The sequence below is a fragment of the Hydrogenophilus thiooxidans genome, assembly GCF_019049855.1.
GTDB lineage: Bacteria > Pseudomonadota > Gammaproteobacteria > Burkholderiales > Rhodocyclaceae > Hydrogenophilus > Hydrogenophilus thiooxidans.
In genome coordinates this window covers 1-57671 of sequence record NZ_JAHLSY010000011.1, presented here as the reverse complement: position 1 = coordinate 57671, position 57671 = coordinate 1, and the positions used below count along the sequence as shown (strand labels likewise).

48 protein-coding genes and 1 tRNA gene (1 of these 49 running past the window's edge) are annotated in these 57671 nt (G+C 61.6%); 26 read left to right on the top strand and 23 right to left on the bottom strand.

What is annotated here, in order from left to right; all coding sequences use genetic code 11:
- A protein-coding gene (locus tag KUL93_RS06980) for a cytochrome D1 domain-containing protein (RefSeq protein WP_488165576.1) crosses the window boundary here: on the bottom strand, positions 1–1668 show its 5' portion. 51 nt of this gene lie to the left of the window's left edge; only the first 1668 of its 1719 coding nucleotides appear in the window; it begins with the start codon at positions 1666–1668; the stop codon falls past the left edge of the window.
- 189 nt (positions 1669–1857) lie between these two features.
- Between KUL93_RS06980 and KUL93_RS06975 the strand changes: the two genes are divergently transcribed.
- The 4 genes from KUL93_RS06975 to KUL93_RS06960 all read left to right on the top strand — a co-directional run bounded on the left by KUL93_RS06975 (position 1858) and on the right by KUL93_RS06960 (position 6615).
- Positions 1858–3066: an NnrS family protein gene (locus KUL93_RS06975; RefSeq protein WP_217126354.1), complete on the top strand. Its 1209-nt coding sequence runs from the start codon at positions 1858–1860 to the stop codon at positions 3064–3066.
- Between the two features lie 101 nt (positions 3067–3167).
- Positions 3168–3992 (top strand): uroporphyrinogen-III C-methyltransferase, encoded by an 825-nt coding sequence (cobA, locus tag KUL93_RS06970; RefSeq protein WP_217126353.1) that lies wholly within the window; start codon positions 3168–3170, stop codon positions 3990–3992.
- Complete coding sequence (locus KUL93_RS06965) at positions 3989–4765, top strand: CbbQ/NirQ/NorQ/GpvN family protein (protein WP_217126352.1); 777 nt, start codon at positions 3989–3991, stop codon at positions 4763–4765. The genes cobA and KUL93_RS06965 overlap by 4 nt, the downstream gene beginning before the upstream one ends.
- 8 nt (positions 4766–4773) lie before the next feature.
- A complete protein-coding gene (locus tag KUL93_RS06960; RefSeq protein ID WP_217126351.1) occupies positions 4774–6615 on the top strand; it encodes a nitric oxide reductase activation protein NorD in 1842 nt (613 codons plus the stop codon).
- A 315-nt stretch (positions 6616–6930) separates the two neighbouring features.
- Here the strand turns inward: KUL93_RS06960 and KUL93_RS06955 are convergent, their stop codons facing one another.
- Positions 6931–7644 carry a Crp/Fnr family transcriptional regulator gene (locus KUL93_RS06955; protein WP_217126350.1) on the bottom strand — a complete coding sequence of 238 codons (714 nt, stop codon included), beginning with the start codon at positions 7642–7644 and terminating at the stop codon, positions 6931–6933.
- Between the two features lie 136 nt (positions 7645–7780).
- On the opposite strand from KUL93_RS06955, the gene KUL93_RS06950 reads away from it, so the two are divergent.
- A complete protein-coding gene (locus KUL93_RS06950; protein WP_217126349.1) occupies positions 7781–8230 on the top strand; it encodes an acyl-CoA thioesterase in 450 nt (149 codons plus the stop codon).
- Here KUL93_RS06950 and KUL93_RS06945 read toward each other — a convergent pair.
- The 5 genes from KUL93_RS06945 to KUL93_RS06925 all read right to left on the bottom strand — a co-directional run bounded on the left by KUL93_RS06945 (position 8220) and on the right by KUL93_RS06925 (position 12797).
- A complete protein-coding gene (locus KUL93_RS06945; RefSeq protein WP_217126348.1) occupies positions 8220–9836 on the bottom strand; it encodes a methyl-accepting chemotaxis protein in 1617 nt (538 codons plus the stop codon). The two genes, KUL93_RS06950 and KUL93_RS06945, sit on opposite strands and share 11 nt — an antisense overlap.
- Positions 9837–9945: 109 nt before the next feature.
- Positions 9946–10017 (bottom strand) — tRNA-Arg (locus KUL93_RS06940).
- Entirely contained in the window at positions 10008–11264 is a 1257-nt protein-coding gene (locus tag KUL93_RS06935; RefSeq protein ID WP_217126347.1) for a putative bifunctional diguanylate cyclase/phosphodiesterase, read from the bottom strand. Before KUL93_RS06935 ends, KUL93_RS06940 begins: the two co-directional genes overlap by 10 nt.
- The gene (locus tag KUL93_RS06930; RefSeq protein WP_217126346.1) at positions 11215–12030 is read right to left on the bottom strand and encodes a hypothetical protein; all 816 of its coding nucleotides are present in this window, start codon (positions 12028–12030) and stop codon (positions 11215–11217) included. The genes KUL93_RS06935 and KUL93_RS06930 overlap by 50 nt, the downstream gene beginning before the upstream one ends.
- Entirely contained in the window at positions 12027–12797 is a 771-nt protein-coding gene (locus KUL93_RS06925) for an oxygen-binding di-iron domain-containing protein (protein ID WP_119334939.1), read from the bottom strand. The genes KUL93_RS06930 and KUL93_RS06925 overlap by 4 nt, the downstream gene beginning before the upstream one ends.
- 92 nt (positions 12798–12889) lie before the next feature.
- On the opposite strand from KUL93_RS06925, the gene KUL93_RS06920 reads away from it, so the two are divergent.
- Together KUL93_RS06920 and KUL93_RS06915 are read left to right on the top strand one after the other, a co-directional pair.
- Positions 12890–13690 (top strand): thymidylate synthase, encoded by an 801-nt coding sequence (locus KUL93_RS06920; RefSeq protein WP_217126345.1) that lies wholly within the window; start codon positions 12890–12892, stop codon positions 13688–13690.
- The gene (locus KUL93_RS06915) at positions 13687–14241 is read left to right on the top strand and encodes a dihydrofolate reductase (RefSeq protein WP_217126344.1); all 555 of its coding nucleotides are present in this window, start codon (positions 13687–13689) and stop codon (positions 14239–14241) included. The genes KUL93_RS06920 and KUL93_RS06915 overlap by 4 nt, the downstream gene beginning before the upstream one ends.
- Here KUL93_RS06915 and KUL93_RS06910 read toward each other — a convergent pair.
- The 3 genes from KUL93_RS06910 to apbC are packed head-to-tail and all read right to left on the bottom strand — an operon-like array spanning position 14217 to position 18143.
- Entirely contained in the window at positions 14217–16451 is a 2235-nt protein-coding gene (locus tag KUL93_RS06910; RefSeq protein ID WP_217126343.1) for an arginine/lysine/ornithine decarboxylase, read from the bottom strand. The genes KUL93_RS06915 and KUL93_RS06910 overlap by 25 nt on opposite strands.
- Positions 16452–16476: 25 nt before the next feature.
- Positions 16477–17043 carry a dCTP deaminase gene (dcd, locus tag KUL93_RS06905; RefSeq protein ID WP_217126342.1) on the bottom strand — a complete coding sequence of 189 codons (567 nt, stop codon included), beginning with the start codon at positions 17041–17043 and terminating at the stop codon, positions 16477–16479.
- Between the two features lie 8 nt (positions 17044–17051).
- Positions 17052–18143 (bottom strand): iron-sulfur cluster carrier protein ApbC, encoded by a 1092-nt coding sequence (gene apbC / locus KUL93_RS06900; protein ID WP_217126341.1) that lies wholly within the window; start codon positions 18141–18143, stop codon positions 17052–17054.
- 86 nt (positions 18144–18229) lie between these two features.
- Here apbC and KUL93_RS06895 point away from each other — a divergent pair, with 86 nt between their 5' ends.
- A complete protein-coding gene (locus KUL93_RS06895) occupies positions 18230–19207 on the top strand; it encodes an FAD-dependent oxidoreductase (protein WP_217126340.1) in 978 nt (325 codons plus the stop codon).
- Here KUL93_RS06895 and KUL93_RS06890 read toward each other — a convergent pair.
- Positions 19196–19879, bottom strand: a complete 684-nt coding sequence (locus tag KUL93_RS06890) for an ABC transporter ATP-binding protein (RefSeq protein ID WP_217126339.1) — start codon at positions 19877–19879, stop codon at positions 19196–19198. The genes KUL93_RS06895 and KUL93_RS06890 overlap by 12 nt on opposite strands.
- Between KUL93_RS06890 and KUL93_RS06885 the strand changes: the two genes are divergently transcribed.
- On the top strand, positions 19880–20605 hold the full coding sequence (locus KUL93_RS06885) for an arylesterase (protein ID WP_217126338.1): 726 nt from the start codon (positions 19880–19882) through the stop codon (positions 20603–20605). It begins immediately after the preceding gene.
- A 17-nt stretch (positions 20606–20622) separates the two neighbouring features.
- On the opposite strand, the gene KUL93_RS06880 is transcribed toward KUL93_RS06885, so the two are convergent.
- Positions 20623–21654 carry an AI-2E family transporter gene (locus tag KUL93_RS06880; protein WP_217126337.1) on the bottom strand — a complete coding sequence of 344 codons (1032 nt, stop codon included), beginning with the start codon at positions 21652–21654 and terminating at the stop codon, positions 20623–20625.
- Positions 21651–22706 carry a selenide, water dikinase SelD gene (gene selD, locus KUL93_RS06875; RefSeq protein WP_217126336.1) on the bottom strand — a complete coding sequence of 352 codons (1056 nt, stop codon included), beginning with the start codon at positions 22704–22706 and terminating at the stop codon, positions 21651–21653. Before selD ends, KUL93_RS06880 begins: the two co-directional genes overlap by 4 nt.
- 73 nt (positions 22707–22779) lie before the next feature.
- Here selD and mnmH point away from each other — a divergent pair, with 73 nt between their 5' ends.
- Positions 22780–23877 carry a tRNA 2-selenouridine(34) synthase MnmH gene (gene mnmH / locus KUL93_RS06870; RefSeq protein ID WP_217126335.1) on the top strand — a complete coding sequence of 366 codons (1098 nt, stop codon included), beginning with the start codon at positions 22780–22782 and terminating at the stop codon, positions 23875–23877.
- Here mnmH and KUL93_RS06865 read toward each other — a convergent pair.
- Both KUL93_RS06865 and KUL93_RS06860 read right to left on the bottom strand, forming a co-directional pair.
- Positions 23852–24445: a hypothetical protein gene (locus KUL93_RS06865; protein ID WP_217126334.1), complete on the bottom strand. Its 594-nt coding sequence runs from the start codon at positions 24443–24445 to the stop codon at positions 23852–23854. The two genes, mnmH and KUL93_RS06865, sit on opposite strands and share 26 nt — an antisense overlap.
- 30 nt (positions 24446–24475) lie before the next feature.
- Entirely contained in the window at positions 24476–25948 is a 1473-nt protein-coding gene (locus KUL93_RS06860) for an NAD-dependent succinate-semialdehyde dehydrogenase (RefSeq protein WP_346731671.1), read from the bottom strand.
- A gap of 106 nt (positions 25949–26054) precedes the next feature.
- Here KUL93_RS06860 and KUL93_RS06855 point away from each other — a divergent pair, with 106 nt between their 5' ends.
- Genes KUL93_RS06855 through minE form a run of 7 tightly spaced genes read left to right on the top strand, consistent with a single transcriptional unit; the run spans position 26055 to position 34825 of the window.
- Complete coding sequence (locus KUL93_RS06855; RefSeq protein WP_217126332.1) at positions 26055–28748, top strand: bifunctional acetate--CoA ligase family protein/GNAT family N-acetyltransferase; 2694 nt, start codon at positions 26055–26057, stop codon at positions 28746–28748.
- A gap of 11 nt (positions 28749–28759) precedes the next feature.
- Positions 28760–29620: a D-hexose-6-phosphate mutarotase gene (locus tag KUL93_RS06850; RefSeq protein WP_217126331.1), complete on the top strand. Its 861-nt coding sequence runs from the start codon at positions 28760–28762 to the stop codon at positions 29618–29620.
- A gap of 30 nt (positions 29621–29650) precedes the next feature.
- On the top strand, positions 29651–32017 hold the full coding sequence (locus tag KUL93_RS06845) for a Tex family protein (RefSeq protein WP_217126330.1): 2367 nt from the start codon (positions 29651–29653) through the stop codon (positions 32015–32017).
- Positions 32014–32904 carry an Hsp33 family molecular chaperone HslO gene (gene hslO / locus KUL93_RS06840; RefSeq protein ID WP_217126329.1) on the top strand — a complete coding sequence of 297 codons (891 nt, stop codon included), beginning with the start codon at positions 32014–32016 and terminating at the stop codon, positions 32902–32904. Before KUL93_RS06845 ends, hslO begins: the two co-directional genes overlap by 4 nt.
- A 9-nt stretch (positions 32905–32913) precedes the next feature.
- Positions 32914–33696 (top strand): septum site-determining protein MinC, encoded by a 783-nt coding sequence (gene minC, locus KUL93_RS06835; protein ID WP_217126328.1) that lies wholly within the window; start codon positions 32914–32916, stop codon positions 33694–33696.
- 24 nt (positions 33697–33720) lie between these two features.
- Complete coding sequence (gene minD, locus KUL93_RS06830; protein WP_217126327.1) at positions 33721–34533, top strand: septum site-determining protein MinD; 813 nt, start codon at positions 33721–33723, stop codon at positions 34531–34533.
- Between the two features lie 10 nt (positions 34534–34543).
- Positions 34544–34825 carry a cell division topological specificity factor MinE gene (gene minE, locus KUL93_RS06825; RefSeq protein ID WP_249419332.1) on the top strand — a complete coding sequence of 94 codons (282 nt, stop codon included), beginning with the start codon at positions 34544–34546 and terminating at the stop codon, positions 34823–34825.
- A gap of 99 nt (positions 34826–34924) precedes the next feature.
- Here minE and KUL93_RS06820 read toward each other — a convergent pair whose 3' ends face one another.
- The 7 genes from KUL93_RS06820 to KUL93_RS06790 all read right to left on the bottom strand — a co-directional run bounded on the left by KUL93_RS06820 (position 34925) and on the right by KUL93_RS06790 (position 46176).
- Positions 34925–37417 carry a glycogen/starch/alpha-glucan phosphorylase gene (locus KUL93_RS06820; protein WP_217126325.1) on the bottom strand — a complete coding sequence of 831 codons (2493 nt, stop codon included), beginning with the start codon at positions 37415–37417 and terminating at the stop codon, positions 34925–34927.
- Positions 37401–39005 carry a glycogen synthase gene (locus KUL93_RS06815; RefSeq protein ID WP_217126324.1) on the bottom strand — a complete coding sequence of 535 codons (1605 nt, stop codon included), beginning with the start codon at positions 39003–39005 and terminating at the stop codon, positions 37401–37403. The genes KUL93_RS06820 and KUL93_RS06815 overlap by 17 nt, the downstream gene beginning before the upstream one ends.
- Positions 39006–39007: 2 nt before the next feature.
- Positions 39008–41191 carry a 1,4-alpha-glucan branching protein GlgB gene (gene glgB / locus KUL93_RS06810; protein WP_217126323.1) on the bottom strand — a complete coding sequence of 728 codons (2184 nt, stop codon included), beginning with the start codon at positions 41189–41191 and terminating at the stop codon, positions 39008–39010.
- Positions 41192–41206: 15 nt separating this feature from the next.
- The gene (locus KUL93_RS06805) at positions 41207–42637 is read right to left on the bottom strand and encodes a 4-alpha-glucanotransferase (protein ID WP_119334918.1); all 1431 of its coding nucleotides are present in this window, start codon (positions 42635–42637) and stop codon (positions 41207–41209) included.
- Positions 42638–42662: 25 nt separating this feature from the next.
- Positions 42663–44363, bottom strand: coding sequence for a glycoside hydrolase family 57 protein (locus KUL93_RS06800; RefSeq protein WP_217126322.1), 1701 nt, complete (start codon positions 44361–44363; stop codon positions 42663–42665).
- Complete coding sequence (gene glgC, locus KUL93_RS06795; protein ID WP_217126321.1) at positions 44363–45658, bottom strand: glucose-1-phosphate adenylyltransferase; 1296 nt, start codon at positions 45656–45658, stop codon at positions 44363–44365. The genes KUL93_RS06800 and glgC overlap by 1 nt, the downstream gene beginning before the upstream one ends.
- Before the next feature lie 131 nt (positions 45659–45789).
- A complete protein-coding gene (locus KUL93_RS06790) occupies positions 45790–46176 on the bottom strand; it encodes a hypothetical protein (protein WP_217126320.1) in 387 nt (128 codons plus the stop codon).
- A 151-nt stretch (positions 46177–46327) separates the two neighbouring features.
- Between KUL93_RS06790 and lysS the strand changes: the two genes are divergently transcribed.
- The 9 genes from lysS to serB are packed head-to-tail and all read left to right on the top strand — an operon-like array spanning position 46328 to position 57137.
- The gene (gene lysS / locus KUL93_RS06785; RefSeq protein WP_217126319.1) at positions 46328–47833 is read left to right on the top strand and encodes a lysine--tRNA ligase; all 1506 of its coding nucleotides are present in this window, start codon (positions 46328–46330) and stop codon (positions 47831–47833) included.
- Between the two features lie 12 nt (positions 47834–47845).
- Entirely contained in the window at positions 47846–48349 is a 504-nt protein-coding gene (locus tag KUL93_RS06780; RefSeq protein WP_217126318.1) for a 6-pyruvoyl trahydropterin synthase family protein, read from the top strand.
- A 42-nt stretch (positions 48350–48391) separates the two neighbouring features.
- The gene (gene amrB, locus KUL93_RS06775; RefSeq protein WP_217126317.1) at positions 48392–49222 is read left to right on the top strand and encodes an AmmeMemoRadiSam system protein B; all 831 of its coding nucleotides are present in this window, start codon (positions 48392–48394) and stop codon (positions 49220–49222) included.
- Between the two features lie 7 nt (positions 49223–49229).
- Positions 49230–49847, top strand: a complete 618-nt coding sequence (gene amrA, locus KUL93_RS06770; protein WP_217126316.1) for an AmmeMemoRadiSam system protein A — start codon at positions 49230–49232, stop codon at positions 49845–49847.
- Positions 49844–50914 carry an AmmeMemoRadiSam system radical SAM enzyme gene (gene amrS / locus KUL93_RS06765; RefSeq protein WP_217126315.1) on the top strand — a complete coding sequence of 357 codons (1071 nt, stop codon included), beginning with the start codon at positions 49844–49846 and terminating at the stop codon, positions 50912–50914. The genes amrA and amrS overlap by 4 nt, the downstream gene beginning before the upstream one ends.
- Before the next feature lie 41 nt (positions 50915–50955).
- On the top strand, positions 50956–51630 hold the full coding sequence (locus KUL93_RS06760) for a hypothetical protein (RefSeq protein WP_217126314.1): 675 nt from the start codon (positions 50956–50958) through the stop codon (positions 51628–51630).
- Positions 51620–55102 (top strand): transcription-repair coupling factor, encoded by a 3483-nt coding sequence (mfd, locus tag KUL93_RS06755; RefSeq protein ID WP_217126313.1) that lies wholly within the window; start codon positions 51620–51622, stop codon positions 55100–55102. Before KUL93_RS06760 ends, mfd begins: the two co-directional genes overlap by 11 nt.
- Positions 55103–55152: 50 nt before the next feature.
- A complete protein-coding gene (locus KUL93_RS06750) occupies positions 55153–56238 on the top strand; it encodes a 3-deoxy-7-phosphoheptulonate synthase (RefSeq protein WP_217126312.1) in 1086 nt (361 codons plus the stop codon).
- Positions 56235–57137, top strand: a complete 903-nt coding sequence (gene serB / locus KUL93_RS06745; protein WP_217126311.1) for a phosphoserine phosphatase SerB — start codon at positions 56235–56237, stop codon at positions 57135–57137. Before KUL93_RS06750 ends, serB begins: the two co-directional genes overlap by 4 nt.
- On the opposite strand, the gene KUL93_RS06740 is transcribed toward serB, so the two are convergent.
- Positions 57134–57671 (bottom strand): PD-(D/E)XK nuclease domain-containing protein (locus KUL93_RS06740; protein ID WP_217126310.1); only part of this gene is annotated, 538 nt, incomplete at its 5' end. The genes serB and KUL93_RS06740 overlap by 4 nt on opposite strands.

The following is a 57671-nucleotide window of genomic DNA, read 5'->3' as shown; positions in this document are numbered from 1 at the left end:
GATCAATGCCGGATCTTTGATCACCGCTTTCGGTTGCAACGTCTTGTCGTCGACCACGACGATTGCCGATTTCTTGTCTTTCGCCGACCAGACCGAGAACCAAACTTCATCGCCAGCCTTGTTGAATTCCGGCTGAACCACACGTTTGGCTCCATCGTCATCCAAACCGGCCCATTCGGCGATCGGCAAAATCTTCGGTGGCGCGTCGAGGTTGGTGATATCGAACACCGCAACCGACTGCGATACCTTCGGATCGGGGTTGAGCGGCGTATCGACGTAGAGGTGCTTCGATTTCGGATGGGTCTTGATGAAGAGGTTCCCCCCGCCTTGCCCCTTGAGGGTGCGCACCACCTTCCACGCATACTGCGGGTGTTTCTCCGGATCGGTCCCGATCACCGCGATCGTTTCGTCACCCAAATGGCCCGTTGCCCATACCGGTCCGTACTTCGGATCGACGAAGTTCGCGCCACGGCCTGGGTGCGGGATATTGCCGACATCGATCAGCGCGACCCGTTTGCCCTCTTTCGCGTCGATCACCGCGATTTTGTTCGACTTGTTCGCCGCGACAAGGAAGTAGCGCTTCGAGGCATCCCAACCACCGTCATGCAAGAATCGCGCGAGCGGAATCTCGGTGATCTTCAGGTTGTCGATATCGGAATAGTCGACCAGATGGGTCTTCCCGGTCTCTTTGATATTGACGACGAACTCTGGCCGGTAGTGGCTCGCGACGATCGAAGCCACACGCGGTTCGGGATGGTACTCTTGCGTGTCGACCGTCATCCCGCGCGTCGAAACGATTTTGAGCGGTTCGAGCGTATCCGCGTCCATGATCACGTATTGCGGTGGCCAGTAGGAACCCGCAATCGCATATTTGTCTTCATACCCTTTGAATTTGGAGGTTTCGACCGAACGCGCCTCGAGACCGATGCGAATCTCTGCGACGTTGTCGGGTTTTTCCATCCACAGGTCGATCATGTTGATCTTGGCGTCACGCCCGATCACGTAAAGGTACCGACCCGAGGCGGAAAGGCGCGAGATATGCACCGCGTAGCCCGTGGGGACGATATTGATGATCTTCTTGGTATCCCCGTCGATGAGCGCCACCTTCCCAACGTCACGCAACGTCACCGAGAAGAGGTTGTCCAGATTGTAGTTATTCATCTTCTTCGTTGGCCGCTTCTCGGGCGGAACGATCACTTTCCAGGTCGCTTTCATCTCAGCGAGGCCAAACTCCGGCGGTTGCGGCGGGGTCTGCTGGATGTAACGCGCCATGAGGTTCACCTCTTCGTCGGTGAGCTCACCAGACGTTCCCCAGTTGGGCATCCCGGCGGGTGACCCGTATTTGATAAAGGTTTCGAGGTAAGGGGTTCCCTTTTCGATGGTGATGTCGGGCGTGAGCGGTTTCCCGGTCGCCCCTTTGCGCAGCACGCCGTGGCACCCCGCGCAGCGCTCGAAATAGATCTTGCGGGCTTTTTCGAACTCCGCTTTCGTCATCGGCGGAGCCTTCGGATTGACGTCATGGTGCATTTCGACGTTTTCCAACGGAGAGCCGCCCGCTTGGTAGTTCACTTCAGGCGCCGATACATCCTTATGCTGCGCAAACGCGACACCGGTTGCCCAGGGCAGCGCCAGCAGTGCCAATGTCAAGGTCTTCATCCTCATGGTCATTACTCCCCTAATTCCACGAAAGCCACCTTCCCAATGAAGGTATGGCATGGGGCACTGTAGCGCTTCTGCGTCTGCTTTGCCTTGATCCCTGTCAATTTTTCAGGTTTTGGTAAAACTAATGCAGCTCAAGGCAGGGGAGGAGCAGCTGCGTCATAATATTGAACCGACACTTTTCTGCAAAGGAGACGCATGAACGCGAAACTCATGCACGCTCGAGCGGCGCCCAGCTTCTCGGCATGGCTCGCGATGGCCTTTCGTCCGTTCTACCTCTTGGGCAGCTTGCTTGCCGTGGTCAATGTCCTGTTGTGGGGTTGGGGCATCGCGCCTCCTTTTGGCGGGGCCACATCGCGCGTCGATCCCCTGCTAACCGGCCTGCTGTGGCATGGCCACGAAATGGTGTGGGGTTTTGGCGGCGCGATCGTTGTCGGTTTCCTCCACACTGCGGTCACCAATTGGACTGGGTTGCCGCCGTTGGCCGGGTTCCGTTTGGGCACGGTGGTTGTTCTTTGGCTCGTTACCCGAGCTGCCGCCACTTTCTCTTCGTCTCTGTTGGGGATCGCAATTCCCGCGGCGCTCTTTTGGCTCGCTGCGGCTGAAACGCTCTGGTTTCGCGTCTGGAAGCGTCAGCAAGTGCGAAATTACCCCGTTCCGCTCTTGGTTCTCGTGTTCGGGGCACTGGAGTTGGGGTTCCTCGCTTCACTCGGTGATCCACCTGTATGGGTCAACCCGCTCACCTTTCTGGAAGCGGGCGTATTTGCGATCGCGGCGATCATCGCGTTCATGGGGTTGCGGGTCATCTCCTTTTTTACCAGCCGAGCATTGTCGCTGGAGCAAGTACCGACACCTGCTTATTCGCTTGGACTGACCGTGCTCGGCGCGGAAGCGCTCGCCTGCGCGCTCCTCTTCGACGCGCCACGCTTTGTGGTGCTTGTGCTCAGCGTCGCCACCGGAGTCGCCTATCTCGAACGCTCTGTCCGCTGGTACCACCCGCGCATTTGGGAAAACCCGATGGTTTGGGTGCTTCATCTTGGCTTTGCCGCAACCGGTCTGGGTATTCTCGCGTTCGGTTTGGCGGTTTGGAGCGAATCGGGCTGGCGGAGCGCAGTGCTCCATCTGATCACCGTCGGCGGCATGGGTTGGATGATCCTGGGCATGATCACCCGCACCGCGTTGGGACACACCGGCGGGAACCCCAACCGCGCACCCCGCGGTTTGCGTTTTGCTTTCTTCCTCATCGGCGCCGCAACCGCTACCCGCCTCTTTGCCGCAGCCCCTGTGGCATGGGCCGGTTGGAGCTTACGGCTTTCAGCACTCTTTTTTGCCGGTGCTTTCGTGCTCTACCTCACCCGCTTCATCCCGCGCCTGATCCGTCCCCGCCCAGATGGACAGCCTGGATAACACAAGAAAGGAAGAAACCATGTACAAATTGATGCAGGTCATAGCGAATCAACCACCACAGTGGTACAACACCGATATGAGAGAAAAACGAGGGTTCTCCGATGAGCGATCTCCCCACACTGCAAGTCTATCTGGTTGGCGCCGGGCCAGGCGACCCCGAGTTGCTGACGCTGCGCGCAGCAAAGCTCTTGCAGCACGCCGACGTGGTCGTCTATGACAACCTCGTCTCCGATGGCGTCCTGGCGCTGATCTCCCCCACAGCCGAACGTATCTTCGTCGGCAAACGTGCTGGGCACCATACCTTGCCACAAGAAGAGATCAATCAAGTCCTCGTCCGCCTGTGGCAAGAGGCACCTCGGCGCATCGTTCGGCTCAAGGGTGGCGATCCATTGATTTTCGGTCGCGGCGGTGAGGAAGCATGGGCACTTGCCGCGGCCGGCGTGCCGTTCGAGATCGTTCCTGGCATCACTGCGGCCTGTGGCATGGCCGCGAGCAACGCACTGCCGCTGACGCATCGCGGTGTGGCACAAGCCTGCCTCTTCGTCACCGGCCACTTGCAAAACGGTAAGCTCAACCTCGACTGGCCCGCATTGGCTCGCCCCAAACAGACCGTCGTTTTCTACATGGGCGTTTCCACGTTGCCTGAGCTCTGCGCGCAACTCATCGCACATGGGCGTGCGCTGGAAACACCGGCAGCGATCATCGAAGCCGCCACCACGCCGCAGGAACGGCGCATCGTCGGTTCGTTGGCAACGCTCCCCGCAATCGCGAAAGCAGCTGAAGTCCACCCCCCTGCGCTCATCGTCGTTGGCGAAGTGATTCGGGTGGCGCAAGGACTTGAAGCGATGCGCCCGTTTGCCAGTGCTGCCCCAAAAGAGACGAACCCCAGCCACACAACACAAACCGCGGACAAGGTTAGCCGATGAGCATCCACTACCACCCCCAAGGCAACGAAATCGCCCTCTTTGAAAAGGCGTTCGCGAACCAGCTCCCCGTGCTGATCAAAGGACCAACCGGTGTGGGCAAAACCCGCTTCGTCGCTTATATGGCGGAACGCTTGGGCGTCCCGCTCTATACCGTAGCGTGTCACGACGACCTCACCGCTGCCGATCTGGTGGGCCGCTTTCTCATACGTGGCGACGAAACGGTCTGGCAAGACGGTCCATTGACCCGCGCGGTACGCGAAGGGGGGATCTGCTATCTGGACGAAGTGGTCGAAGCGCGTAAGGACGTCACCGTGGTGCTCCATCCGCTCGCCGACCATCGCCGTGAACTCTTCTTGGAACGCACCGGAGAGCATCTGACCGCGCCACCAACGTTCATGTTGGTGGTCTCCTATAACCCTGGATATCAAAATTTCCTCAAAGGGCTGAAACCCTCTACCCGGCAACGCTTCGTCGCGCTGCGCTTCGATTTTCCCTTACCCGAAAACGAGCGTGCAATCCTCATTGCCGAGACGGGTTGCGAACCTTGGGTCGCACAAAAGCTGGTCCATTTGGCGCAGGCGATTCGCGGTCTCAAGCAAATCGATTTGGAAGAGGTGATCTCGACACGCATGCTCGTCTATGCCGCCCGCTTGATTGCGAGTGGCGTCGAACCACTCGTTGCGTGCAACGCCGCGATCATCGAAGCGCTTACCGATGAACGCGAAATCGCGCTCGGCTTGGAAGAGATCGTGCGCTCCGTTTTCGAAGGATAACGGTTGCGATGGAAGAGTGGATCGGCACACTCTGGGATCGCTGGATCACGCGGGTCGCCGTGCGCAACCATCCGGAAGCGGCGGTCGCGCTCAGCGATTGGGTGCGCCCGCTTGCGGTTTTTTATCGGGGCTGCGGCGGGATCCCTGCGCGCGTCCTCAAACCGGCGGTGCGGCGCCAAAGTCATCACCGGCGACGCCTCGTCGAGCGGATCGCGGGTGTCGGCGATCGCACCGCCCCACCCATGATCGGTCAAGACGCGTGCTACCTCCCGGCGACGATCGACTGGTTTCCCGACGCGACGCTCAACCGCGACGCCTATTTCTGGTTGGCCCTGGCTGCTGCCCATTATGTCCCGAAAGGCGAACCCATTTGGCTTGCCAATCAACGGGCTACGGTCGTTGCCCTAGCGCGCTTTCCGGCGTGGGAAGCGCGCTATCGGCGACTGGTCCATGCTCTGATCGCATACCGACCCGATCCGGCACGACTTCCCCCTGCCGAAGCGGAAGTGGAAAACGCCATTCGGCTCGCGCTCACCACTCCCGGGGCACTCACTTCGTTTCCAGAGCCCAATCGTAGCAAAAAGGCACCATTTCCGGTGTGGCTCTGGTTTCTGGAAGATCCTGCGGCACCGCCCGAAGCGAAAAAGCATCGCGACGCGGCCTCGGATGCGAACGCGCGCGACGCGGAATCGCAGCAGAGAACGCTACGCGCCGAACGCACCGACGCGCCAAAAGAAGAGCACGGAATGCTGCTCGTCTTCCGGGCAGAAAGTCTCCTCTCCTGGGCGGAATATGTCAAAGTGAATCGCTCGCAAGATGACGAACCGGAAGAGGACCCCAGTCGCGCCGCCGAGACACTCGACACGCTCCATTTCGCCGATGACGACGAACGGGTTGCCGCGCGGGTTCGCCTGGAAGTCGAGACCGCACCGGGCACCGAATCGGACGAGACACTACACGGCGAGCTTCTCCTTCCCGAATGGGATTACCGCAGCCAATCCTATCGGGAAAACTTTTGTCGTGTTGTCATAAAAACACCACCCAGTGACAACGCTACCGCCGAAATTCCGGAACAGCTTCGGCGCACGATTCGCCGTCTGCGCGCCCAGCTCGAACTGCTTGCCCCCATACGCGTCACTTTGACGGGGCAACCCGACGGTGACGAACTCGACCTGGAGCGGTTTGTCCGTTTTCGCGCGGATCGGATCGCAGGGTTTGCGGAAGCCGACCGCGGTCTCTATCTGGCTAAGCGCGCCCACCACCGGGATATCGCGACGCTGCTTTTGGCCGATACCTCCCTTTCTACCGATGCCCATGCGTCCGACGACCTTCGGGTAATCGACCTCATCCGCGACACCCTGTGGGTCTTTTCCGAAGCGATCGCGGCCACGGGCGACGATTACGCGATCGCCACGTTTTCTTCGCGCCGCCGCTCAGAGATCTTGTTCCATTGGCTCAAACGCTTTTCTGAACGACGAACCGACTCGGTACGTGCGCGCATCGCAGCGATCACACCCGGTTACTACACGCGAATGGGCGCGGCGATACGTGCCGCTGTTCGGCAGCTGGAACAGCAACCCCACAGTTTGCGCCTGCTGTTGATCCTTTCCGACGGAAAACCGAACGACCTCGACGGCTACGAAGGACGTTATGCGATCGAAGATTGCCGCATGGCGATCAGTGAGGCCAAACGTGCGGGCGTACGCCCATTCTGCCTCACCATCGACAAAGACGCATCGGACTACCTCCCCTATCTCTTCGGTCAATCTGGCTACCTGCTCATCCCCCGCATGGCGACGCTTGCCGAACGGCTTCCGAAAATCTACGCCCTCTTGACCGAAGGTTTATAAGCGGCCACAATCGGCGCGTTCGCCCTCCTTACTTTGACCCGCATGTCGTTGCTACAGCGCATCCCTGGAAGCTTAACGCAGAAGATCGACGGCATTTTTGCGTTTTTCTTCCTAGTCGCGTTGGTTGTGTAAAATCTCCTTGAACGATCGCTCAAGGAGACGAACGCCATGCCCCCCCAAACGCCTGCACGGAATTGCTGCGTGTGTTTTCGACGCTTATGGGACACTTTTCGATCCATCCAGTGTCGCGCGCAGTGTGCAAGACCTCTTGGGTGACCAATGGACACCGCTGGCAGAACTTTGGCGTCATCAGAGTCAGCGGCAAGGCGGCAAGAACGCCTCTTGGGGCGCAAAGGCGCGCAGTCCTTCCAAATCCAAAATCCACACTTTTCGCCCGCTGGTGCGTAACAGACCTTCGGCAGCCAGATCAGAAAAGACCCTTGAGAGCGTCTCTGGCTTCAGGTTGAGGCGAGAGGCCAACACATATTTTTGCACCGGCAATTCGAGCAAGATGGGGCCATCGTTGGTCGCCACCCCTGCTTCCGGCAGTAATTGCAGGAGGTAACCGATCACGCGCTGGGTTGCCGAACAGACCGAATAGGTTTCGATATCGTGGATGAGGGATCGCAACCGCATCGCCATCCCGGCGAGCATCCGTTGGCAGAAATCGCGATTCGCGTCGAGCAACCGTTCGATCACATCGCGCGGGATGAAAAGCACTTCTGCCGGTGTCAGCGCGGCGGTGTTTACTGGGTAAGGCTGGCGCAGAAACATCACCGCTTCGCCGAAGGTACCGCCGGGCCCTACCGTTTCGATCACCTTTTCCACGCCATTCGGCCCGTCGATATAGAGTTTGATCCGCCCTTGCACGACCACGTAGAACCCCCGCGAAGCGTCGCCGCGGAAAAAGAGGACCTGATCCCGTTCCAGGGCTACGGGTTGTGCTGCCTCAGCCACCTGGGTCAGAGTCTCATCCTCGAGCAACGAGAAAAGCGGCACGTTTCGCAGGAGCGCGATCGTTTTCGGCATGGACACCGGTTCGATTGGGGTTAGCACCACATCCATTATAGCGCGGCCAGCCTGTGCGGCAAGGAAAAGTGGTACAGCGCTTTCCTGTTATCATCATTGGCTTTCCAGGTTCCGATACGAATGGGTTACACACATCATGGCACGCATCAAGATCGCCCTACCCGAACATCTGCCGTTCGTCACCGAACTCATGATCTACATCGAACACATCAACGAAGGGCAGCACCTCGACAATGCACGGCTCTTGGGGCTGGTCGCGGAAGCGCGCTGCAGGCTTTTGGCCGAGTTGGGCTTTTCCCAGGTAGACATTGGCGGCGCAGGGATCATCCTCGCGGACGTGGCGGCGCAGTACCGCAGCGAAGCGTTTCATGGCGAACGGCTGCTCTGCGCGATGGGCATCGCCGACCCCCATCGCTACGGTTTCGACCTGGTTTGGCAATTGACGGAATCAGCGAGCGGGCGCGAAGTGGCGCGGGGCAAACACGGTGTCGTCACCTTCGACTACGCGAAACGGGAAAAGGCGCCGGTACCCGACGCCTTTTGGCAACGATGGCAAACACGGTTCGGAACGCTGCCTACGTTTTGAAGAGCGAAGCGGTGTTGATCACCTGCTGCGTCGCGCGTCCCACCTGGCCTGCGGCTGCAACGACAGTTTGCGCTTTTTCCTCGACCAGTTGACTGCCTTCGGCAATCTGCTTGGCGTGCGTTTCGATTTCGCGCAGCGCTTCGAGCTCGTCGTGCATCGCCCGCTGAATCTCCTGCGCAGCGGAGATCACCTTTTCGGCTTCCCGCTTGATCTCCTCGACCGAGTTCCCCGCTTCGTGGGCACTATCCGCCCCTTTTTCAACGAGCGCCACCCCCTCCTGCATGCTGGTTACCGAGACGCGCGTCTCTTCCTGAATGCGTTCGATCATCGTCCCGATCTCGAGCGTTGCTTTCGCGGTGCGCTCGGCAAGTTTCCGCACCTCGTCGGCGACTACCGCAAAACCGCGCCCCTGTTCGCCTGCGCGCGCCGCTTCGATCGCGGCGTTCAGTGCCAACAGATTGGTTTGATCGGCGATTTCGCGGATCGTCTGGATGATCTGGCCGATTTCACCTGCAATGCCTTCGAGCTTAGTGAGATTCGCTGCCGACGTTCGGACGGAAAGGGCGATACGCGCGATCTCGTCGGCGGCACGGTGAACGACTCGCGCACCGTTGTCGACCGCCTGCTGCGCCGCAACGGCCGCTTTGGCCGTAACGGTAGCGTGTTCGGCAATTTTTTGAGCGGAAGCGGTGTTCTGCGACACCGAAGCAGCAATCGCCTGGGTATTTTCGGCCTGTTGGTGCGCGCTGGCGGCAATCGCTTGCGCAGAGGACTCTGCCGCGTGCTGCGCTTCCTGCACCGCTTTGAGCTGTTGCTGGAGCGTAAAGACCAATTCGAAGAGGCGGTTGCGCATGATCTGAAACGCGTCGAAGAGTTCGCCGAGCTCGTCCCGCCCCATGTCGTCGAACTCGACTTTGAGTTCGCCGTTTGCCACCGCACGGGCGATGCGCTGCGCTTCGGCAAAACCGTGCGAGAGGCGGCTGACCGTCCACCCACCGACCGTCAGCGTCACGACCACACCAAGGAGCGTGAATAGAAAAGAAAGCAGCGACGGTTGCCCGTATTCATACCACTCTAGACCCAACAACAACCCAAAACCGATCACCGGAAAGAGCATGAGGAGTACGACCCGCTGCTTGAGGGTAATGCGCCGCAAAAAGCGGGTGATGGCGCCTGCGCGGACTTTACCCCCTTCGAGTGCGATCTTTTCCCCGGCGCGCATCCGCGCGTAGAGTTCATCCGCGGCTTGAACCTCTTCGCGCGTGGGCTTCATCCGCACGCTCATATAACCCCCCCCCGGTTTCGGGGTTGCGGTAGCCTTGACCCAGTAATGGTCGCCATCTTTGCGCCGGTTCTTCACCAATCCCTGCCACGGCCGCCCCGCTTTCAAAGTGGCCCAGAGGTCGCGAAACGCTTCGGGCGGCATATCGGGGTGCCGAATGATGTTGTGGGGCTGCCCCATCAACTCTTCGGGGGCAAAGCCGCAATACTCCAGAAAATCTTTGTTGAAATAGGTGATGCGACCCTTTTCGTCGGTGTGGCTGATGATCGCGCAGTCGTCGCGCACCGGGTATTCACGCTGGGTTACAGGCTGGTTGACGCGCATCGTTTCCCCCTTTGGTTGGATGCCCGAACTTTTGCAATTCTAATTGGGTTATCGGCACACGGTTGGAAAAGTTGAGGGGTTTTTTGATGTTTTTTCATAGCCACTTTCGTCCCCCCGCCAGGAATCGAACCTGGATCTAGCGCTTAGGAGGCGCTCGTTCTGTCCATTGAACTACGGGGAGCCAGTGCGCGGTGGCGATTCTACCACCGGCAGGCGAGGCAGCGGCAAACCGAGGTAGTAACCCTGCGCATGGGTGATCCCCATCTTCTGCAACATGGCAAACATTTCCTCATTTTCGACGAATTCCGCTACCGTCTGCATGCCGAGATCCGCACAGAGATTGGAGAGGTTACGCACCAGCGCCTCGTCGATGCGCGACGTTTGCATGCCCCGCACGAACGCGCCGTCGATCTTGACGAAATCGAGCTCCAGTTCCCGCAGATAGTGCAGGCTGTTGTAGCCGCTGCCAAAGTCGTCGAGCGCAAACCGGAACCCTCTTTTGCGCAATTGCCGGATGAACTGGCGCATCTTCTCGAGATCGTCGACAGCGTGCCGCTCCAAGAGCTCGAAGACGATGCGGCCGGGATCCAGCCCCCAGTGGTGGCAAAGGCGTGCCGCAAAACCGAGCACGTTGCGGTTTTGGATCTCCTGTACCGATAGGTTGAGAAAAAGGGTGGGTTTTTCCCCTGGAAAGTCACGCAACGCCGCGAGCGCTGCTGCAATGATCTGGCGGTCGAGTTCGCGTCCCAAACCATATTTTTCGATTACCGTGATGAACCGTCCTGCTGGGATCGGGTCGCCTACCGACGGGATGAGGCGGGCGAGCACCTCGAACGCAACCACCTGACCGCTTGCCATATCGACGATCGGTTGAAAAAACGGAACAATGCGTCGCTCGGCGAGCGCTTCGCGAAGCGCTTCCACCTCGCTGCGCTGCTCGGTAAGGGAGTCACGCGTCAAAGCGCCGCCCGTCCGGCGCGTTTTGAGGTCGTCATAAGCGCAGATTTCGTCTTTTCCTCGCCGTTTTGCCTCATAGGTAGCCAGATCGGCGTGCGCTAGGAGTTCATGGACCGACTTTCCGTCTTGCGGGTAGCTCACAATGCCCAGTGAACAGGTCACATGAAATGAGGTCCCTTGATAGAAATAACGATGGGCGCGCAACCGATCACAGAGTTTGCGCGCGAGCGCCTTAGCACCCTCCAGCGGCGTTTCGGGAAGCAACAAGATGAACTCATCGCCGCCAATCCGGCAAGCGAGGTCGCCTTGCCGAACTTGCGCCTGGAGCACGTTCGCAAGCTCTGTGAGCGCCAGGTCACCTGCGGGGTGACCGTAGGTGTCGTTGATCTCCTTGAAATCGTCGAGATCGATCATGATGAGGCTAAACGCATGCTGGTGCCGTTCGCTGCGACCGATCTCGTACTCGAGCATGTGGAGAACCAAAGCCAACACCAAGAATACCGGCCAGTCCTGAGCGATGATCGGGCACCTTCTCGGTGAGCAATTGATAGCATTGCGCTGTCGCGATCCCAAACCACGGCGTCCAATCCAGGTAATGGACCGCCAGGTCGACAGCGGCATCAAACGGTTGGTTCAAACGCGCAAGGAGTTCGCGCACGAGTTGTGGTTCCAGATCGGATCGCTGTGCCGCTGTGGGTCGCCCTGGGTAGAAGAGGTGCGCGGTCAACCCATGCTTTTCCGCAAACGCGACGAAAAAGAGGTCGAACGGAAAAATCGCGTGAAACTCCTTGAGCACCTCTTCGATGAAGGGCAGCCAGTTGATCACCCGTTCGTAGGAGAGGACAACCCGCTCGAGCACCATCCGGTGGCGATCGAGAAGATCCTTTTCTACCAACGTCTGCGCCAGCACTTTGCTGCTTTCGTTGAACGCCGCAAGAAGGGCGCGCAACGCATCGCGCTGCCGGACGACATCGGCCTGATAGTGTTGCTCGACGAGCGCAAGAGTCGTTCTCAGCGTTTGGCACCGTCTGGCCAATTGCCGAACGGTAAGGTCCGCATCGGCTCTCCCAGCCAATTCCGCAAGCGAATTGGCCAGTTCCCCGTGAACGCGGTGAAGCGTCTTGGCGATTGCCGAGAAGGCCTGGCTAGCCCGAACCTGCTCTTCCAGGAGCGCGCTCGCGGCGCAAAGCACGTCACGGCGCAAAACGACCAGATTACTGGGGACGAAACGGTTCACGGAAGGAATCTCCCGCCTGGCTGTAGGCAATCGACGCCGCAAGGCAGTTCGTCGATCCAGGCAAGGAAATCAGTGATCGCACGACCACGGTAGATCGCTCCGTGCTGCGGGGCGATCATCGAGAGCGGTCGATCCCCCAGGGTCGCGCGCCATACGGCAACCGCACGGTGACTCACCATGTAGCGACGGTGAAATCCGGCAATTTGGCAAACGTGGGCGGGGAAGTCATCGACAAATGGGCTGAGTGCCGCACTGCTCATCTCCGCTGCACCGAGGTCGCCTGAAAAGAGGATCTGGCTGGTGGGGTCATAGACGTGGAAATTGCCTTCGGAATGGAGGAAATGAGCCGGCAGGAGCTCCAGTTCCGTACCGTCGTTCCAGGTGAAGCGTGCCCCTTCGTCGGGAATCGCGATAAGGCGCTCGACCGCCTTGGGTGGGAGACCATAATGGGGAATGAAGCGGGTCCACAAACGCGAAATCCACACCTGAGCTTGTGTGATCTCGAGCCAGGAAGCTAACCCGCCGACGATGTCCGGGTCCTGGTGCGAAAGGATGATCGCCTTGATCTGCTCCGGCGTGCAGTAGTCGAGCATCGCTTCGAGCACGTCGGGCATCACGCCGAAACCGCCGGGGTCGAGCAATACCCCCTCCTCCCGGTGCAAAATGAGATACTGATTCGAGTGAATGCCTTCCTCTTCATTCCCTTCGGTTTCGTGCAAAAGCACGCACAGGTGGTTCGAATCGCGGTATAGTTCTAGATTGCGCATACGCCACTCCATGGCATGTGTGGTATTTTTCACATTACCATAGTTATTCACGGGCTTCTTTGACCTGGATCAAGAAACCGGCGAGTTTTTGTATGCAGACCTATCTGGCGCTTCTCGACCACATCCTCACCCACGGCGTGGAAAAACGCGACCGCACCGGCGTCGGCACGCTGTCGGTCTTCGGCTATCAGATGCGGTTTCCACTCAACGGCGGGGAGACCTTTCCGCTGCTCACCACGAAAAAGCTCCATGTGCGCTCGATCATTCATGAGCTGCTCTGGTTTTTGCGCGGCGACACCAACATTCGCTACCTTCATGAAAACAAGGTGACGATCTGGGACGAATGGGCCGACGCAAATGGTGACTTGGGGCCGATCTACGGCAAACAGTGGCGGCGCTGGGAGGCACCAGACGGGCGGGTGATCGACCAGATCGCGCAGGTGGTGGAATCGCTCAAGAACAATCCAGACTCGCGACGCCACCTGGTCGTGGCGTGGAACCCCGCCGATGTCGACAAGATGGCGCTTCCGCCCTGTCACGCACTCTTTCAGTTTTACGTCGCGCATGGGCGCCTTTCGTGCCAACTCTATCAGCGTAGCGCCGACGTCTTTTTGGGGGTTCCGTTCAATATCGCCTCGTACGCGCTTCTGACGATGATGGTGGCACAGGTTTGCGGCTACACCGCGCACGAGTTCATCTGGACGGGCGGCGATTGCCACTTGTACCGCAACCACATCGAACAAGCGCGTCTGCAGCTCACCCGAACGCCACGCCCGTTGCCCAGGATGCGACTCGACCCGACGATCACGCGGCTCGAGGATTTTCGCTACGAGCACTTCACCCTGGAGGGGTACGACCCCCATCCCCACATTCCGGCGCCGGTGGCGGTATGAGCGAAATCGTGATCATCGCCGCAGTGGGTCGAAATGGGGAACTGGGGTACCGCAATGCGCTTCCGTGGCATCTGCCGGACGACCTCAAACGCTTCAAGCAGCTCACGCTGGGGGCGCCGGTGGTGATGGGGCGCAACACGTGGCACTCTCTTGGGAGGCCGCTGCCGGGGCGCACCAACGCGGTGGTGAGTCGAACGCTTGCGCGATCGCAAACGGACGCCGCGCCCACCGAAAGAGAACCGGAATCGACGCTTCCCTCTGGGGTGCTATGCTTTCCAACGCTCGAGGCGGCATTGGCGGCACTGGCGAAGGCGCCCACCGTGTTCGTGATCGGCGGCGCGCAGCTCTACGCCGCGGCACTTCCCTTTGCGGACCGCTTGGAGCTCACCGAGGTCGACGCCGAAGTCTCTGCCGACGCGTTCTTTCCGCCTTGGCCCAAAACGGAATTCGTCGAAGTTGCACGCACGCGACACCCGGCGGACGCGAACCACCCCTATCCGTTTGCGTTCGTCACCTACCGCCGCGTTCAATCGCGCACGCAATCGACGTAGTATTCCCCATCCTCGCCTTTGACGAGGCCGTGCACGTCGGTCTCGAACCCGGGAAACGAGCGGTTGAACGCGCGGGCAAACTGCAGGTAGTGGACGATCGTTGCGTTGAAGCGCTCGCCCGGAATCAGAAGCGGGATTCCCGGTGGGTACGGGGTGACGAGCATCGCGGTGATCCGCCCTTCGAGCGCGTCGATGGGGACGCGGTCGATTTCGCGATGCGCCAGTTTGGCCCAGGCGTCCGCAGGGCGCAGCGCCGGTTCCATCTCCGAAAGGTACATCTGCGTGGTAAGGCGCGCCACGTCGTGTGCTTTGTAAAACGCGTGAATGCGCTGACAGAGGTCGCGTAACCCCCATTTTTCGTATCTCGGGTGCTTCGCGATGAACTCCGGCATCACCCGCCACAGAGGTTGGTTGCGGTCGAAATCGTCTTTGAACTGCTGTAATTCGGTCACCATCGTGTTCCACCGCCCTTTGGTGATGCCGATGGTGAACATGATGAAGAACGAGTAAAGCCCCGTTTTTTCGACGACGATGCCGTGTTCCGCAAGGTAGCGGGTCACGACCCCGGCCGGGATACCCCAGTCGTGGAAATCGCCATCGACGTCGAGCCCTGGGGTGATGATCGTCGCTTTGATCGGGTCCAACATGTTGAACCCTTCGCTGATTTCGCCAAAACCGTGCCACCGTTCGTTCGGGCGCAGCATCCAGTCTTCGGGCGTGCCGATCCCCTCTTCCGCGAGCCGCTCCGGCCCCCAGACGCGGAACCACCAATCGGGATAGTCGCGCGCCACTTCGCGCATCGCACGGCGGAATTCGGCCGCTTCCATCAAGGATTCTTCGACGAGCGCGGTACCCCCAGGCGGTTCCATCATCGCCGCGGCAACGTCGCAACTGGCGATGATCGCGTATTGCGGCGAGGTCGAGGTATGCATCAAGTACGCTTCGTTGAAGAGGTCACGGTCAAACCCACCCTGTTTCGCCTCTTGAACCAGGATTTGCGACGCCTGCGACAGCCCCGCAAGCAGTTTGTGGGTCGATTGGGTGGAGAAGATAAGCGAAGTTTCGCAGCGCGGGCGGTCTGCGCCAATTGCATGGTAGTCGCCGTAAAAGTCGTGAAAAGCGGCGTGCGGCAGCCACGCTTCGTCGAAATGCAGCGTCGGAATGTAGCCGTCGAGCTCTGCTTTGATCCGTTCGACGTTGTAGAGGATGCCGTCGTAGGTCGATTGCGTCAGCGTGAGGATGCGGGGTTGTCGGTCGTTTGCCAGTTGGGCGAACGGGTGTGCGTCGATCTTCGCCTGGATCGCTTCTGGCGCGAATTCGCGTTCCGGGATCGGGCCGATGATCCCGTAGTGGTTGCGCGTCGGGGTGAGAAAGACCGGAATCGCGCCGGTCATGATGATCGCGTGCAGCACCGATTTGTGGCAGTTGCGATCGACCACGACGATATCGTTCGGCGCAACGGTGTAGTGCCAGACCATCTTGTTCGAGGTGCTGGTTCCGTTGGTGACGAAAAACAGATGGTCACAGTGGAAAATGCGCGCGGCGTTGCGTTCGCTCGCCGCAACGGGCCCGGTGTGATCGAGCAACTGCCCCAGCTCTTCTACGGCGTTGCAGACGTCGGCGCGCAGGAGGTTTTCGCCGAAGAACTGGTGGAACATCTGACCGACGGGGCTTTTGAGGAATGCCACCCCACCCGAATGCCCCGGGCAGTGCCATGAGTAGGATCCATCGGCAGCGTAATGGGTAAGCGCCCGAAAGAAGGGGGGAGCGAGGCTGTCGAGGTAGTTGCGCGCCTCGCGCACCACGTATCGCGCGATGAATTCCGGGGTATCCTCGAACATATGGATGAAGCCGTGGAGTTCGCGCAACACGTCGTTGGGGATGTGGCGGCTGGTGCGTGTCTCCCCGTAGAGGAAGATCGGAATGTCGGCGTTACGAAAACGGATCTCGGCGACGAAATTGCGAATCTGTTCGATCACCTCAGCCGCCTGCAGCGGGTCTTGCAGCTGCTCGTCGTCGATCGAGACGATGAACGCCGACGCCCGACTCTGTTGCTGGGCAAACGAGGTGAGGTCGCCGTAACTCGTCACCCCCAGCACCTCCATTCCTTCGGCTTCGATCGCCTGCGCGAGCGCTCGAATCCCCAAGCCGGAGGCGTTTTCCGAACGGAAATCCTCGTCGATGATGACGATAGGAAAATGAAAACGCATCGCGTCGCCCTTTGTCGTTGTCGCTTCACATGCGCGGCAGGGTCACGCCGCGTTGCCCCAGATACTTACCGCCCCGGTCGCGGTAGCTCGTTTCACACACCTCGTCCGATTCGAAGAAGAGCATCTGCGCCACGCCTTCGTTTGCGTAAATCTTCGCCGGCAGCGGCGTGGTGTTGGAGAATTCGAGCGTCACATGCCCTTCCCACTCCGGTTCAAGCGGTGTGACGTTGACGATGATGCCGCAGCGCGCGTAGGTGCTCTTCCCAAGGCAGATCGTGAGGACGTTGCGCGGAATGCGAAAGTATTCGACGGTGCGCGCCAACGCAAACGAGTTGGGCGGGATGATGCAAACGTCGCCGACAAAGTCGACGAAACTGCGTTCGTCGAAATTCTTGGGGTCGACGATCGTCGAATTGATGTTGGTGAAGATCTTGAATTCGTTGGCGCAGCGAACGTCGTAGCCGTAGCTCGAGGTGCCGAAGGAGACGACGCGCGTGCCATCCACTTGCCGCACGAGCTCGGGTTCGAACGGTTCGATCATCCCGTACGTTTCAGCCATGCGGCGGATCCACCGGTCCGATTTGATGCTCATCGTTGCGTTCAGTCGTTTTTGACCACGATCGTGGGCATTTTGTGAGTAAAGTCTTTGCCGCGGTCGGCAATCGCAATCGCCACCTGGCGGGCAATCTCCCGATATTTTTCGGCAATCGGGCCATCGGGCTCGGCCACCACGGTGGGTTTGCCGCTATCGGTCTCCTCCCGGATACGGCGATCCAAGGGCAACGCCCCCAGGAAAGGCACGCCGTAATCGTCACAGAGTTTTTTGCCACCCCCTTCCCCGAAGATCGGTTCGACGTGGCCGCAGTGCGAGCAGATATGAAGGCTCATGTTCTCGATCACCCCCAAAACGGGGACTTGGACCTTTTCGAACATCTTGAGCCCTTTGCGCGCGTCCAACAGCGCGATCTCTTGCGGGGTCGTAACGATCACCGCGCCGGTGAGCGGCGCTTTTTGCGCGAGCGACAGATGGATGTCCCCCGTTCCCGGCGGCATGTCCACGATGAGGTAGTCGAGGTCGTGCCACGCGGTTTCGGTAAGGAGCTGCACCAGCGCCTGTGAAGCCATCGGGCCACGCCAGATCATCGGCGTTTCGACGTCGACCATGAAGCCGATCGACATCGCTTCGATGCCGTACGCGGTGAGCGGCTGCATCTTCTGTCCGTCTTCCGAGACCGGATTTTGATGGCCGAGCCCGAGCATTTGCGGGATCGAGGGGCCATAGATATCGGCATCCAAAATCCCCACCTTCGCCCCTTCTGCCGCCAACGCAAGCGCAAGATTCACCGCGGTGGTGCTCTTTCCCACACCCCCTTTACCCGACGCGACCGCGACGATGTTCGCGACACCGGGCAGCGGCCGTAACCCCGGCGGCACTTTGTGGATGCCGATTTGGCTGGTCACTTCGACGAAGAGCGCCGCAGGGTGCAACGCGTCACGAAGCGCGGTTTCGATCTGCTGCTGGATCGCTGCCCATTGACTCTTTGCGGGGTAGTCGAGCGCGATCTTGACCGATACGGCGTCGCCGTCGACTGCGATTTGCTGCACGGCGCCGGTGGTCACGTAATCTTTTTCGCGATTGGGGTCGATGGTCTGCGCAAGCACCGATCGAACAGCCTCTTGGGTTATCGCCATGTCGCGCGGCTCCTTGTCGAATGCGAACGATGCGTGCGATCATACCACCGTGTGGCAGGAACGATCACCCCTAGAAAAGGAGCGCAGTGAAACGAATCGTCGTAGTCGGGGCGGGCGCAGCGGGACTCACCGCAGCCTGGCGGTTGGCGCGTTGGGGGTACTCCGTGATCGTGCTGGAAAAGCGTCCGCAACTGGGCGGGGGGCTTGCCAGTTTGGCCGAACACGCGCTCCGTTTCCCCGCCGCCACACCGATGCTGAAACAGCTCTTGCGTGCGGGCGCCCTTTCTTCGCAGCCGCTTAGGTCGCTTCCGTACGCTTGGGAGGAAGAGGAAGGTGCGCAGCGCTGGTCCGTTTCGCCAACCGGTTGGCCCAAACTCGAAGGAACGTCCGTTTCCCACCCCCTCTTTTGGCTTTGGCGGTTGCGGGCGTGGGGGCGTCGCCATCCGGATACGCCGCTTGCTGCCTGGTTCCGGGTCGCCACCCCGCCTGCGCCGTTTCATGCAGCGCTTTCACGATTCGCCACGACATGGTGCGGAGAATCGCTCGCCACCCTGACCTGGCCGCGCCTTGTGCCGCTCGTTCGCGCCGTCATGCGCTTTCCGGCATCGCAAAGGCACGCGTGGCAAGTAACGGAACCGGCGAGCGAATGGTTTGCGGTGGCGCTCGCGCGGCGGATCGGTCGCTTCGGACAGGTGGTGCAGATTGCATCACCGGTGATCGCGCTCACCCCACACGGCGATTCAGGGTGGCGTGTGACCACGGTCGGGCCAGGGCACATCACCGCAGCGGCGGTGGTGCTGACAACCGAACCGCAGGACGCAGCGCCGCTTTTGCCCGCTCAATTGGAACGAACCTCGGCGCGGCTGCATCAGTGGCCGAAGGTTCTGCGCTGGGGTAGCGCACGGGCGCTTCCGCAGCCGGTTGCCCAACCGGTTCACATCGCCCGCCATTTGTGGCTTGCCGGCGACTGGTTGCCACCGATCGGTGCGCTTCCCGGGTTGGAAAGCGCGGTAGCGAGCGGCTGGACCACGGCACGCGCGGTGCGCGCCGCGCTATCCCGCTGATGGGCGATCGTTGGCGACAAGCCGACCCCGCTGGAGCGTCAATACCCGCTGACAGCGCGCGGCCAATGCCGGATCGTGGGTGACCAGAACGAGCGTGGCGCCGCTCTCTTGCTGCAGCGAAAACAAGAGTTCGATCACGGTTTCGCCCGTGGCAGCGTCGAGGTTCCCCGTGGGTTCGTCGGCAAAGAGGTAGCGCGGGCGGCACGCAAACGCGCGCGCCAACGCGACGCGCTGCTGTTCGCCACCAGAGAGAGCCTCCGGACGATGACCGAGCCGTTCGGCCAAACCGACACGCGCGAGCCACGCTTTGGCTTGCCGTTCCGCATCGCCCTCCCCTTTGAGCCAGAGGGGGAGCGCCACGTTTTCCCACGCAGTGAGGTGCGGAAGGAGTTGGAAATCTTGAAAGACGAAACCAACCGCTTGCTGCCGCCAGCGGGCGCGCGCCTCTTCGTCCCACGCGGTGATCTCAGCGCGATCGACGACGATCGTGCCGCGCGTGGGCCGGTCGAGCCCGGCGAGCAGTCCAAGGAGCGTCGTTTTGCCAGACCCGGAAGCGCCCACGACCGCAACCGCCTCGCCGTCGTTGATGGTACAGTCGACCGCATCGAGCAAGGTCAAGGTGGCTCCGCTTGGCAGGGTAACCGTTTTCGTGAGATGGATGGCTTCGATCATATGTCGCTTCGCTCTGCTTTTCGTCGTCGTCTCTTGAGTGCGATGATAACGGTTGGGTTCCTCAGCCGCTTACCGAACCGCCCGGCGCGGGCAGACGATGGTGCCGCGAACCCGGAGCGCCCTTCTGCTCCGCGCGCCCAGGCGGCAACGCTCCTCGTCTTCGGCGACAGTCTCTCGGCGGGCTATGGTCTGCGCGCCGGTAGCGGTTGGGTCGATCTCCTCGCGGAGCGGCTGCGGGCGTGCGCGCCGCAGTGGCGCGTGGTCAACGCCAGCGTTTCGGGCGAGACGACCCACGGCGGCCGGGTGCGGCTACCGAAATTGCTCACCCGCGAACGGCCCCGGTTGGTAATCCTCGAACTCGGTGCAAACGACGGGCTGCGCGGTTTGTCGCTGGCGGCGATGCGGGAGAACCTGGCCGCGATGATCGACGCGGCGCACGCCGCCGGGGCGCAGGTGGTGCTGATCGGGATGCAAATTCCGCCGAACCTGGGTCCCGACTACAGCGAAGCGTTCACCGCGACCTTTGCGGAATTGGCAGTGGAAAAACGGGTAGCCGGTTTCGTTCCGTTCCTTTTGGCGCCCATTGCGCTCAACCGTGACGCGTTTCAAGGCGATGGACTCCACCCCACCGCGGAAGCGCAGCCGCTCCTTCTCGAAACGGTCTGGCCTGCTCTGGCGCCGCTCATCCCTTGTCCGGAACCTTCGCGCCACAGCGCGCTGCGGTGACCGGCAGGCGCTTGCCCTCACAGCAGCCCTTCGCGCCGCAGGGTCGATTTGAGTTGCGCGAAGAAGACGGGGGCGCTCACTACCCCAGCCACCCCGAAAGCTGCTTCCAGCACCACCATCATCGTCAAGATCTCCCACGCATGGGAACGAATGCGGTTGCCGATGATGTGGGCGTTCAAGAAATACTCCAGTTTGTGGATGAAAACGAGCCAACCCAGAGCCAGTACCGCATCGATCACCGAGACACTTAGCGCCACCAACGTGGTGACGGTGTTCGAGATAAGATTTCCCACCACAGGCAACAGACCCGCCACGAAAGTGACAACCAGCAGGACTGGGGTAAGCGGCAACGTCCGCCCCAGAAGCGGCAAAATGCCCACCAAAAAAACGGCGGTGAGCGCGGTATTGACCAGGGAGATCTTCACCTGGGCAAAAACGACCTGGGTAAAACTGGCGACAAGCTCGCGCGTGTAGTCGAAAATAGCCTGCGCCAAAGGGGGAAGCGGTTTGAGATTGGGTTCATCGCTCGACCAGGCAACCTGGACGGCCGCCAGCCCTCCGATGATGAGTCCCAGGATCACATACCCAACCCCCCGTGCGGTGTGGAGCCCCCAACTCTGCACGGCTGCAGCGTTCGCTTTGAGCCAGACGATCGCCTCGCGACGCACGGTGTCGACCGAATCGGGCAGATAGTTCGCCCAGGCGGGCAGCAAACCCCGTAACTGCTCGAGCGTGGTCGCCAACTGCTTGAAAAGTTTCGGAATCGCTTGGGGCGCCCACAAGACGAACTCGACCAATCCGACGATCAAAAGAAGGGTCACCAAGGCCACGACCGCGGCGGAATAGAGACGCGCATGGCGGGCAAACGCGGGCGAGCGAGCAAAACGCTGGGTCATCGCTTGCGAAGCGCCAAAGGTGAGCACACCCGCAAAAAAAGCCGGTGTGAGTTTGAGGGAGAGGACGGTTCCCCAGAGCAAAACGATCGGAGCTGCCAACAGCAGCGCACGACGCTCCCAACCGGTCACCGCCCGATGCGCCGATCCGTTCATCGCAGCACTTCGACTTTCGGCGTTCCCGCAGCGACCGAACCGATCACCACCCCTCCTTCGCCTTGCGTCTCCGCGATCGCGCCCATTACCCGCTCCACCGCGGCAGGGGCGCACGCGATCAACAGGCCTCCGCTCGTTTGCGGATCGGTGACGATCGCTTGCCACTCGGCGCGCTCCCCTTCCGGCAGCGCGGTGAGGTCGATCGCGTTGCCGTAGCTTTGCCAGTTGCGCGTGGCCGCCCCCGTGGTGATCCCTTCGCGAAGGTAACGGCGCGCGGCAGGCAACACCGGCAACGCCCCACTGTGGAAACGCACCACCACGCCGCTTGCGCGCGCCATCTCCCATCCGTGTCCCGCCAGGCCGAAACCGGTGACGTCGGTAAGCGCATGCACCTCCGGGTCAGCCCCCAAGCGCTCCCCTACCCGGTTGAGGCAGGTGGTCCACCGCCGCATTTCGGCATATTCGTCTGGGGTGAGTAACCCCTTCTTGAGCGCCGCGGAGAGCACTCCGATCCCAAGGGGCTTGGTCAGGATCAACTGGTCGCCCGGTTGCGCCCCCGCGTTGGTCTTGATCGCCCGGGGATGGGCAAGTCCCAACGCAACCAAGCCGTAAAACGGTTCGACGCAGTCGATCGAATGGCCCCCGGCGAGCGCCACCCCTGCTTCGCGGCACACCGATGCGCCACCCGCGAAAATCTGCGCGATCACCGCCTCGGGCAGTTTTCCCAAGGGCATCCCGACGACCGCAAGCGCCAGGATCGGGCGTCCCCCCATCGCATAGACGTCGGATAGCGCATTGGTCGCAGCGATCGCGCCAAAATCGAAAGGGTCATCGACAACGGGGAGGAAAAAGTCGGTGGTCGCGATGAGCGCCTGCGTCTCGTTCAGACGCCACACCGCGGCGTCGTCGGTGGTGTCGAACCCTACGAGAAGTTCGGGCGGCACGAACCCAGTCGGAATCTCCCGCAAGAGCCGTTCGAGGACGCCGGGCGCGATCTTGCACCCACACCCGCCGCCGTGCGCAAGCGCCGTCAATCGCACCGCTTCCGTCATTCGCAGCTCGCTCCGTGAAAGAACCCGTTCGAATTGCGCGATAATAGCACCGAGTCCACTCCATGGTTCGCCCATGCCCCGTGACAGCACCTCAATCGTTCCGGTGACGGCGCTCGACGCGTTCGACACGGTGATCGACGCGCGCAGTCCAGCCGAATACGCTGAAGACCACGTTCCCGGTGCGATCAATTGCCCGGTGCTCGACGACCGGGAGCGGGCGATCGTCGGTACGATCTACAAACAGCGGTCACCGTTCGAAGCGCGGCGCATTGGGGGGGCGTGGGTCGCGAAAAATATCGCGCACCACATCGAAAACCAGTTTCAGGACAAACCGCGCTCGTGGCACCCGCTGGTCTACTGTTGGCGCGGTGGCCAGCGAAGTGGCGCGTTCGTCACTTGGCTGCGGTTGATCGGTTGGGACGCCGCGCAGCTTGAAGGCGGGTATAAGGCGTTTCGTCGTCAAGTCCTTGCGCAGCTCAATACGTTGCCTGCTCGGTTGCGGCTATTCGTGCTCGCGGGTCCTACGGGTTGCGGCAAGACGAAACTGCTTCACACCCTGGCGCAATTGGGCGCGCAGGTGTTGGACCTGGAAGGGTTGGCGCGCCATCGTGGTTCGCTGTTGGGGCGGGTGCCAGACGGCGCGCCGCAACCGACCCAAAAAGCGTTCGAGACAGCACTCTGGTCTGCACTGCGCCGCTTCGATCCCACCCAACCGGTGTTTGTCGAAGCGGAGAACCGCCGCATCGGCACCTGCCACCTGCCTGAAGCGCTTTGGCAACAGATGCGCGCCGCGCCGCGCGTCACGGTGGACGCTGCGCTTGACACGCGTCTGGCGTTGGTACTCACTGAATACCGATTCTGGCGCGACCATCCCGAAACCCTCAAAGCGCAGTTGCTCCGCCTCAAAGGGGTGGTCCCGAACGCCGTCCTTGCAGAATGGCTGCGGTGGGTCGACGCAGGCAATTTCGCCGCACTCTACCGCGACCTGATGGTACGCCACTACGACCCCCGTTACCGCAAAGGGCTGGCCACCTGGTCGGGCCCGATCGTGGCGCACTTTACCCTTTCTGATCTCTCGGAGGCGACGTTCGCCGATTTGGCCGCGCAGTTGGTGGCAATCGCCGCTACGTGCCCACTGGACGCGACTACCAGAGAAACGCCACGCGCCTAAGGGAGGCTTGCGGCGTCACCTCGACCCAGCGATCTTGCGGGGGATATTCAACGACCGGGAGCGCAGCGGCAACCAACCGATAACGCCCCGTCGGCAGCTGCGCGCACCAAAGCGGCCCCAACCCGCGGCCTTGCCAAACCACCGCGCCGGAGTCGTTTTCGAGGGTCAAGGTCGCATCAGCAAGATAGGGGCGCTCCTTTTGTGCCCACTCGACGCAGACCGTAAAACGGTCTCTGAGCCGTTGTAACGCCACCCGCTCCTCCACACCGATCCCACCGGCACACCAAAAGAACGGGGTTTGCTCGCAACGTAGCGTCGCGATCGCCTCCTCGACTTCGGCTTCAGTCACCGTTTGCTGCCCCTCCCCTTCCGCCGCTGCGGTGGGCACGGTCGCAAACCCCTCGGTAAGCGGCAGAGCGCCGCGCGCTAAGGGCTCATCAAGGCCCGATGCTGGGACACTTCCTGAGAAAAAGGTAAAAACGAGCGCGCCTACCCAGAGGCGGCGCCAAACAGAGCCTTTGCCCAAGCCGACCGGACCACTCCCCACATTACGGCTCCTTTCCCGCATGGTTCCTCCCTTACGCGGATTGTGCAACCCTCACACGCCGGCCAGACAGATCGCTTTGATCTCGAGATACTCTTCCACGCCGTACTTCGACCCTTCGCGACCAAACCCCGACTGTTTGACGCCGCCAAAGGGGAAAACCTCGCTTGAGATGATCCCAGTGTTGATCCCGATCATCCCGTAATCGAGCTGCTCGGCCACCCGCCAGACGCGCCCCACGTCGCGCGCGTAGAAGTAGGCCGCAAGGCCATATTCGGTCGCGTTTGCAAGCGCGACAGCTTCGTCGTCGGTACGAAACCGGTAGATGGGGGCGACGGGACCAAAGATCTCTTCGCGCGCGATCGCCATCTCCGCTGTGACGTTCGTGAGCACCGTGGGGGCGTAAAACTGGTTGCCCAATTCCGTGAGGAGATGCCCGCCACAGCGCACTTGCGCCCCGCGGGAGACCGCCTCTTCGACCAGGCGCGTCACTTTTGCGATCGCCGCAGCATCGATGAGCGGCCCCACCGCGACGCCCGCTTCCCACCCGGGACCGACGCGCAATTTGGACACCTCCGCAGCGAACCGCTCCGCAAAAGCGTCGTAGATCCCCTCTTGGACGATCAATCGGTTGGCGCAGACGCACGTTTGCCCGGCGTTGCGGTATTTCGACGCCAGCGCCCCGGCCACTGCCGCGTCCAGGTCAGCATCGTCGAACACGATGAACGGGGCGTTGCCACCCAGTTCAAACGAGAGGCGCTTTAACGTCGGGGCGCATTGGGCCATCAAGAGGCGACCGACTTCGGTCGACCCGGTAAAGGAGAGTTTGCGCACGATGGGACTTGCGGTGAGCGTCGCGCCAATCACCTCCGGTCGACTGCCGGTAACCACATTGAACACCCCGGCGGGAAAACCGGCATCTTCGGCCAGCGCGGCTAAAGCCAGAGCCGTGAGTGGGGTTTGCTCCGCCGGCTTCACCACCACCGTGCACCCCACCGCAAGCGCCGGGGCCACCTTACGGGTGATCATCGCAGCGGGGAAATTCCACGGTGTGATCGCTGCGCACACCCCAACGGGCTGTTTCCACGCCATGAGGCGGCGATCCGCTTGCGGCGTCGGGATGAGATCGCCATAAACCCGCTTCGCCTCTTCGGCAAACCACTCGACGAACGATGCCGCGTAGGCCACTTCGCCCCGTGCCTCGGCAAGGGGCTTGCCACATTCGAGCGTGATCAATTGCGCCAAGGGCTCGGCGTTGTCGACGATGCGCGCATGCCATTGGCGCAACAGTGCTGATCGCTCTTTCGCGAGGGTGTTTTTCCATGAGGAGAAGGCGTATGCCGCTGCGTCGATTGCCGCTTCGGTTTCCCTGCGTCCGCAATCGACCACTTCGGCGATCGTTTCCCCTGTTGCCGGATTCCGCACGGGATAACGGGTTGGTGCCGCATGCCATTCGCCACCCCAATAAGCGTGGGTTTGCCAACACCGGGTTAGCGTTAAGTTTTTCAGCCATTCGTGCATCGTCATCTCCCTGGTCGTTCGGACGAATTGTTTGCCGGTAAATGGGATTGTACGCGCACAGAGTCGGTGCGATGCGGTACACTTCGCCACAATGCCTTAGGAGAGTTTCGCCGTGCAAGAGAACCACTACTTGCAACCGTTGATCGAACCGCGCTCGGTCGCCGTGATCGGTGCTTCGGAACGCGCCGGGTCATTGGGTCGAACCGTGATCCGCAACCTGATCGACAGTGGGTACACCGGCCGCCTCTTTGCGGTCAACCCCAAACATAAAAAAATCTTCGATCTCCCCGCTTATCCGTCGATCGAAGAGGTGCCCCACCGCATCGATCTCGCGGTGATCTGTGTCGCCGCGGAAAAGGTGATCGGTGTGGTCGAAGGGTGTGGCCGGGCCGGTGTCAAGATGGTTGCGGTCCTCTCAGCCGGTTTTGCCGAATCGGGCGCCCGCGGTGAACGGTTGGAGCGGCAACTGATCGAAACGGCGCGTCGCTACCGGATGCGCCTTTTGGGTCCCAACTGTCTGGGCGTGATGCGTCCGCAGTTTGGGCTCAACGCCTCATTTGCTCTGACCGCTCCGCTCAAAGGGTCGATCGGGTTCATCTCCCACTCCGGTGCGCTCTGTTCCGCGGTACTCGACTGGGCAAAACCGGCGGGGGTCGGATTTTCGGCGGTGGTCTCGCTTGGCGCGAGCGTCGATATCGACTTTGCCGAAGTGCTCGACTTCCTGGCGCAAGATTACCGCACCGAAGCGATCGTGCTCTACATCGAAGGAATCAAGAACGCGCGCCGCTTCATGAGCGCGTTGCGTGCTGCGGCACGCGTCAAACCGGTGCTGGTGCTCAAAGCGGGACGCCATCCCGAAGTGATGCGCACGATTCATCTCCACGCAGGCCATCAGCCAGGCGACGACAAAGTGTTCGACGCGGCCTTGCGGCGTAGTGGCGTGATTCGTCTTTATAACATCTCGCAGCTCTACGCCGCACTCTCCGCGCTTTTTGCCCGACTTCGTCCGCGCGGCAACCGCTTGGCGATCCTCACGAACGGCGGCGGAATCGGCGCGATGGCTGCCGACCGCGCCGCGGACCTGGGCATCCCGCTCGCGGAACTCGGGGATACCACCCGCGAAGCACTCGACAAACTGCTGCCCCAGAACTGGTCCCACGCCAACCCGGTCGATATTTTGGGCGACGCCGACGCCGAACGCTACGGCGCTGCGTTTCAAACCCTTCTGGCTGCGAAAGAGGTCGACGGGATCCTGGTGATTCTCACGCCCCAGGCGATGACCGACCCCACCGCGGTCGCAGACCGGATCATCGCACTCGAAGCGAAAGCCGACAAACCGGTCGTCACCTGCTGGATGGGAGAGGCGCACGTCCAGGAAGCGCGGCAAAAATTCCAAGCGGCGGGGATCCCCACCTTCCGTGCGCCGGAACCTGCGGTCGAGCTCTTCTCGCACGTCTCGTCGTACTACCGAAACCAAAAACTGCTCGCGCAAACCCCACCGCCGCTCACCCATTTCGAAGCGCCGCGCATCGAGAGCGCCGAACTGATCATCGAAGCCGCGCTCACCGAACGGCGGCTACGCCTCAACGAGATGGAGGCCAAAGCGGTCCTTTCTGCGTTTCGCATCCCGATTGCCCAAGCGATGCTGGCGCGCACCGTCACCGAAGCGATCGTGCTCGCCGAAGAGATTGGACTGCCGGTGGCGATGAAAATTCAGGCGAAAAACGTCATCGACAAAGCCGACAGCGGCGGAGTGCGACTCAACCTCACCACCATGGCGGCGGTACGCACCGCGTTTCAGGAGATCGTCGCCGAAGTGCAAAAAAATGCGCCTGAAGCGGAAATCGAAGGGGTAGTGATCGAACCGATGGTGATTCGTCGTTACGGCCGCGAGGTGATGATCCGCGTCAAACGCGACCCCGTCTTCGGGCCGGTGATCTACTTCGGCGAAGGGGGCAAACGGGCCGTTCCCGAAGCGGACATGTCGGTTGCGCTGCCGCCGTTCAACAAATACCTGGCGCACGACCTGGTTCGGTCGAGCCGCATCTATCCGATGCTGCAGGAGTGGCGCAACATGCCCGCGGTAGCGCTCGAACGGCTGGAATACGTCCTGCTGCGGGTTTCAGAAATGGTCTGCGAATTGCCGTGGATCGAATATCTGAGCATCAACCCGCTGATCGTCGACGAACACGACGCGATCGCGCTCGACGCGAAAATTTCGCTGACCCCGACGAATCCGTCCCAGGATCGTTACGCGCACATGGCGATCCACCCCTACCCGTCTCACCTCGTCCAACATTGGACGCTTCCTGACGGCACCGACGTGCTGATCCGCCCCATCCGGCCAGAAGACGCCGAACTCGAAGCGGAGTTCGTCCGCAACCTCTCGCCACAGACGAAGTATTACCGCTTCATGACCACGCTCAACGAACTGCCACCCGCAATGCTCGCGCGCCTCACCCAAATCGACTACGACCGCGAGATGGCGTTCATTGCGGTTACGTCGCAAAACGGCAAAGAGATCGAACTGGGGGTGGCACGGTACGCGGTAAACCCCGACGGCGAAACGTGCGAATTCGCGATCGTCGTTGCCGATGCGTGGCAACATCGAGGTCTGGCACGCAAACTCATGCAGGTGCTGATCGAAACGGCGCGCAACCGTGGCCTCAAAGAGATGCGCGGCGTCTTTCTCGCGAACAACGAACGGATGCTGCGGTTCGTCGCGAGTCTCGGTTTCACCCTCTCCGACGACCCCGAAGATCGAACGATCAAGCACGGTGTCCTTCCCTTGCAACCGCTGCATTGAGGCAATCGAAGATGACTCCGACCGCAATCACCACCGACCGCTGGTGCGGGCTCGACGTCGTGCGGCTTCAGATTGGCGGTGCTCAGGTCACGGTGAGCCACTGGGGCGCGCACGTGCTTTCCTGGATCCCCGCCGACGGCATCGAACGGCTCTACCTGAGCCCCAAAAACCCAGGGGATGGCGTTACCCCCATTCGCGGCGGCATCCCAGTGATCTTTCCGCAGTGGGCCGACCAAGGCCCCCGCACACGCCACGGGTTTGCGCGGCGCGTCCTGTGGCAGATGACAGAACAGAAACAAGACCCAGCGTTCGTCTTCGCAACGTGGCGGCTCACGCCGGACGCGCTCCCTGCGTCCTATCGTGACGAAATCCCCTCAGGCTGGTGGGCGGAAGTCACCGTGATGCTCTCCCTCGACCGTCTGGACGTCGAGCTCGCGGTGGGTAACGACGGAGCCGCACCGCTTGCTTTCACCGGTGGATTGCATACCTATCTGGCCACTCCGGAACTCGAACTTTCCCAACTCTCCGGTTTGTACGGGCTCACCTACCAGGACGCCAATGCCCAATGGCAAGCGGTCAAAGAGACCGCGCCCGAACTGGTCGTCGATCGCGCGGTGAACCGCGTCTATCCAGCGCCTACGCGCGCGCTGCTCTGGAAAAGTGGCAAAGTGGCCACGGGCATCGACCAAGCGGGCTTTGCCAATCTCGTCGTCTGGAACCCCGGGGAACACCACAACCTGGCCGATCTGCCCGCAGATGGGTTTCGGCGTTTCCTTTGCGTCGAAGCGGCGCAACTCACCGCACCGATCACCCTTGACCCCGGAGCCGAATGGGCGGGACGACAGTCGCTCGTCGCCCTTCCCTCGCTATAATCGCCCCTTGCCTGGATCGAACCGAATACCATGACGACGACACACTTGCCTTCGATCGAAGCCCGTATCGCCGAGCGGATTGGCGTTTCGCCGCACCAAGTGATCGCTGCGGTGCGGCTGATGGACGAAGGGGCAACGGTTCCCTTCATCGCCCGCTACCGTAAAGAGGCAACAGGAGGATTGAGCGACGCGCAACTGCGCGAAATCGAAACCCAGCTTCTGACGCTGCGGGCGCTCGAAGCGCGCCGCGAAACGATCCTCAACACGCTGCGCGAAGCGGGCCATCTCACGCCCGAACTCGAAGCGGCCGTCATGTCGGCTGAGACACGCCAGGCGCTCGAAGACCTCTACCTGCCGTACCGACCCAAACGACGCACCAAGGCAAGTATCGCGCGCGAAGCCGGATTGGAACCCCTTGCCGACCGGCTCATGGGCCGAGTCGAAACCCCGCCGGAAGTGCTCGCCGCACCGTTCGTCGCTCCGGAAAAAGGGTTTGCCGACGCCGCTGCGGCGCTTGAAGGCGCGCGCGCGATCTTGAGCGAACGCCTCAGCGAAAACGCCGCTTTGTTGCAGCCGTTGCGCGAACGGTTCTGGAACGAAGCGCTGATCCGGTCGCAGGTGCTCGATTCCAACGCCTCCAACGCCGCGAAGTTTCGCGACTGGTTTGCGTTCGAAGAGCCGATCCGCTCCATACCTTCGCACCGCGCGTTGGCGCTCCTCCGCGGGCGCAACGAGGGGGTACTGCACCTTGCGGTCGATATTCCCACCGCGGAAGACCAACCGCATCCGTTCCTCGGGTGGATCGCCCATCAGATCGGGTGGGATCGGCTCGACGACCCCGCAGCATCCTGGCGGACCCAAACCCTTGCGCGCATCTGGCGTGCCAAACTCCACCCGCAACTCGAACGCGACGCGCTCAACCAGATGCGTGAAAACGCGGAACGGGAAGCGATCCGCATCTTTGCGGCGAACCTCAAGGAGCTGCTCCTTGCGCCGCCTGCCGGCAACCAGGTCGTGATGGGAATCGACCCGGGCATTCGCACCGGGATCAAAATCGCGGTGATCGACGCCACCGGCGCCGTCGTCGCCACGGAAACCTGCTACCCGTTCGAGCCGAAACGCCACGTCGAGCCAACACTCGCGCGCCTCGCCGAATTGGTAACGACGCACCGAGTGCAGCTCATCGCAGTCGGCAACGGCACCGCGAGTCGCGAAACCGAAAAGCTGGTCGACGCGCTCCTAGCCCGTTTGCCCCTTGATGGGCGCCCCACGAAACTGATCGTTTCGGAAGCGGGCGCTTCGATCTATTCGGCCAGTGAAATCGCCAGTGAAGAACTCCCAGAACTCGATGTCAGCCTCAGAGGCGCGGTCTCGATCGCCCGCCGGGTACAGGATCCCCTGGCAGAGTTGGTGAAGATCGACCCGAAATCGATCGGTGTCGGGCAATACCAACACGACGTCGATCAAGTGGAACTCGCGCGGATGCTCGACGCGGTCGTTCAGGACTGCGTCAATGCCGTAGGGGTAGATCTCAACACCGCCTCGCCCGCGCTCCTCGCCTACGTCTCCGGGCTCAACCGGACGCTGGCGCGGGAGATCGTCGCGTGGCGCACCCAGCACGGTCCGTTCCGCAGCCGTGCGCAACTGCTCGAAGTGCCCCGGCTGGGCCCGAAAACCTTCGAACAGTGTGCCGGTTTTTTACGCATTCGCGACGGGGACGAACCACTCGACGCATCTGCCGTCCACCCCGAGGCTTATCCGCTGGTCGAACGGATCTTGGCGCGCATCCAGAAAACGGTGAAAGAGGTGATGGGGCGCAGCGACTGGCGTGACGCGATCGACCCCAACGAATTCACCGACGCGCAGTTTGGCCTCTTTACCGTGCAGGATGTCCTCGAAGAGCTGGCGAAACCAGGGCGCGATCCGCGCGGCGAGTTTCGCACCGTTCGCTACGCTGAAGGGGTCGAATCGCTCGACGACCTCCAAGAAGGGCAGTGGCTCGAAGGGGTAGTCACCAACGTCACCCATTTCGGCGCGTTCGTCGATATCGGTGTGCATCAAGACGGGTTGGTGCACGTCTCCGAACTCGCCGACCGCTTCGTCAAAGATCCCTTGACCGTTGTCAAACCGGGGCAAATCGTTCGCGTTCGGGTGCTGGCCGTAGACAAAGCACGGCAGCGCATTGCGCTCTCGATGCGCACCAACGGTGAACGTGCGGGGCTGTCTTCGCGCCACGTTGAAGGCGCCACCTCTGCATCTGCAACGAAGCACGACACCCCCCGCAGCCGTTCCCGCAACGCCGCCCCCGCCAAACGCAACCCCGCTCAGCCCCAAGAACCGGTGACGGCACTCGCGCTGGCCCTTGCCCGTGCGCAACAGGAGAAATCTGCGCGATGACCCCAGAATCGACCGATTGTGTGACCCCTTTCCTCCTCGAAAATACGGACATCCGTGGCGCTCATGTGCGACTGACCCACGTGTGGCAACGCGTCTTGGCGCATCGTCGTTACCCTCCGGCGATTCGGCGCGCCCTTGGGCAACTCACCGCTTTTGCGGCGCTCCTTTCGGCACGCTTCAAAACCCCCACGCGGATCACATTGCAGGCGCAGGGGAAAGGGCTCGTTCCGCTCGTGGTTGTCGATCTTTCACCCGAACGTGAGCTGCGTGCCGTGGCGCAGCGGCGCGACGATGCGATCCCGGTCGCCGACGACGCGCAACTGCGCCAACTGTTGGGCGAAGCGGCACAGCTCGCCCTCATCGTGGAGCTGCCTGCCACCCATACCCCGTACGTCAGCATCGTCCCGTGGGAGGGAGAGACCCTCATCGACGCGCTGCAAGCTTTTCTCAGCCGATCGGATCAGCAGCCCACGCGGCTTTGGCTGAGCGCCGACGACCAGACCGCGGCCGGCCTGATGCTCCAGAAACTACCCACTGCCGACGAAAAAGACCCCGACGGTTGGCGACGTGCCGTTCTGCTTGCAGAGACCCTACGCGAAGCGGAACTCGTGCAACTCAACGCCGCTTCACTCTTGACGCGCCTCTTTGCCGAAGAGACCATTCGCGCATTCCCCTCGGTGCCGATCTTACCGTACGACCGGGTCGAGCCCGAACGGATCCAACGGCTCTTGCGTCTGCTTGGGCGTGACGAAGTGGAAGCGATGTTGGCCGAACACGGCGCCGTCGAGATCCACGACGAACTCTCGGGGCACACCTATCGCCTGGATCGCGACGAAGCGCTCGCCGCATTTGTCAATGACCTTCCCTCATCTCCCCGCATTCATTGAGGTAGTGCGATGCCGGAACCGATCGTCCGCTTCACTCCGACGAACCTTGCCGGTTTCGTCGTGACACTTGCCGCAACCAGCCCCGCCCGTTTGGCAGACGAACTCCACAAGGTGTTTGCGGGCGCAAACCGCTACTTTGCTGGTGAAGTGGCGGTGCTCGACTTTCGCGAAGTGACCGAATGGCCCACCCACGTCGACTGGGCGGGAATCGCCGCGTTGATGCGCCGCATCGGTCTGCAACCGGTCGGGGTGCGCGGTGTTCCAGAACCGTTCCATACCGCGCTGGCGCGCCTCAATCTCGCGCTGCTCGATGCCATTTCTCCTGAGTATGGTGCTCAGCCAACGCCTCACGCTACGGTAGCGGTCGCACCCGAGCGCACTGCCCTACCGGCAGCAACACCCGAGGCCACACAAGCGGCGCCCAACGATTCACCAAGAAGCGCGTCCCGCATCATTGACCGTCCCGTCCGCTCCGGGCAACAGATCCACCACCCCGACGGCGACGTGATCCTCATGAACGGGGTCAACCCCGGCGGCGAAGTGATCGCTGGCGGCCACATCATCTGCTGGGGTCCCCTTTCGGGCCGGGCGATCGCAGGCGCGTACGGCCTAGAAACGGCGCGCATCTTCGCGCACCGCTTTCAACCGGAACTTGTTGCGATTGCGGGCATCTTCAAGACGTTCGAACAGGGGGTCCCACCGGTGCTTGCGGGTAAGCCCGTACAGGTCCGTCTCGAACCGACACCAGAAACTGCGGAGATGCGGTTACAATTCGATATCCTTGAACTTTGAAATTGCTCAAACGGATCGAACACCATGCGCATCGTCGTCGTAACCTCAGGCAAAGGAGGCGTAGGAAAAACCACCACCAGCGCCGCGTTCGCTACCGGCTTGGCGCTGCGGGGATACAAAACGGCCGTGATCGATTTCGACGTCGGGTTGCGCAACCTCGACCTCATCATGGGGTGCGAGCGCCGCGTCGTCTATGACTTCGTCAACGTCATCCAAGGCGACGCGAAGCTGCACCAAGCGCTCATCAAAGACAAACGGGTCGAATCGCTCTACATCCTGCCCGCGTCGCAAACCAAGGACAAAGAGGCGCTCACCGAAACAGGCGTCGAAGCGGTGATGGACGAATTGCAGCAGATGGGCTTTGATTACGTCGTCTGCGACTCACCCGCCGGGATCGAACATGGCGCACTGATGGCGATGATGTTTGCCGACGAAGCGATCGTCGTAACCAACCCGGAGGTCTCTTCGGTGCGCGACTCCGACCGCATCCTGGGATTGTTGCAGTCGAAGACACGGCGCGCGATCGAAGGCCGGGAACCGATCAAAGAGCACCTTTTGATCACCCGGTACAACCCGAAACGGGTCGAAGAGGGCGAAATGCTCTCTTACAAAGACATTTTGGAGCTTCTGCGCGTCCCCTTGATCGGTGTGATTCCCGAATCGGAAGGGGTGCTGCACGCTTCCAACCAGGGCGAACCGGTCATCCTCATCAAAGAGGACAAGGCGGCTCAGGCCTACGACGACGTCGTCGGCCGTTTCCTCGGTGAAAACCGGCCGCTGCGCTTCACTACCTACGAAAAACCGGGGCTATTGAAGCGCCTACTGGGAGGGGGCTAAAGTGGCTGGCTTGTCTCTGTTCGACCGCTTGTTGGGGCGCAAACCGCGCGCGACCGCAAGCATCGCCAAAGAGCGGCTCACCATGGTCTTGATGCGGGAGCTGCCCGAAGGCCAAGCGAACTCTCCTGAAGAAAGCGCGCGCCTACAGCAACTTCAAGAAGAGATATTGGCTGTCGTCGCAAAATACTACCCGGTTGATGCCGACGCGATCAAGGTCCATCTCGAGCGCAAGGAAAACGTCGAGATACTTGAAGTCAATATCACACTCAATGAACACACGGGTAGCGGCTGACCGGGGAGATCCTTCTCCCCCGAAGTTTATCCGCGGAGGCAGAGACAAGTTTCAACCACCGTGACCAAGTGCGTGCGCAGCGATTACCACCACAGCCGATCACGTCGCGCTTCGCGCTGGCTCACCGATCGCCGCCAAGTGCCAGATCCGCTGGTTGTACTCGATCAGCGTTCGGTCGGAAGAGAAACGGCCGCTCATGGCGACGTTGCGCACGGCGCTTTCGAACCAACGCGCCGGGGCGCGATAGTGCGCCGCTGCCGCCTCCTGTGCAGCACGGTACGACGCAAAATCGGCCAGCACCAGCCACGGGTCGTTGGGTGAGAGAAGGCGGTCGAGGATTGGCTGGAAGATTCCTGGTTCGAAGGGATTGAAAAACTCCCGTTGCAGATAACCGATCACGCGCGCAAGCGCCTCGTCTTGCTGGACGATTGCTACCGGATCGTAATCGGTGCGGCGCGCCTGCACTTCGTCGGCAAGCAGTCCGAAGCGGAAAAAGTGTGCCTTCCCGACCGCTTCCAGAATCTCGATGTTAGCACCGTCGTAGGTACCGATCGTGATTGCGCCATTCATCATCAATTTCATATTGCCGGTACCGGAGGCCTCGGCACCCGCGGTGGAGATCTGCTCCGAAAGGTCGGCTGCGGGCGCGATCTTTTCCATCGCACTCACCCGGTAATCCGGCAAAAAGACCACCTGCAACAACCCTTCCGTTTGCGGATCTTTATTGATCACCTCGGCGACGTTGTTCAAGAATTTGACGATCAGTTTGGCAAACGCATACCCCGGCGCGGCTTTGCCGCCAAAAATGACCACGCGCGGCGTCCAGGCGTCTGTCTCGCCATGTTTGATCCGATCGTAAAGGTGGATCACGTGCAGGGCGTTCAAAAGCTGCCGTTTGTATTCGTGGATACGCTTGACCTGCACGTCGAAGAGCGCCGCAGGATCGACCTCGATTCCCCCTTCATGCGCGATTTGCTGCGCCAATTTCGCTTTGTTTCCCCGCTTTACCGCGGCGAACCGTTCGCGAAACGCTGCGTCTTGCGATAAGGGAAGAAGCGCTGTGAGGCGATCGAGATCGGTAACCCAACCGCTACCCACCGCCTCGTCGAGCAACGTTCTGAGACCAGGGTTACAGAGGGCAAGCCAGCGCCGTGGCGTCACTCCGTTGGTGATCGCTGTGAACTTTCCAGGAGAGAGTTCGGCGAAATCAGTAAAGAGGGTCGTGACGAGCAGCTCGGTATGGAGACGGGAAACACCATTGACCGCAAAACTGCCGTGCACCGCGAGGTGCGCCATCCGCACCCGATCGCCGCTGACAATTGCCAGTCGTTCCTGGCGGCTCGGTTCATCGGGCCAGCGCAACTGGATCGAGAACCGGAAACGGCGATCGATCTCGACGATGATCTCCCAATGGCGGGGCAGAATACGCCGCACCATCTCCCCCGGCCACGTCTCGAGCGCTTCGGGAAGCAGTGTGTGGTTGGTATAGGCCGTCACCCGCGTCGTGAGGCTCCACGCCTCGTCCCAACCGAAATGGTGCTCATCGATCAGAATCCGCATCAGTTCAGCCACTGCCAGCGCGGGATGGGTATCGTTGAGCTGGAAACAGTGAAGTTCGGCGAAACGGTGCCACTCGGGGCCACAGTGGTCGAGCCACTGCGTCACGGCATCCTGCAGCGACGCCGCAACGAGGAAATATTGCTGCCGCAACCGAAGCTCTTTGCCCAAGACGCTCGCATCGTTGGGGTAAAGTACGAGTGTGAGGTTTTCTGCAGCGATTCGCGCATCGACCGCCTCGAAATAGTCCCCTTCGTTGAATTTGTCCAGATTGAACTCGTTGGGTGCCTGCGCCGACCACAGCCGCAATGTATTGACCACCCCGTTGCGGTATCCGGGAACCGGAATATCGTACGGTACCGCCAGAACTACCTCTGCATGATCCCAATGGACGTAGAACCGCCCCGTCTCTGGGTCGATGTAGTGGTGCGTCCGTCCGCCGAATCGGATTTTTCGGGTATATTCCCGCCGCTCCAACTCCCATGGGAACGCGGGTTGGCGCAGCCACCGCTCCGGCTCTTCCACTTGGTAGCCGTTACGGATCGCTTGGCGAAACATCCCATATTCGTAACGCAGCCCGTACCCCATCACCGGCAACGCGAGCGTCGCGGCGCTTTCGAGAAAACAGGCGGCAAGTCGGCCCAGACCGCCATTGCCCAACCCCGCATCACGCTCCGCCTCCTCGATCGCCTCGATTTCCTTTCCCAGTACCAGCAGCGCTTCGCGCAACGGCTCGGCAAGATCGAGATTGAACGCGATCGCCGCCAGCGAACGGCCGATCAGAAACTCCATCGACAGATAATAGAGGCGCCGGGTGGGTTGCCGTTTGAGGCGTTGCCACGTCGCGTGCCAGTCGGGCATTACCCGGTCGCGCACTGCCCACGCCACCGCCTCGAAGAGGTATTCGACCGGAGCGGCGAGCGTCCGCCCTTGCGTCTTGAACAGATAGTGTGCGATGTCCCGTGCGAGCCGCTCCGCATCGTTTCCCGTCTGCTCCGTGAGTTCTGCCAAGATCGCTTCAAGTTTCACCCCCACGTTCGCCTCCTTCACTCCGATATAGCGATTCGTATGCCGAAACCCGCGACGCCCAGGAGTAGTCACCTTCCATCGCGTTTTTCACGAGCGTGCGCCAACGACGCGGACGATCGCGCCAACAGTGAAACGCCCGCAGCAACGCCGCTCCGAGCGCCTGCGGCCCATCACCGGTAAAAAGAAACCCATTTGCGCTCGCACCGAGCGACTCGTCGATCACCGTGTCGCGCAGCCCCCCGACTGCACGCACCACCGGCACCGCGCCATAACGCATCGCGTAGAGTTGCGCCAGACCGCACGGTTCGAATCGGGAGGGCATCACGAAAAGATCGCAACCACCATAGATCAGATGCGCGAGCGATTCGTCGTAACCGATCGTCACCAAGAGCCGTTGCGGGTAGCGCGCCGCAAGCGTTTGCGCCTGCCGTTCGAGCAACGGGTCGCCGCTACCCAAGAGGACGACGCGCATCGGCGTGCGCTCGAACGTCTCCGGTAGCGCAGCAAGCAGCCAATCGACCCCTTTCTGTTCGCTCAAGCGCCCGACGAAACCGACAAGCAGCGCTCGGTTGCCCTCCAGCGTATCGCCCAAACCGTAACGCGCCAACAGCGCTGCGCGGTTGGATCGCTTCGCCGCAGTAAAACCGCGACCCGGGACGATCGGGGACGCAAGGTGGGAATCGCACAGCGGATTCCACGCCACCGGATCGATACCGTTTACGATACCGAGGAACGCCTTCTCGGCCGCCCGCTGCGCCAACGCGCCCTGCAAGCCGTAATCCCCTTTGCCCGCAAGGAGTTCTTGAGCATAGCCGGGGCTGACGGTCGTCACTACGTCGCTAAGCGTCACCCCCGCCTTGAGGAAATTGAGCTCCCCCCACGCTTCGAGAAAGCGAAAGTCCCACCAGCGATCGGGAAGATCGAGCGCGCGAAAGAGCGAGTAGGGAAACCAACCCTGGAACGCCGCGTTGTGGATGGTAAAAACGGTTCGCGGCGTCGCGATACCTTCCTTTTCCGCACCAAGCCGAAGAAACGCCGACGTAAGACCTGCGTGCCAGTCGTGGCCATGGACTACCGCGGCGCGCCAACCGGCGATTGCGCCCGGGCCCAACCCGAGCGCCAACATCGCTGCGGCGCGGGAGAAGACGGCAAAGCGCTCGCCGTTGTCCCACCACGCCCGTCCGTCGCGATCGAGATAAGGGGAGCCGTCCCGATCGTAAAGCGGTGGGATCGCGACAAACCAGACCCGGCAGGTCTGCCCCGAAGGTGACGAACGCTCCCCGTCGCAGGACGATGGTGGAGCCTTTCCCCACCGGCGGCCGCGTTGCGGCAGGGGCGACGGAAAAGTATTGGCGCCGCACCAGAGGGGCGCTGCCTCCCAGATCGTCGCTTCCCATGTCCGGCCCGCACCTGCTACCGCGAACGTCCCCAACCGTGTCGCCCCATCCGGAAGTGCGCCTCGAAACGCAGGAAGCACGACGCGCACCTCGTGACCACGCACAGCGAGCGCTGCGCTCAAACCTTGAACCGCATCGGCAAGTCCCCCCGTCTTGACGAACGGATGACATTCGGAAGCGACCTGAACGATTCTCAACGCTACCCCTCCTCTTCTCTTCCAACCGGTTGCAGCAGAAGCGCGCCAAACGGCGGAAGCGTCAGCGCGACGCTGTACGGAAAGCCGTGCCACGGAACCGCTTCGGCCCGTACAGCGCCGCAATTGCCGACGTCACTTCCTCCGTAGAAGCGGCTGTCGCTGTTCAACCGCTCGCGCCAGAGTCCACCGAACGGCACCCCCACCCGATAGTTCGTTCGCGTCAGCGGCGTGAAATGGAGCACCGCCAACACAACCTCCCCCTTTCTTCCCTTACGCAAGAAAGCGATCACCGACTGCTCCGCGTCGTGACAATCGACCCACTCAAAGCCCTCTGCGTCACAATCGAAGTCATGCAGCGCGCCCAGCGCACGGTAGGTCGTGTTGAGATCGGCAACCCACCGTTGCACGCCACGGTGCCCCGCCTCGGCAAGCAACCCCCAATCGAGTTCGCGCCGTTCGCTCCACTCACGCCACTGCGCAAACTCCCCCCCCATGAAGAGGAGTTTTTTGCCAGGGTGCCACCACTGCCACGCCAGCAAAAGTCGCACCTGCGCCCGTTTCGCGTCGGCGTCCCCGGGCATTTTCGCCACGAGCGATCCCTTGCCGTGCACCACTTCGTCGTGCGAGAGCGCAAGGACGAAATTCTCATTGTAGGCATACCACTGAGAGAAGGTGAGTTTCTCCTGATGGTAACGGCGAAAGAGGGGATCGTGCGCGAAATAAGCGAACGTGTCGTGCATCCACCCCATGTTCCACTTGAACGAAAAGCCAAGCCCCCCCATCCATACTGGACGCGACACCATCGGCCAGGCAGTGGACTCTTCGGCGAACACCAACGCGCCAGGAACCTCGGCGTGGATCAGCGTATTCAAACGACGCAAGAATTCGATCGCGTCGAGATTTTCACGCCCACCGTAATGGTTGGGCAACCACTCCCCAGGGCGACGCGAATAGTCCAGGTAAAGCATCGAGGCTACCGCATCGACCCGCAACGCGTCGAAGTGGTATTCGACGAGCCAAAAGAGCGCGTTGGCGATCAGGAAATTGCGCACCTCATGGCGACCATAATTGAAAATCAGACTCCCCCAGTCGGGATGTTCGCCCAAGCGGGGATCCTCATGTTCGAAGAGCGCCGTACCGTCGAAGCGGGCAAGCGCCCATTCGTCTTTCGGGAAATGGGCGGGCGTCCAGTCGAGGATCACGCCGATCCCCGCTTGATGCGCCGCATCGACGAACGCTTTGAGATCGTCCGGGGTGCCGTAGCGACTGGTCGGTGCGTAAAAGCCGGTCACCTGATACCCCCACGACTCGTCGAGCGGATGCTCGGCAAGGGGCAGGAGTTCGATATGGGTAAAACCCAACGACTGCACGTATGGGATCAGCCGCTCGGCCAGTTCGCGGTAAGTGTAGAAACGACCGTCGGCGTGTCGCATCCAGGAACCGGCGTGGACCTCGTAGATCGCGATCGGCTCGTGGTAGGGATCCCAGGCGTTTCGCGCGGCCAACCACGCTTCATCGCCCCAGGTATAACGGCTGCGCCACACCTTCGAACCATTTTGCGGCCGCAGTTCGAACCACTGTCCCGATGGGTCGCTCTTGGTGACGATCGCTCCCGAACGGGTGCGGATCTCGAATCGATAGCGATCCCCAACAGTAAGACCTGGAATGAAAAGCGACCAGATTCCGCTGCTGCCCAATACGCGCATCGGATGGCGCAACCCGTGCCATTGGTTGAAGTCCCCAACCACCGAAACCCGTTCGGCGTTGGGCGCCCAAACGGCAAAATGGACACCCGCCACACCGTCGATCTCGACGCAGTGCGCCCCCAACTTCTCCCACCACCGCCAATGCTCGCCGATCCCGATGAGGTAACAGTCCAACGCGCCAAGCAACGTGGGAAAAGTCCAGGGCGAAACGACGCTGTGCCACATTTCGTCGCCCTCTTGCCAGCGCACCGTATGGTGGGGCAACAGCGTTTTCCGCTCGTCTGCCGTGAAACGAGCGCGCCACACCCCTGGCGCGACCATTGCCAACCGCTTACCCCCCACCTCGACCGCGGTTGCCGTTGGCAGCCACTCGTAAAGCGCCCAGTGATCCCCTTCTTCGATGCGCCACCCCAACCCGCGGAAAGGGTCGTGGACCGTTCCAGCGTTCAATGCCTGCCAAACGGGCTCCAGTTCGCTCAACACCCCCCTCCCTGCTCAGCCGCGCGCAAAGCGTTCGACGCGGTCGCGGATGCGCTGTGCCAGTTCGACACGCAACGCCCCTTCCGGAACCCGCCAACGCCAATTGCGCTCATTCACCGTGCCCGGAACGTTGAAGCGCGCCTCAGCCCCCAAACCGAGCCAATCGGCAATCGGGATCACCGCCCAGCGTGCGCGGCTTGCCAGCGCCGCGTCGATCATCGGCCACGGCATCGGATCGTCGCTATGAGGCAACTGCGCCAGGATCCACTCGCGATAGCCCCCATCCTCGATCCCGTTCCACCACTCGAGCGTCGTCGCGTTGTCGTGCGTCCCGGTCATCACCCACTGCCATTCGGGAATCGCGTGTGGCGCATGGGGATTACCCGGCAGACCGTCGAAGCCGAACTGCAACACCGAAATGCCGGGGAGATGGAATGCCGCTTGGAGCGCGCGCACCTCGTCGGTGATGATCCCGAGGTCCTCGGCGATGAACGGCAGCGGTTCGCCGCCGCAATCGGTGCGAACGCGCGCAAAGAGCGCGTCACCCGGAACCGGCACCCAGCAGCCCGTCTCGGCTGTCGGCGCGTCTTCCGGGATCGACCAGACCGCTTGGTAACCGCGAAAATGGTCCAACCGTACCCCGTCGCACCACGACAATTGAGCGGCGAGCCGGGCGCGCCACCAGCCAAATTCGGTCTCGCGCAGCATGCCCCAGTCGTACTGGGGATTCCCCCAGCGCTGACCGCTGGCGCTGAAATAGTCTGGCGGAACCCCGGCAACAAAAGCGGGGGAGCCATCGGATTGCAGCAAAAAGTAAGCGCGGTTGCCCCAAACGTCGGCGCTATTGGCCGCGACGAAAAAAGGGAGATCACCGACTACCCAGATGCCCGCCTCATGAACCAGCGCCAGGACCTGCTGCCATGCGCGCTCGGCAGCAAGGAGCCGCGCCATTTTCGCCGTCAACCAACCGCGCGCTTCGGGGGGGAGCTGTTCGTCCTCCCGAAACAGCGCCAGATCAGGCGGCCATGCCCAGAATGGGCGATCCGGGAATTGGTGCGCATAATAACAAAAGAGCGCGTATTTCACCCGCTCACGCGCGATTACCGGCGCAAAAGGGGCAAGCCCCGGCGAGGCCAGACCGCTCTCTCCGCTCAGCCAAACCTCGCCCTGCAGCGCCGATTCCACCGTCTCCTGCGGCGGCAAGGTGCGCTGCAACCACTCGGCGGCAAAAAGCCGCTCATTCACCGCGAAACTGGTCACGCACTCGTAAGGAGAGACGTGACGCGGCGGATGGATCGGCAGGATCTGCCACAACCGCAGCCCCGCCTGCGCCATCCACGCAACGAACGCGCGCACCCGCGCTTCGGTGAGTCCGTCGTCCCCCGCAAGCGCTGTGGGGTGCAGCAGCACCCCCGCTGCGCGCCGCTCCAGCCATTCCCGGACCATCCTCCCCCCCTTTTTTGGCGAATCGTCATTGTGCGCGCTGCATCGTCCCTCCCAGCTCCGCAGCCCCCCCTCCGGTCGCAAATGGCTGCGCGAGCGCTTCCGGCGGCGCCGAACCGAGCAAACGGTACGCCTCGGCAAGATGCGCGCGGAAAAGGAAATCGAACTCGGTGACCGCCTCCAAGGGATTGTGGTCAGCAAACCACCAGAACCAATCCGACGCCTCACAATAAGCAAGCTGCTGGGCAACCACCGCACGTCGCGCTTCGTCCCACGTCGACCACCGCGCGTCGATCGCCTCTTTGAGCGCAACCAGCGCAGCCCACGCACGATTTTTCGCGTCGCTGCCGATCCACGTGGCCAGGTTGCCCTGAACCCAGCTGCCTGCGCGGACCCGTTCCAGGCGATTCGGTTCGTGCCGTGCCGCGACCGCCTCGCTGACGGTACGCATCACAAGTTTCGGGTGGTGGCTTAGCCGCTCATAAAGGAGCGTGAGGAAATCCCAGCCGTTGTTCGGGTAGTACTCCCAGGCATTTTCCCCATCGAGCGCGATGAGGACCGTATGCTCGCCCGCTTCCGGGCCATAGCTGGCAGCAATTCGCTCGAGCGCGGCCACCAGGTGTTCTACCGCGTCTTCGGCGCGCCAATGCTGGTAGGTGAATCCGATCATGTCGGACAGACCGTCGTCGCGGAAAAAAAGGCGGAGCGGCCGATCGCGCCAGGCGATCGGCGCAAAGAGCCCGTGCTTGCTCGCCAGATAGTCGGTGTCCCAGCCGCTTGCCTGCGCCGATGCGAACCACACCTTTTCGCCACTTGCGCACCACTTCACACCGTATTCGGCAAAAAGCGCGAGCGAACGCTCGCAAATCGCCCCTTCGGCAGGCCAAAGACCGTTCGGTCTGAAGCCGAACAGCTCCTCGAACAGCGCGAAACCGGCATTCAGATGCCAGCGCAGGCGTTCCGCGCCGCCCGGATACTTCTTCTCTGGGAGCGGATCTTGGGGACGGCTTTCATGCGCCGCGGCAAAATCGAGGAGCAGCGGCGCGATCGGATGGCCGTAAGGGGTCAAAGAAAGTTCGATCTGTCCGCGTTCGGCAAGTCGCCGATAGCGCTCGGGGAGCGTTGCGATCGTCTCGGCGATGACGCGCACCAACGCGCGCCGATCTTCCTCAGAAAAAGCAACTGCTTGCGCGGCGAGTCTGTGCAGCGTCGGCTCCTTTTGCCGCAGCGACACCCCGCACCAAGCCAGGTGGTACCAAGTGAGGAGATCGTAGAGGAACTGATCGTTGAGATAACGCAACCGCTCGCAACAGCAACCGAACCCCACCTCCTCGACCCAAGCCAGGAGGTGGTGAAAGTGGGGATGGGGATGGACCATCGTCGGTGGATTGGCGCGGCGGCACGCTTGAACCACTTGACGTCTGCCTTCGAGATCCTCCGGAAGCGGTACAGCACCGCTCAGCCAGTCGAGCAGGCGGTCACCGACCGGTTCGCCATGGTCGAGCAAACGGGCAAGGCGCACAGCGTAATCGGACAACTGGGTCAAGAGGGTTGGCGTCCAATTGACCGTCGCTTTCGCCGCCGGATGTGCTTCGAGATGCGCCGCCATCTCGCCGTAGTCCTTGATGGCATGGAGGTAGACCCACGGCAAACGGTAGCGCCCGTCCGGCTCTTTGTAATAGGGCTGATGCAGATGCCAGAGCAGTGCCACCCCCAACCGATTGCCCATCAGAAATCCTCCTGCGGATCGTAGTGGCGAAACGATTGGCCAAGCATTTCCGGCGTGACGACGACCAGACCCGATTGGGGGCAGCAGTAGAATCGTTCACGATCGGCTTCCCGATCGAAACCGATCTCCATCCCTGGCGGGATGCGGCAATGTTTGTCGATGATCGCGCGGCGAATCTTCGCATGCCGCCCCACTTCGACATTGGGTAGCAGCACCGATTCCTCCACCGTCGAATAACTGTGCAAGAAAGTATTGGTAAAGAGAACCGAACGGCGCGCGACCGCGCCGGAGAGGATGCAACCGGCGGAGACGAGGGAGTCCACCGCCATGCCGCGCCGCCCCTCGTCGTCGAATGCGAATTTCGCTGGCGGCCGCTGCGCCTGGTAGGTCCAAATCGGCCAGTTGCGATCGTAGAGGTTGAGCGGCGGCTCGATCGCGCAGAGATCCATGTTGGCTCGCCAGTACGATTCGATCGTCCCCACGTCGCGCCAGTAGTCGGGCTTTCCCGCTTCATTGACGAAACGGTAGGCAAAAAGGCGATCGCCCCGCTGCAACGCATACGGGATGAGATCGCGCCCGAAATCGTGGGTGGAATCGGCACGGTCGCGATCTTCGAGAAGAAGCGCATAGAGATATTCCGCGTCGAAGAGATAGATACCCATCGACGCCAGCGCGATCTCTGGCTGGCCAGGAATCGGCTCCGGCTGCGATGGCTTTTCCACGAAGCAGACTACTCGGTTCTCCTCATCCACCGCCATCACCCCGAAATGGGAGGCTTGCGCAAGCGGCACGGGAATGCACGCGATGGTGATTTCCGCACGTCGTTCGACGTGGCTGGCGAGCATCCGCGCGTAGTCCATCGTATAGACGTGATCGCCGGCCAGAATGAGGATGTAACGGGGACGGTGGCGGCGCAACAGATCGAGATTTTGTGCCACCGCGTCAGCGGTGCCCAGATACCACTCCTTCCCCATCCGTTGCTGCGCAGGGACGATCTCGATGAACTCCCCGACTTCGTGGCGGAGAAAATTCCACGCCCGCTGAAGGTGGCGAATCAGCGATTGGGCCTTGTACTGTGTGAGAACCGCAACGCGCGAAATCCCGGAATTGACGCAATTCGACAATGGGAAATCGATGATTCGGTACTTTCCGCCAAAAGGAACCGCAGGCTTGGCGCGCCAGCGCGTGAGGTGCTTCAGGCGATTCCCCTCCCCTCCAGCAAGAACTACTGCGAAAACCTGGCGCAAAATGGGAACCGGTGTTGTCGAGCCGTTTTGGTCAGTCGCTTCGGCCATAGCCTATTGCCATTATCGTCTCATCATTCTTTTCATTATAGTAGGAAACAGCATAGGCGCAAGAAAGTTATGGCAAAAGAGCGGTTAAGACGCGGAGAGGACCCTCCGATGGCTCAAGCCGCGATGCGGTTTCATTGTTCCAGCAGTACGGGGATGGGGAGACCGACCCGAACGTTGCCCCACAAGCGGCCATTGACGTGAATCGGCATCGCGATATCGGCAAGGGGATAGTTGCGGTCGAAAATGTCGATACCCTCTGCCGCCATTTCCGTGAGAATGGCTTGGACACGGTCGCGGAAACGCCGCGTTTCGGTCACTGCGTGGTCGAGCCGTCGGTTCGTCTGATCCGCGTTGTCGCGGATCAGGTCGGCGATTCCGCGAGCTTCCTTGGCACGCGCCATGATCTCTTCCACTTGCCCATTGAACGCGGCCACGCCTTCGCGCGCCACCTTCACCTTCGCCACGGAACCACGCAGCGCTTCGACCACTTCGGCTACCCGATCCAAATTGCGGTTCATCAACTCGTCGAGATGGTAAGCGTATTGAAGAAAGTCGCTTCGACCCAACGATAGAGACGCCAAAAAAACACCATTTCACACCTCACTTTGCGCAAAGGGGCGCCGCGTGCGACAATTCGCGTCGGTCTCTTTTCCCCGAATGGTTGGCACGATGAACGAATCCACCGCTCAACACGAACTCAACACCGTGATGGAAGAGCGCCGGCGCAAACTGGCCGCGTTGCGTGAACAGGGCACTACCTACCCCAACGATTTCGAACGCCTTCATTATGCCGCAAAACTGGCGGAGGCCTACGAGGAAAAAAGCCAGGAAGAACTGGAGCAATTGCGCGTTTCGGCAGTCGTTGCCGGCCGCATCATGCTCAAACGGGTGATGGGCAAAGCCAGCTTCATCACCCTTCAGGACATGTCGGGCCGCATCCAGGTCTATGTCGCAAGGGATTCCGTCGGTGCGGACCGTTACGCGGACTTCAAACATTGGGACATCGGCGATATCGTCGGCGTTTCGGGGACGCTCTTCAAAACGCGCACCGGGGAACTCACCATTGACGCCCAATCGATTCGGTTGCTCACGAAAAACCTGCGACCGCTCCCCGACAAATACCATGGGATCGCCGATCAAGAACTCAAATATCGGCAACGCTACGTCGACCTCATCATGAGCGAAGAGACACGGTTGCGGTTTGTCGCGCGCAGCCGCCTCATTCAGGCCATTCGAAACTACATGGTCGAGTACGGGTTCCTCGAGGTGGAGACGCCGATGCTCCACCCGATCCCCGGCGGCGCGAACGCGCGTCCGTTCATCACCCACCACAACGCGCTCGATATGGCGATGTATCTGCGCATCGCGCCAGAGCTCTACCTCAAACGGTTGGTGGTGGGCGGCTTCGAGAAGGTCTTCGAAATCAACCGCAACTTCCGCAACGAAGGGTTGAGCCCGCGCCACAACCCGGAATTCACGATGATGGAGTTCTACGAAGCGTACGCCGACTACCGCAAAATCATGGACTTTACCGAAGGGTTGCTGCGCCACGCCGCGCGGGTGGCGCTCGGCAGCGAAACGTTCGTCTATCAGGGGCGCACCCTCGACCTTTCTCGCCCCTTTGCGCGCATGACGATCGTCGAAGCCATTCACCACGTCCATCCCGGTTGGTCGGTGGCTCAGCTCAACGACCCCGACTGGTTACGCGCAAAACTCCACGAATTGGGAGTCGAAACCCGCCCCGAGCAAGGGGTGGGCGCGCTGCAACTGGCGCTTTTCGAAGAAACCACCGAAAGCGAACTCTTCGACCCCACCTTCATCGTCGACTACCCCGCTGAAGTCTCACCGCTGGCGCGACGCAGCGACACCAACCCAGAGATCGCAGAACGGTTCGAACTCTTCATCGCCGGGCGAGAGATCGCCAATGGTTTTTCGGAACTCAACGACCCCGACGACCAAGCCGAACGCTTTCGCGCCCAAGTGCGCGCGAAAGAGGCAGGGGATGACGAAGCGATGTATTTCGACGCCGACTACATTCGCGCGCTCGAGTATGGCCTCCCCCCCACGGGCGGCTGTGGGGTGGGGATCGACCGACTGGTGATGCTGCTCACCGATTCGCCAAACATCCGCGACGTGATCCTCTTCCCTGCGATGCGTCCGGAAGCGCATGGCTGAAAGGGCAGCATTGTGACCACCGAAGCGGCGCCGAATCAGTCCACTCTGCAGACGACCGAATTTGCGATCACCCGGCGGCTCGAGTTCGACGCGGGCCACCGAATCCCGGACCACCGGAGCCTCTGCCGCCACGTTCATGGCCACCGCTACGTCCTTGAGCTGACACTCGTCGGCGTGCTCGACCAAACCCCAGGGTCTCCCGAACGGGGGATGGTGATGGATTTCGGCGACGTCAAACGGATCGCGTGGGATCAACTCGTCAGCCGCTGGGACCATGCGTTGCTGGTTTGGAACGAAGATCCGATTGCCGAGGCAATCGCCGCGGTGCTTCCGGACCACCGCACCGTGCGTCTGGATGTGATCCCCACCGCCGAGAACCTTGCGCGCATCGCTTTCACAACCCTGGCCCCCCATTTCCACACACGCTACGGCCGCCATTTGCGTCTGGCGCGCGTCCGGCTTTTCGAAACCCCCAATTGCTGGGCCGATTATCCGCTGGAAATCGGCACGCACTAGCGCTATAGTGTTCGGTATCCCACTCTTGAGATACGAAGAGCGATGCCTCAGAGAGCAACGATCCGGCAACCCGCGGTGAGCGGGCTCTTCTACCCTTCCGACCCGACCACGCTCGCGGCACAAATCGCCGCCTATTTGGGCCGAACGCCCCCCATTCCTCGGTCCGACGTTCCGCCCAAAGCTTTGATCGTCCCCCACGCCGGTTACGTCTATTCGGGGCCGATCGCAGCGCAAGCCTATCGATTACTCATCCCGTTTGCCGACCGCATCCGGCGCGTGGTGCTCTTCGGTCCAGCCCACCGGGTCCCCGTGTTGGGTCTGGCGCTACCGGAAACTTCGGCTTTCCGAACGCCACTCGGTGACGTTCCAGTCGATGTCGCAGCCTCCGCTGTTGCGCTACAGCATCCCGACGTCGAACGGAGTGAGCGTGCGCACCTGCTGGAACACGCGCTCGAGGTCCAACTCCCGTTCCTGCAGCAAATCCTCGACGATTTCGCGATCGTCCCGTTCGTCGTCGGCTGGGTTGAACCGCACAAAGTGGCTGAGGTGATGACGCGGTTGTGGGGCGGGCCGGAAACCCTGATCGTGGTGAGTTCCGACCTCTCCCATTACCACCCCGACGCCGAGGCGCGTGCGCTCGATCAACGAACACTGCAACGCATCCTGGCGTTCGATCCGACGTTGGAGCCCGACGACGCCTGCGGCTCGACCGCGATCGACGCGCTGCTGATCGCTGCCGAGCGGCACGGCCTTACGCCTGAACTGATCGCTTACGGCACGAGCGCCGACACCGAAGGGCCACGCGACCGCGTCGTCGGTTACGCCAGTGTCGCGTGGTTTCCCGCACGCGGCACCGCCACGCCCCTGCATTGAGGAGACGATGACGCGAAAGCAAACGAGCAACGCACTCACGGTCGACGACGCACTCGGGCAGGCGCTCCTTGCCCATGCGCGTGCCGCGATCCATCACGCACTCACGGGCGAATCCCTGAGCGTGCCAGAAGACCCGCGACTTGACAAACCGGGGGCAACCTTCGTCACACTGACACAGAATCGCCAACTGCGAGGATGCATCGGTTCTCTCGAAGCCTACCGCCCGCTTCGCGAAGACGTGCGCGCCAACGCGCTTGCTGCCGCGTTCGAAGACCCGCGATTCCCCCCCTTGACGCGCGACGAATGGCCGTCGATCACGCTGGAAGTGTCGCTCCTTACGCCACCAGAGCCCCTCACCTTCACCGACGAAACGGCGCTGATTGCGCAACTGCGCCCCCACCAAGATGGCCTGATCCTTGCGGCAGGTCCCTACCGCGCCACCTTCCTGCCCCAAGTCTGGTCGCAACTTCCCGATCCGAAAACCTTTCTGGCAGCGCTCAAACAGAAGGCGGGGCTCGACCCTTTTCGTCCCGTTCCGGGACTGAAGGCGTGGCGCTACACCGTGACCGCTTGGCACGAACCCGCGCACCGTGAAGCGAGCGCATCGCAAGGAGCACGTCGATGAGCCACCCAGCGCAATTTTGGCGACCGCTTGCCGATGGTCGTCTGGAATGTACCCTCTGTCCGCGGCGGTGTAAATTGCGCCCGGGACAGCACGGCGCGTGTCTGGTCCGCGCCAACGAAGCCGGGCGCATGGTGCTCACCACTTACGGCCGCTCCACCGGTTTTTGCCTCGACCCGATCGAGAAAAAACCCCTCAACCACTTCTACCCCGGTACCGCGGTGCTCTCCTTCGGCACCGCAGGCTGTAACCTCGCGTGCAAATACTGTCAAAACTGGTCGATTTCCGCCGCAAAAGCGCTCGACGCGACGATCGGTGACGAGGGCACGCCCGAAACCATCGTCGCCGCAGCGAAAGCCACGGGCGCTGCGGGCATCGCGTTTACCTATAACGACCCGATCATCTTTGCCGAATACGCGATCGAGTGCGCGCGCGCCGCACACAATGCGGGGCTCTACACCGTTGCGGTGACGAACGGCTATATCGAACCCGAAGCGTACGCACCGTTCTTTAGCGTCATGGATGCCGCAAACGTCGATCTCAAGGCATTCACGGAACACTTTTACCAACGCTATTGCGGCGGTCATATCGAACCGGTCAAAGAAACGCTGAAGTACTTGGTTCATCACACCACGGTATGGGTCGAGGTCACCACACTCATCATCCCCACGCTCAACGACAGCGATGACGAAATCCGCGCGCTCGCCCGTTGGATCCGCGACGCGCTCGCTCCCCACGTTCCGCTCCACCTCACCGCGTTTCACCCCGATTTCAAATTGCGCGACCTTCCGCCCACCCCGCCGCAAACGCTCCACCGCGCCCGGGCGATTGCCAAAGCGGAAGGATTGTGGCACGTCTATACCGGAAACATCCGGGATCGTGACGGCAGTACGACTTTCTGCGCCGGTTGCGGCACTAGGCTGATCGCCCGTGACGGCTATGCGATCACCGCCTATCGCCTCACCCCCGAAGGTGCCTGCCCCGAGTGCCACCGCCCTTTGGAAGGGCGTTTCACCCACACGCCCGGGCACTTCGGCAACCGGCGCATCCCCATCCGGCTGACTGCGTAAGCAAGCGGCACAAAAACCTCCGGGGTCCTCGCGCAACCGCAATGAAACGCCACCGCCACCTGCCTGTTGGTATCAAGATCGAGCGCGGACTGTGGCTCGATGCCGAGCTTGCCTATCATGAGGAGTGCCACGGCTTGGCGCTCCTTTTCGACCCAACCGTCGTCCCGCGGCTGATCGATTTGCCCCTCACGCCCTTGGTCGAACCCCTCAAAGCACAAGGATGGGCCACGCTCACGGTTGCGCTCATCCCCTCGGTGGAAGCGGCGCACTGTGAAGCGCGCAGTTTTCAGATCGCCGAACTCACCGAACGGTGCCACAAGACCTTGGAATGGATCGACCATCAACCCTTCCTTTCCCCAATCGCCGACCTCCTGGTCGCAGTCGGTTGGAGCACTGCTGCCGCAGCAGCGATGCGGCTCATCGATCACGCCCCTGCGCGCTTTTGCGCGCTTTCGGCCCCCTTTGGGCGGCTCGATCTCGCTGGCGCGTCGGTCTTACGCCGTTGGGTTTTGCCGATCCAGCTCGTTACCGCAGCACAGAGCCACCTCAACCGACCCAATCAGAGCGCCTGGGCCCTGATCCCTTCTCCGCATAAGGTCTGGACGGAAATCGAAACGGATACGGATCCCGAAATGGTCTCCCCCGCGGTCGCGGATCGGGTCGTCACCCTCGTCTCCGAATGGCTGGGCGGTATAATCCCCGCCCATGATTCCTGACACGTTCCATCTCCCCAAAGCGGGGCAACGGGCGAAACTGCCGCTGCCTTTCCCAGGGCTCATTGCCCCCTACCTCGCGGAATTGAAGCGCCGCACGCGCGCCCCGCTTGTGCTCCTAGCGGCCAATGCCGCTGAAACCCTGCGGATCCAAGCCGAACTCACCTTTTTTGCGCCGGAACTCCGCGTCAGCCACTTTCCCGACTGGGAAACGCTGCCCTACGACCCCTTTTCGCCCCACCAAGACCTGATCTCCGAACGGCTCGCGACGCTCTTTGCGATCACGCAGCAGGGGGTCGACGTCGTCGTCACTTCGGTGGCGGCGGCGCTACCGCGACTTACGCCGCCTGCGTTCGTTGCCGGGCGAATGTTTCGCACCCGCAAAGGGGAAACGCTCGATCTGGCGGCGTTCAAAGCCCAATTGACCCTGGCCGGATACGAACCCGCGGCCCAGGTGCTTCGCCCCGGAGAATTCGCGATTCGCGGTGGGATCATCGACCTCTACCCGATGGGCGCAGCGCTCCCCTATCGGATCGAACTCTTCGACGACGAAATCGAAACCATCAAAACGTTCGACCCCGACACCCAGCGCACGCTCTACCCGGTGGAGGCGATCGAACTCTTGCCGGCACGCGAGTTTCCCACCGACGACGAGGGGCGCACGACCTTCCGCCGCCGTTTTCGCGAAACCTTCGAGGGCGATCCCAGCAAAGTGGCCCTGTACAAACAGGTCAGTCAGGGGTTGCTGCCCGCCGGGATCGAATACTATCTGCCACTCTTTTTCGACGAAACCGCCACCCTCTTCGACTATCTGCCCGACGCGCTCTGGGTCACCCTGGGTCCGGTTGCCGAAACCGTCACGGCCGATTGGCAAGAAGCGCTCGACCGCTACCGGCTGCTCAACACCGACCCGGATCGCCCGCTGCTGCCACCAGAGGCTTGGATGTTGCCGCCCGAGGCGTTTCACGGTCGGCTCTCTGCCTGTGCGCGGATCGACCTCTCGCTTCCCGAACGCGCTGAAGACGAGCTTCCCCCGATCGCCCTCGATGCGCGCGCCGAACAACCGGCTGCTGCATTGGCCGCATGGCTCGACGCCCACCGCGACTGGACCGTGCTCCTTGCCGTTTCCAGCGAAGGGCGCCGTGAAACGGTGCGTGAGAAATTGCGCGCGGTGGGCTGGGAACCGAGCGACGTGCGCGAGTGGGAAACTTTCCTGGCAGAAAGACCGCCACTCGCGCTCACGGTCGCGCCCGTGGAAAACGGCTTTCTCGACGCGGAACGGCGCCTCGCCTTTTTCGGTGAAGCGGAGCTCTTCGCGCATCTGGTGCGGCGCAAAGGAGGGACGAAACGCAAACACGCCGCACACGATCCCGAGGCGTGGATTCGCGACCTCACCGAACTCACCCCCGGTGCCCCTGTCGTGCACCTCGAACACGGAATCGGACGCTACCGAGGCCTCGTGCGCCTTGCCGGCCCTGAGGGCGAAGCGGAATTCCTCCACCTCGAATATGCGCGGGGCGCCGCGCTCTACGTCCCGGTGACCCAACTGGCGCTCATTGGCCGCTACCTGGGAACCGACCCCGAAACGGTGCCGCTTCACGAACTCGGTTCCGGTCAGTGGGAAAAAGAGAAACGCAAAGCGGCGGAAAAAGCGCACGATACCGCGGCAGAGCTCCTGGCGCTCTATGCTGAGCGGGCCGCGCGCGGTGGCGAACGGTTCGCATTCGACGCTGCCAGCTATGAAGCGTTCGCCGCGGGCTTTCCCTTTGAAACCACGCCCGATCAACAAGCCGCGATCGACGCGGTGATCGCCGACCTTACCTCTGGCAAAGTGATGGATCGGTTGGTGTGCGGCGACGTCGGTTTCGGGAAAACCGAGGTGGCGCTTCGCGCCGCGTTCCTGGCCGCGATGAATGGCCGCCAGGTGGCGATCCTCACGCCAACCACCTTGTTGGCCGAACAGCACACCGAAACCTTTCGTAACCGCTTCGCCGGTTGGCCGGTCCACATCGCCGAGCTCTCGCGCTTTACCAGCAGCAAAAACCAGAAAGTGACGTTGGCGGCGCTTGCCGACGGCACCATCGACATCGTGATCGGCACCCATCGCCTCATTCAGCCCGACGTGCGCTTTGCGCGGCTGGGGTTGGTGATCATCGACGAAGAACACCGCTTCGGCGTGCGCCAGAAAGAGGCGCTGCGCACCTTCTGCGCGCACGTCCATACCCTTTCGCTTTCGGCCACCCCGATTCCCCGCACGCTCGGGATGGCGCTCGAGGGGGTGCGCGACTTCTCGGTGATCGCCACCCCACCTGCGAAACGGCTGGCGGTGAAAACCTTCGTCGTCAAAAAGAGCGACGCGCTCATTCGCGAAGCCGTGGCGCGCGAACTGCGGCGCGGCGGCCAAGTATTCTACGTGCACAACGAGGTACGCACCATTGGCAATGCGCTGGAGGCGTTGCAAAAATTGCTGCCCAACGTCCGCATTGGGGTCGCGCATGGCCAGATGAGCGAACTCGAGCTCGAACGGGTAATGCGCGACTTCATCCACCAGCGGTTGCAGGTGCTCCTTTGCACCACCATCATCGAAACCGGTATCGACATCCCCAACGCGAATACCATCCTGATCGAACGGGCCGACCGCTTTGGACTGGCGCAACTGCACCAATTGCGGGGCCGGGTCGGCCGCAGCCACCACCAAGCGTTCGCCTATCTGATGCTCGACCCACACATCAAGCCGACCGCTGCCGGTGCGCGGCGGTTGGAAGCGATCGCGCAGGCGGAATCGCTCGGCGGCGGTTTCACGTTGGCGATGCACGATCTGGAGATTCGCGGCGCAGGGGAAATCTTGGGCGAAGCGCAATCGGGCGCGATCGAATCGGTTGGTTTCGCGCTCTTTACCCAGATGCTGCAAAACGCGGTTCGCCGCCTCAAAGCCCAGAACGCGGCATCGAAGATGCACGGCGAAGTGACTCAGACCGATACCTCAGCCTCAGAGTCGCTCCTTGCTGCGTTTGCGGTGACCACCGAAATCACCTTGGGCGAACCGGCGCTGCTCCCCGAAAGCTACTGTCCGGACATCGCAGTGCGCCTCGACCTCTACAAACGGCTCGCCGACGCTGCCGACGACGAGGCGGTCGATGCGCTCAAAAGCGAACTGATCGACCGCTTCGGGCCGCTGCCACCGCAAGCCGTTGCGCTCATCGCGACCCATCGGCTGCGCATTCGGCTGCTTGCCCACCGCGTTGCGCGGGTCGACGCCAACGGGCAGCGCATCCTGGTGCGATTCGCCAAGGATGCGCCCGTAGACCCGGCAAAAGTGGTCGCGCTCATCCAAAGCGACCGTTCGGTGCAGATCAAAGGCAGCGACACTTTAGTCCGAACCGGTTCGTTTCCCACCCATGCCGAGCGCGCTGCGGCCGTGGAGCGCCTGGTGCAAGCGGTAGCGGCCCAAACGAATCACGCCGCAATTGCGTAAAATCGCTCCTTTATCGTCCCACGACAAAAAATCTCCACCAGGGAGCAACCATGATCCAATACCTTTTGGAAAACACCAACATCGAGGCGTTCGAGCCGATGCCGACGCCTGCGGAAATCAAAGGGGCAGTGCCGCTCACCGAACGGGCTGCAACGACCGTTGCTACCGCGCGGCAAACGCTTACCGCGATTCTCGATGGGACCGATCGCCGCCTCTTTGCGGTGGTCGGCCCCTGTTCGATTCACGACCCGGAAGCTGGGCTCGACTTCGCACGTCGCCTCAAAGCCCTGGCCGACGAAGTCGCGGAAACGATCGTGCTGGTGATGCGGGTCTATTTCGAAAAACCCCGCACCAGTGTTGGCTGGAAAGGGTTCATCAACGATCCTTTCCTCGACGATTCGTTTCGCATCGACGTCGGCATGGAGCGCGCCCGCGCGTTCCTTCTTGCGGTGAACGAACTGGGGCTTCCTGCCGCCACCGAAGCGCTCGACCCGATCGGTCCGCAGTACTACGGTGACCTGGTCAGTTGGACGGCGATCGGCGCCCGTACGGTCGAATCGCAAACCCACCGTGAGATGGCTTCTGGCCTCTCCACTCCTGTCGGCTTCAAAAACAGCACCGACGGCAGCTTGGAGGTCGCGATCAACGCGATCCTTTCTGCCTCGCACCGCCACGCTTTCCTGGGGATCGACGAAAGCGGCCGCACCGCAATCGTCCGCACCAAAGGCAACCGCTACGGCCACCTCGTTTTGCGCGGTGGCGGCGGACGCCCCAACTACGATTCGGTCTCGGTCTCCCTTGCGGAACAGGCGCTCACCAAAGCGAAGCTACCGGCGAACATCGTGATCGACTGTTCCCACGCCAATTCGTGGAAAAAGCCCGAGTACCAGCCCCTTGTCCTCAAAGACATCGTTCATCAGATCCGGGAAGGGAACGGCTCGATCGTCGGCTTTATGGTGGAGAGCTTCCTTGAGGCTGGCAACCAACCGCTGCGCCCGCGTGAAGCGCTCCAATACGGCTGCTCGATCACCGACCCGTGCGTCGATTGGGCAACCACCGAGACGATGATCCGCTCGGCACACGAAGTATTGCAGCAGGTCTTGCCGGACCGGAAGCGGAGCGGATCGGCATCGTGAGCCTGCGGCTGCACCTTCTTGAAACCCCCGCGGCAACCGCGTGGCTCACCGCCCGGGGTATTGCCTACCGCCGGTTGCCCAGCACGCCCGGCCTTGGGGGAGCGGTCCGCGATGACGCGGCAACTACGCCCACTGCTACCGCCCCACTACCTGCCGCTCACGTCCTTGAGGTCACAACGCCGCTACCGCGAACCCATGCGCTTGACCATGAGCTTGCAGCGGCGCGCTGCGATTGGGGCTGGTGGTCTCCCTCGTGGAACTTTGCCGCGCTGCGCCTTTTCGTCACCGATATGGATTCGACGCTCATCACCGTTGAGTGCATCGACGAAATTGCCGAAGCGGTGGGCAAAAAAGCGGAAGTGGCGCGAATCACCGAAGCGGCGATGGAAGGGAAACTCGATTTTCGCGCCGCGCTCACGGCTCGGGTGGCGCTTCTCAAAGGGCTGCCGGCAACGGAACTCGACGCGATCGTTCGCACGGTCGTTCAATACACTCCCGGAGCACGGGCGCTCGTTGCAGCCCTCAAAGCGCAAGGAACCTTTTGCCTACTCGTTTCCGGCGGTTTTACCCACTTTACCGCACCGATTGCCGCGGAACTCGGCTTTGACGCCCACGTTGCCAACCGTTTGGAGATCGACGCACAGGGCCGGCTCACCGGCCGCGTTTTGGCACCGATCATCGACGCCGCCGCCAAAAGGGACGCGCTGCTGGCCGCACGCGCGCAGCTGGGTTGTGATCGCAACGCAATTCTTGCCGCAGGGGACGGTGCGAACGACCGCTTGATGCTCCAGGAAGCGGGACTACGCCTCGGTTACCGTCCGAAAGCGGTGCTTCTGCCTGAACTCAATCTGGTCTCGATGACTGCCGGGCTTGCGCTTCCGCTTTGGCTCTGCCGCTAACGTGTCTCCCACCCCACGATCCGCCGCGTGGTTTTGCTGAATTCCACCGCAAGTTCGATCACCCGCGTCACGCCCGGCGCGGTGCGATACGCAGATGCGTAATCACGCGCACGCAGCTGCGCCAACGCCGCACCCGTGGCCTGTTCCCCCTCGATGACCTTGAACTCGATCACCCAGACAGTCGCACCCGCTTGAACCACCAGGTCGATCCGCCAATCCCGGGTGTGCGCTTCGGCGAGCAGCCGCACGCCCGTGCTCGCCAGAAAGCTGTAAAAGAGGCTCGCGTAGTAGGCCTCGAGGTGACCGAGCGGATAGTGCCAGTCATACGGTATCTGCGCAAAGAGGTGCTCAAACTCGGCGCGCAGCGTCTCGCTGTCGCCTGCACGCAACGCCCGTAGCACCGTGAGGGTTGCTTCCACTTCGTGGCGCTGGGGTAGAAGCGCATCAAGAAGCGCTTCGTTCAATGCCACCCGAACCTCTTGGTTGGGGACGGTCAGCTCGTAAAGGAGGTGCCCCGCCTCCTCCACTTTCCGG

What these genes read in the sequence shown, in the direction of transcription:
- selD (WP_217126336.1), bottom strand. Translation starts at nt 22,706, where the DNA reads ATGACGGAAGCGGTGCGATTGACGGCGCTTGCGCACGGCGGCGGGTGT.
- amrS (WP_217126315.1), top strand. Translation starts at nt 49,844, where the DNA reads ATGAGCCACCCAGCGCAATTTTGGCGACCGCTTGCCGATGGTCGTCTG.
- KUL93_RS06805 (WP_119334918.1), bottom strand. Translation starts at nt 42,637, where the DNA reads ATGGTCCGGGAATGGCTGGAGCGGCGCGCAGCGGGGGTGCTGCTGCAC.
- minD (WP_217126327.1), top strand. Translation starts at nt 33,721, where the DNA reads ATGCGCATCGTCGTCGTAACCTCAGGCAAAGGAGGCGTAGGAAAAACC.
- KUL93_RS06880 (WP_217126337.1), bottom strand. Translation starts at nt 21,654, where the DNA reads ATGAACGGATCGGCGCATCGGGCGGTGACCGGTTGGGAGCGTCGTGCG.
- hslO (WP_217126329.1), top strand. Translation starts at nt 32,014, where the DNA reads ATGACCCCAGAATCGACCGATTGTGTGACCCCTTTCCTCCTCGAAAAT.
- KUL93_RS06935 (WP_217126347.1), bottom strand. Translation starts at nt 11,264, where the DNA reads ATGCTCGAGTACGAGATCGGTCGCAGCGAACGGCACCAGCATGCGTTT.
- apbC (WP_217126341.1), bottom strand. Translation starts at nt 18,143, where the DNA reads ATGGCGATAACCCAAGAGGCTGTTCGATCGGTGCTTGCGCAGACCATC.
- KUL93_RS06865 (WP_217126334.1), bottom strand. Translation starts at nt 24,445, where the DNA reads ATGCGGGAAAGGAGCCGTAATGTGGGGAGTGGTCCGGTCGGCTTGGGC.
- KUL93_RS06910 (WP_217126343.1), bottom strand. Translation starts at nt 16,451, where the DNA reads ATGCGTTTTCATTTTCCTATCGTCATCATCGACGAGGATTTCCGTTCG.
- KUL93_RS06760 (WP_217126314.1), top strand. Translation starts at nt 50,956, where the DNA reads ATGAAACGCCACCGCCACCTGCCTGTTGGTATCAAGATCGAGCGCGGA.
- KUL93_RS06960 (WP_217126351.1), top strand. Translation starts at nt 4,774, where the DNA reads ATGGAAGAGTGGATCGGCACACTCTGGGATCGCTGGATCACGCGGGTC.
- KUL93_RS06790 (WP_217126320.1), bottom strand. Translation starts at nt 46,176, where the DNA reads ATGAACCGCAATTTGGATCGGGTAGCCGAAGTGGTCGAAGCGCTGCGT.
- KUL93_RS06860 (WP_346731671.1), bottom strand. Translation starts at nt 25,948, where the DNA reads ATGACGATGCACGAATGGCTGAAAAACTTAACGCTAACCCGGTGTTGG.
- KUL93_RS06800 (WP_217126322.1), bottom strand. Translation starts at nt 44,363, where the DNA reads ATGGGCAATCGGTTGGGGGTGGCACTGCTCTGGCATCTGCATCAGCCC.
- glgC (WP_217126321.1), bottom strand. Translation starts at nt 45,658, where the DNA reads ATGGCCGAAGCGACTGACCAAAACGGCTCGACAACACCGGTTCCCATT.
- lysS (WP_217126319.1), top strand. Translation starts at nt 46,328, where the DNA reads ATGAACGAATCCACCGCTCAACACGAACTCAACACCGTGATGGAAGAG.
- KUL93_RS06750 (WP_217126312.1), top strand. Translation starts at nt 55,153, where the DNA reads ATGATCCAATACCTTTTGGAAAACACCAACATCGAGGCGTTCGAGCCG.
- KUL93_RS06885 (WP_217126338.1), top strand. Translation starts at nt 19,880, where the DNA reads ATGTCGCTTCGCTCTGCTTTTCGTCGTCGTCTCTTGAGTGCGATGATA.
- KUL93_RS06955 (WP_217126350.1), bottom strand. Translation starts at nt 7,644, where the DNA reads ATGCCGAAAACGATCGCGCTCCTGCGAAACGTGCCGCTTTTCTCGTTG.
- KUL93_RS06945 (WP_217126348.1), bottom strand. Translation starts at nt 9,836, where the DNA reads ATGCGCGTCAACCAGCCTGTAACCCAGCGTGAATACCCGGTGCGCGAC.
- cobA (WP_217126353.1), top strand. Translation starts at nt 3,168, where the DNA reads ATGAGCGATCTCCCCACACTGCAAGTCTATCTGGTTGGCGCCGGGCCA.
- amrB (WP_217126317.1), top strand. Translation starts at nt 48,392, where the DNA reads ATGCCTCAGAGAGCAACGATCCGGCAACCCGCGGTGAGCGGGCTCTTC.
- KUL93_RS06925 (WP_119334939.1), bottom strand. Translation starts at nt 12,797, where the DNA reads ATGCGCAATCTAGAACTATACCGCGATTCGAACCACCTGTGCGTGCTT.
- KUL93_RS06975 (WP_217126354.1), top strand. Translation starts at nt 1,858, where the DNA reads ATGAACGCGAAACTCATGCACGCTCGAGCGGCGCCCAGCTTCTCGGCA.
- KUL93_RS06920 (WP_217126345.1), top strand. Translation starts at nt 12,890, where the DNA reads ATGCAGACCTATCTGGCGCTTCTCGACCACATCCTCACCCACGGCGTG.
- minC (WP_217126328.1), top strand. Translation starts at nt 32,914, where the DNA reads ATGCCGGAACCGATCGTCCGCTTCACTCCGACGAACCTTGCCGGTTTC.
- KUL93_RS06845 (WP_217126330.1), top strand. Translation starts at nt 29,651, where the DNA reads ATGACGACGACACACTTGCCTTCGATCGAAGCCCGTATCGCCGAGCGG.
- mnmH (WP_217126335.1), top strand. Translation starts at nt 22,780, where the DNA reads ATGCCCCGTGACAGCACCTCAATCGTTCCGGTGACGGCGCTCGACGCG.
- KUL93_RS06850 (WP_217126331.1), top strand. Translation starts at nt 28,760, where the DNA reads ATGACTCCGACCGCAATCACCACCGACCGCTGGTGCGGGCTCGACGTC.
- KUL93_RS06965 (WP_217126352.1), top strand. Translation starts at nt 3,989, where the DNA reads ATGAGCATCCACTACCACCCCCAAGGCAACGAAATCGCCCTCTTTGAA.
- KUL93_RS06890 (WP_217126339.1), bottom strand. Translation starts at nt 19,879, where the DNA reads ATGATCGAAGCCATCCATCTCACGAAAACGGTTACCCTGCCAAGCGGA.
- mfd (WP_217126313.1), top strand. Translation starts at nt 51,620, where the DNA reads ATGATTCCTGACACGTTCCATCTCCCCAAAGCGGGGCAACGGGCGAAA.
- amrA (WP_217126316.1), top strand. Translation starts at nt 49,230, where the DNA reads ATGACGCGAAAGCAAACGAGCAACGCACTCACGGTCGACGACGCACTC.
- dcd (WP_217126342.1), bottom strand. Translation starts at nt 17,043, where the DNA reads ATGAGCATCAAATCGGACCGGTGGATCCGCCGCATGGCTGAAACGTAC.
- KUL93_RS06915 (WP_217126344.1), top strand. Translation starts at nt 13,687, where the DNA reads ATGAGCGAAATCGTGATCATCGCCGCAGTGGGTCGAAATGGGGAACTG.
- KUL93_RS06950 (WP_217126349.1), top strand. Translation starts at nt 7,781, where the DNA reads ATGGCACGCATCAAGATCGCCCTACCCGAACATCTGCCGTTCGTCACC.